This window comes from Catenulispora sp. EB89, assembly GCF_041261445.1.
In the GTDB taxonomy this organism is placed as follows: domain Bacteria; phylum Actinomycetota; class Actinomycetes; order Streptomycetales; family Catenulisporaceae; genus Catenulispora.
In genome coordinates, this window is record NZ_JBGCCU010000019.1 from 173,015 (window position 1) to 230,685 (window position 57,671).

At 69.9% G+C, this 57,671-nt stretch carries 45 protein-coding genes, 1 tRNA gene and 1 pseudogene (2 of these 47 running past the window's edge); 26 read left to right on the top strand and 21 right to left on the bottom strand.

From position 1 onward, the window contains the following. The 5 genes from ABH920_RS33410 to ABH920_RS33430 form a co-directional block, all read left to right on the top strand. Positions 1-172, top strand: partial view of a DsbA family protein gene (locus tag ABH920_RS33410; protein ID WP_370353227.1) — the end only. The gene continues 677 nt to the left of window position 1, outside the view; the window shows 172 of its 849 coding nt (coding positions 678-849); its start codon lies off the left edge, out of view; its stop codon occupies positions 170-172. A gap of 220 nt (positions 173-392) precedes the next feature. Further along, the gene (locus tag ABH920_RS33415) at positions 393-1,388 is read left to right on the top strand and encodes a DsbA family protein (RefSeq protein WP_370353228.1); all 996 of its coding nucleotides are present in this window, start codon (positions 393-395) and stop codon (positions 1,386-1,388) included. Positions 1,389-1,467: 79 nt separating this feature from the next. Then, the gene (gene lgt, locus ABH920_RS33420) at positions 1,468-2,616 is read left to right on the top strand and encodes a prolipoprotein diacylglyceryl transferase (RefSeq protein ID WP_370353229.1); all 1,149 of its coding nucleotides are present in this window, start codon (positions 1,468-1,470) and stop codon (positions 2,614-2,616) included. A 20-nt stretch (positions 2,617-2,636) separates the two neighbouring features. Then, a complete protein-coding gene (locus ABH920_RS33425; protein WP_370353230.1) occupies positions 2,637-3,437 on the top strand; it encodes a VIT1/CCC1 transporter family protein in 801 nt (266 codons plus the stop codon). 208 nt (positions 3,438-3,645) lie between these two features. Beyond that, positions 3,646-5,493: a phosphodiester glycosidase family protein gene (locus tag ABH920_RS33430; RefSeq protein WP_370353231.1), complete on the top strand. Its 1,848-nt coding sequence runs from the start codon at positions 3,646-3,648 to the stop codon at positions 5,491-5,493. On the opposite strand, the gene ABH920_RS33435 is transcribed toward ABH920_RS33430, so the two are convergent. Next, entirely contained in the window at positions 5,471-7,324 is a 1,854-nt protein-coding gene (locus ABH920_RS33435) for an MATE family efflux transporter (RefSeq protein ID WP_370353232.1), read from the bottom strand. The genes ABH920_RS33430 and ABH920_RS33435 overlap by 23 nt on opposite strands. Before the next feature lie 112 nt (positions 7,325-7,436). On the opposite strand from ABH920_RS33435, the gene ABH920_RS33440 reads away from it, so the two are divergent. The 3 genes from ABH920_RS33440 to ABH920_RS33450 all read left to right on the top strand — a co-directional run bounded on the left by ABH920_RS33440 (position 7,437) and on the right by ABH920_RS33450 (position 14,464). Beyond that, positions 7,437-7,979, top strand: coding sequence for a PadR family transcriptional regulator (locus ABH920_RS33440; protein WP_370353233.1), 543 nt, complete (start codon positions 7,437-7,439; stop codon positions 7,977-7,979). Between the two features lie 325 nt (positions 7,980-8,304). After that, positions 8,305-13,011 (top strand): glutamate synthase large subunit, encoded by a 4,707-nt coding sequence (gene gltB / locus ABH920_RS33445; RefSeq protein WP_370353234.1) that lies wholly within the window; start codon positions 8,305-8,307, stop codon positions 13,009-13,011. After that, on the top strand, positions 13,004-14,464 hold the full coding sequence (locus ABH920_RS33450) for a glutamate synthase subunit beta (protein ID WP_370353235.1): 1,461 nt from the start codon (positions 13,004-13,006) through the stop codon (positions 14,462-14,464). Before gltB ends, ABH920_RS33450 begins: the two co-directional genes overlap by 8 nt. A 94-nt stretch (positions 14,465-14,558) precedes the next feature. On the opposite strand, the gene ABH920_RS33455 is transcribed toward ABH920_RS33450, so the two are convergent. Next, entirely contained in the window at positions 14,559-14,984 is a 426-nt protein-coding gene (locus tag ABH920_RS33455; protein WP_370353236.1) for a DUF4190 domain-containing protein, read from the bottom strand. 138 nt (positions 14,985-15,122) lie between these two features. Here ABH920_RS33455 and pyk point away from each other — a divergent pair, with 138 nt between their 5' ends. After that, positions 15,123-16,604: a pyruvate kinase gene (gene pyk / locus ABH920_RS33460; protein WP_370353237.1), complete on the top strand. Its 1,482-nt coding sequence runs from the start codon at positions 15,123-15,125 to the stop codon at positions 16,602-16,604. Between the two features lie 124 nt (positions 16,605-16,728). Here pyk and ABH920_RS33465 read toward each other — a convergent pair whose 3' ends face one another. Beyond that, positions 16,729-17,493, bottom strand: coding sequence for a helix-turn-helix domain-containing protein (locus ABH920_RS33465; RefSeq protein ID WP_370353238.1), 765 nt, complete (start codon positions 17,491-17,493; stop codon positions 16,729-16,731). 93 nt (positions 17,494-17,586) lie between these two features. Next, positions 17,587-17,660, bottom strand: a tRNA-Leu gene (locus ABH920_RS33470). A 156-nt stretch (positions 17,661-17,816) separates the two neighbouring features. Here ABH920_RS33470 and ABH920_RS33475 point away from each other — a divergent pair. The 6 genes from ABH920_RS33475 (at position 17,817) to ABH920_RS33500 (ending at position 24,867) form a co-directional block, all read left to right on the top strand. Next, positions 17,817-18,452 (top strand): ANTAR domain-containing response regulator, encoded by a 636-nt coding sequence (locus ABH920_RS33475; protein ID WP_370353239.1) that lies wholly within the window; start codon positions 17,817-17,819, stop codon positions 18,450-18,452. Positions 18,453-18,899: 447 nt separating this feature from the next. Further along, the gene (locus ABH920_RS33480) at positions 18,900-20,114 is read left to right on the top strand and encodes a branched-chain amino acid ABC transporter substrate-binding protein (RefSeq protein ID WP_370353240.1); all 1,215 of its coding nucleotides are present in this window, start codon (positions 18,900-18,902) and stop codon (positions 20,112-20,114) included. Positions 20,115-20,325: 211 nt separating this feature from the next. Further along, the gene (locus ABH920_RS33485) at positions 20,326-21,276 is read left to right on the top strand and encodes a branched-chain amino acid ABC transporter permease (protein WP_370353241.1); all 951 of its coding nucleotides are present in this window, start codon (positions 20,326-20,328) and stop codon (positions 21,274-21,276) included. Further along, positions 21,273-22,706: a branched-chain amino acid ABC transporter permease gene (locus ABH920_RS33490; protein WP_370353242.1), complete on the top strand. Its 1,434-nt coding sequence runs from the start codon at positions 21,273-21,275 to the stop codon at positions 22,704-22,706. The genes ABH920_RS33485 and ABH920_RS33490 overlap by 4 nt, the downstream gene beginning before the upstream one ends. Next, complete coding sequence (locus ABH920_RS33495) at positions 22,703-24,100, top strand: ATP-binding cassette domain-containing protein (RefSeq protein WP_370353243.1); 1,398 nt, start codon at positions 22,703-22,705, stop codon at positions 24,098-24,100. The genes ABH920_RS33490 and ABH920_RS33495 overlap by 4 nt, the downstream gene beginning before the upstream one ends. After that, positions 24,097-24,867, top strand: coding sequence for an ABC transporter ATP-binding protein (locus ABH920_RS33500; RefSeq protein ID WP_370353244.1), 771 nt, complete (start codon positions 24,097-24,099; stop codon positions 24,865-24,867). The genes ABH920_RS33495 and ABH920_RS33500 overlap by 4 nt, the downstream gene beginning before the upstream one ends. 122 nt (positions 24,868-24,989) lie before the next feature. Here ABH920_RS33500 and ABH920_RS33505 read toward each other — a convergent pair whose 3' ends face one another. The 4 genes from ABH920_RS33505 to ABH920_RS33520 all read right to left on the bottom strand — a co-directional run bounded on the left by ABH920_RS33505 (position 24,990) and on the right by ABH920_RS33520 (position 28,294). Then, the gene (locus ABH920_RS33505; RefSeq protein ID WP_370353245.1) at positions 24,990-25,910 is read right to left on the bottom strand and encodes a phosphotransferase family protein; all 921 of its coding nucleotides are present in this window, start codon (positions 25,908-25,910) and stop codon (positions 24,990-24,992) included. 61 nt (positions 25,911-25,971) lie between these two features. Then, positions 25,972-26,607 (bottom strand): hypothetical protein, encoded by a 636-nt coding sequence (locus ABH920_RS33510; protein ID WP_370353246.1) that lies wholly within the window; start codon positions 26,605-26,607, stop codon positions 25,972-25,974. A gap of 97 nt (positions 26,608-26,704) precedes the next feature. Beyond that, positions 26,705-27,811 (bottom strand): hypothetical protein, encoded by a 1,107-nt coding sequence (locus ABH920_RS33515; protein ID WP_370353247.1) that lies wholly within the window; start codon positions 27,809-27,811, stop codon positions 26,705-26,707. Between the two features lie 51 nt (positions 27,812-27,862). Continuing rightward, the gene (locus ABH920_RS33520; RefSeq protein WP_370353248.1) at positions 27,863-28,294 is read right to left on the bottom strand and encodes a hotdog fold thioesterase; all 432 of its coding nucleotides are present in this window, start codon (positions 28,292-28,294) and stop codon (positions 27,863-27,865) included. A gap of 136 nt (positions 28,295-28,430) precedes the next feature. Between ABH920_RS33520 and polA the strand changes: the two genes are divergently transcribed. Continuing rightward, on the top strand, positions 28,431-31,148 hold the full coding sequence (polA, locus tag ABH920_RS33525; protein ID WP_370353249.1) for a DNA polymerase I: 2,718 nt from the start codon (positions 28,431-28,433) through the stop codon (positions 31,146-31,148). Between the two features lie 67 nt (positions 31,149-31,215). On the opposite strand, the gene ABH920_RS33530 is transcribed toward polA, so the two are convergent. Then, positions 31,216-32,832, bottom strand: coding sequence for a hypothetical protein (locus tag ABH920_RS33530; protein WP_370353250.1), 1,617 nt, complete (start codon positions 32,830-32,832; stop codon positions 31,216-31,218). Between the two features lie 237 nt (positions 32,833-33,069). On the opposite strand from ABH920_RS33530, the gene ABH920_RS33535 reads away from it, so the two are divergent. Continuing rightward, a complete protein-coding gene (locus ABH920_RS33535) occupies positions 33,070-34,248 on the top strand; it encodes a glycosyltransferase family 4 protein (RefSeq protein ID WP_370353251.1) in 1,179 nt (392 codons plus the stop codon). 236 nt (positions 34,249-34,484) lie between these two features. On the opposite strand, the pseudogene ABH920_RS33540 reads toward ABH920_RS33535, so the two are convergent. Both ABH920_RS33540 and ABH920_RS33545 read right to left on the bottom strand, forming a co-directional pair. Further along, positions 34,485-34,970, bottom strand: a pseudogene (locus ABH920_RS33540) (class I SAM-dependent methyltransferase); the annotation flags it as partial. 30 nt (positions 34,971-35,000) lie between these two features. Further along, a complete protein-coding gene (locus ABH920_RS33545; protein ID WP_370353252.1) occupies positions 35,001-35,972 on the bottom strand; it encodes a class I SAM-dependent methyltransferase in 972 nt (323 codons plus the stop codon). Between the two features lie 393 nt (positions 35,973-36,365). On the opposite strand from ABH920_RS33545, the gene rpsA reads away from it, so the two are divergent. From rpsA to ABH920_RS33565, 4 genes are all read left to right on the top strand, one after another. Beyond that, a complete protein-coding gene (rpsA, locus tag ABH920_RS33550; protein ID WP_370353253.1) occupies positions 36,366-37,847 on the top strand; it encodes a 30S ribosomal protein S1 in 1,482 nt (493 codons plus the stop codon). 159 nt (positions 37,848-38,006) lie between these two features. Further along, positions 38,007-39,188 carry an MFS transporter gene (locus ABH920_RS33555; protein WP_370353254.1) on the top strand — a complete coding sequence of 394 codons (1,182 nt, stop codon included), beginning with the start codon at positions 38,007-38,009 and terminating at the stop codon, positions 39,186-39,188. Continuing rightward, on the top strand, positions 39,181-40,254 hold the full coding sequence (locus tag ABH920_RS33560) for a TolB family protein (protein WP_370353255.1): 1,074 nt from the start codon (positions 39,181-39,183) through the stop codon (positions 40,252-40,254). Before ABH920_RS33555 ends, ABH920_RS33560 begins: the two co-directional genes overlap by 8 nt. 60 nt (positions 40,255-40,314) lie before the next feature. After that, positions 40,315-41,229: a hypothetical protein gene (locus tag ABH920_RS33565; protein WP_370353256.1), complete on the top strand. Its 915-nt coding sequence runs from the start codon at positions 40,315-40,317 to the stop codon at positions 41,227-41,229. Here the strand turns inward: ABH920_RS33565 and ABH920_RS33570 are convergent. Next, positions 41,207-42,595: an ISL3 family transposase gene (locus ABH920_RS33570; protein WP_370353281.1), complete on the bottom strand. Its 1,389-nt coding sequence runs from the start codon at positions 42,593-42,595 to the stop codon at positions 41,207-41,209. The genes ABH920_RS33565 and ABH920_RS33570 overlap by 23 nt on opposite strands. Positions 42,596-42,766: 171 nt before the next feature. On the opposite strand from ABH920_RS33570, the gene ABH920_RS33575 reads away from it, so the two are divergent. Then, a complete protein-coding gene (locus ABH920_RS33575) occupies positions 42,767-43,324 on the top strand; it encodes a hypothetical protein (protein WP_370353257.1) in 558 nt (185 codons plus the stop codon). A 275-nt stretch (positions 43,325-43,599) separates the two neighbouring features. Here the strand turns inward: ABH920_RS33575 and ABH920_RS33580 are convergent, their stop codons facing one another. Next, on the bottom strand, positions 43,600-45,111 hold the full coding sequence (locus ABH920_RS33580) for a N,N-dimethylformamidase beta subunit family domain-containing protein (RefSeq protein ID WP_370353258.1): 1,512 nt from the start codon (positions 45,109-45,111) through the stop codon (positions 43,600-43,602). A 577-nt stretch (positions 45,112-45,688) separates the two neighbouring features. Then, on the bottom strand, positions 45,689-47,443 hold the full coding sequence (locus ABH920_RS33585) for a N,N-dimethylformamidase beta subunit family domain-containing protein (RefSeq protein WP_370353259.1): 1,755 nt from the start codon (positions 47,441-47,443) through the stop codon (positions 45,689-45,691). Between the two features lie 94 nt (positions 47,444-47,537). On the opposite strand from ABH920_RS33585, the gene coaE reads away from it, so the two are divergent. The 4 genes from coaE to ABH920_RS33605 all read left to right on the top strand — a co-directional run bounded on the left by coaE (position 47,538) and on the right by ABH920_RS33605 (position 51,486). Next, positions 47,538-48,167: a dephospho-CoA kinase gene (gene coaE / locus ABH920_RS33590; protein WP_370353260.1), complete on the top strand. Its 630-nt coding sequence runs from the start codon at positions 47,538-47,540 to the stop codon at positions 48,165-48,167. A 9-nt stretch (positions 48,168-48,176) separates the two neighbouring features. After that, positions 48,177-49,187, top strand: a complete 1,011-nt coding sequence (locus ABH920_RS33595) for a decaprenyl-phosphate phosphoribosyltransferase (RefSeq protein WP_370353261.1) — start codon at positions 48,177-48,179, stop codon at positions 49,185-49,187. A gap of 61 nt (positions 49,188-49,248) precedes the next feature. After that, positions 49,249-50,634: an FAD-binding protein gene (locus ABH920_RS33600; RefSeq protein WP_370353262.1), complete on the top strand. Its 1,386-nt coding sequence runs from the start codon at positions 49,249-49,251 to the stop codon at positions 50,632-50,634. A 96-nt stretch (positions 50,635-50,730) separates the two neighbouring features. Continuing rightward, positions 50,731-51,486 carry a decaprenylphospho-beta-D-erythro-pentofuranosid-2-ulose 2-reductase gene (locus tag ABH920_RS33605; protein WP_194921076.1) on the top strand — a complete coding sequence of 252 codons (756 nt, stop codon included), beginning with the start codon at positions 50,731-50,733 and terminating at the stop codon, positions 51,484-51,486. Positions 51,487-51,544: 58 nt separating this feature from the next. On the opposite strand, the gene ABH920_RS33610 is transcribed toward ABH920_RS33605, so the two are convergent. The 7 genes from ABH920_RS33610 to ABH920_RS33640 form a co-directional block, all read right to left on the bottom strand. Beyond that, positions 51,545-52,858: an HAD family hydrolase gene (locus tag ABH920_RS33610; protein WP_370353263.1), complete on the bottom strand. Its 1,314-nt coding sequence runs from the start codon at positions 52,856-52,858 to the stop codon at positions 51,545-51,547. Continuing rightward, complete coding sequence (gene wecB, locus ABH920_RS33615; RefSeq protein ID WP_370353264.1) at positions 52,849-54,024, bottom strand: non-hydrolyzing UDP-N-acetylglucosamine 2-epimerase; 1,176 nt, start codon at positions 54,022-54,024, stop codon at positions 52,849-52,851. The genes ABH920_RS33610 and wecB overlap by 10 nt, the downstream gene beginning before the upstream one ends. Continuing rightward, a complete protein-coding gene (locus tag ABH920_RS33620) occupies positions 54,021-54,956 on the bottom strand; it encodes an ATP-grasp domain-containing protein (RefSeq protein ID WP_370353265.1) in 936 nt (311 codons plus the stop codon). The genes wecB and ABH920_RS33620 overlap by 4 nt, the downstream gene beginning before the upstream one ends. Position 54,957: 1 nt before the next feature. Continuing rightward, positions 54,958-55,371 carry a hypothetical protein gene (locus tag ABH920_RS33625; protein WP_370353266.1) on the bottom strand — a complete coding sequence of 138 codons (414 nt, stop codon included), beginning with the start codon at positions 55,369-55,371 and terminating at the stop codon, positions 54,958-54,960. Further along, positions 55,361-55,915 carry an exosortase/archaeosortase family protein gene (locus tag ABH920_RS33630; protein ID WP_370353267.1) on the bottom strand — a complete coding sequence of 185 codons (555 nt, stop codon included), beginning with the start codon at positions 55,913-55,915 and terminating at the stop codon, positions 55,361-55,363. Before ABH920_RS33630 ends, ABH920_RS33625 begins: the two co-directional genes overlap by 11 nt. Next, the gene (locus ABH920_RS33635; protein ID WP_370353268.1) at positions 55,912-57,303 is read right to left on the bottom strand and encodes a glycosyltransferase family 2 protein; all 1,392 of its coding nucleotides are present in this window, start codon (positions 57,301-57,303) and stop codon (positions 55,912-55,914) included. Before ABH920_RS33635 ends, ABH920_RS33630 begins: the two co-directional genes overlap by 4 nt. 85 nt (positions 57,304-57,388) lie before the next feature. After that, a protein-coding gene (locus tag ABH920_RS33640; RefSeq protein WP_370353269.1) for a PIG-L deacetylase family protein crosses the window boundary here: on the bottom strand, positions 57,389-57,671 show its final stretch. It continues 404 nt past the right edge of the window; 283 of the gene's 687 nt are visible here — the last part of the coding sequence; its start codon lies off the right edge, out of view; its stop codon occupies positions 57,389-57,391.

Genomic DNA, 57,671 nt, shown 5'->3' on the forward strand with positions numbered 1-57,671 from the left:
CAAAGACAACTACAACTGGCTGAGCAAGAAGCTCGGCGGCAGCGTCGGCACGCCGGACATCTACATCGACGGAACTTCCTTCACGCTCAAGGACCCGAACGCCGTGCCCGGCACCCAGCAGACCGCCGACTACAAGGCCGCGCTGGACGCCGCCGTCGCGAAGCAGGGCTGATCCGCCTGCGTGTTTGCCTGATTACTCCGGCCGCCGCCCGGCGGTGCCGCGTCGGCACCGGCGGACGGCGGCCTAAAAGTTCCTGAAGGATTTGCCGCAACCCGGGCCCCCTCCAGTGCGTTTCCAGGTCGTCACCGCATAGGATGCGGTGCGCGCGCCCCGGGGATGGAACGGTGGCGTGCCCATACCAGACGGCATCGGACAGGGACTGTTAACGACGATGAGCCAGGCGAACCGGGTAGGGAAGCAGAACGCTCGCGAGCGGGTGTTGGCGGAGAAGATCGCCCGCCAGCGGGCTGAGCGGCGCCGCAAGCAGATGACCATCGGCGGTGTCGTCGTCCTCGTCGTCGGCGTCGCGGCGGCGGTCGGCATCGGGGTCTCCGCGGCCAAGCACAACAGCGCGCCCTATGCCGCCCCGGTCGCGGCCGTGGTCGACCCGATCGCCAAGTCGGACAAGGCCACCGGCATCCACATCGGCTCGGCCGACGCCCCGGTGAAGATGAACGTGTTCGAGGACTTCCGCTGCCCGGTGTGCCAGGCGGTCGAGCAGGCGGTCGAGCCGACCTACCGGCAGTACGTCGAGGCCGGGAAGCTGCAGATCACCTACCACCCGGCGCGCATCATCGACAGCCACGACAACGGCACCGGGTCGCTCAACGGCGCCAACGCCGCGGCCTGCGCGCAGGACGAGGGCCAGTTCCTGCCCCTGCACGACCTGCTCTACGCGAACCAGCCGAACGAGCAGACCGACCCCTGGTCCTCCAAGACCCCGATCCTGGCGATCGCCGACCAGATCCCGGCGCTGAAGGCCAGCACCACCTTCCAGACCTGCGTGACCAGCGGCACGCACAACGGCTGGGTGCAGTCCAACGCCGACAACTTCAACAAGCTGGGCCTGCCGGGCACGCCGACGGTCTTCGTCGACGGCCAGCAGCTCTCCTTCACCCAGCAGACCCCGGCCGCGATCCTGCAGTACTTCCAGCAGCAGCTGGACGCCGCGTTCCAGAAGGACGGCGGCAAGGCCGGCACCAAGACCACGCTGCCGACCGCGCCCAGCTCGGCGCCGTCGTCCGGGGCCTCGTCCTCCGCGCCGTCGACGCCGTCGTCCTCGGGCACGACCTCGGGCGCGCCGTCGACGTCCGGCTCGTCGTCCGGCTCGTCGTCCTCCACCTCCGGCTCGACGTCCGGCTCCACCCCGAGCTCGTCGAAGTCCTGACCCGACAGGCCGGCAGCGGTCCGCCCCGACCGCTGCCCGACCTGCGCCCGCCCCCACCACCCGAGGACGCCCGCCCCCGATGAGCCTCACCGCCGCGCACCAGGCCGCCACGTACCTGGCGGACCTCCCGAGTCCGACCAAGGCCCAGTACCACCTGGGCCCGATCCCGATCCGGATGTACGCCATGTGCATCCTGGCCGGGATCCTCGTCGCCGTCTGGCTCGGCGACAAGCGCTGGCGGGCCCGCGGGGGCAAGCCGCAGGAGGTCGTCGACATCGCCATCTGGGCGGTGCCGTTCGGCCTGGTCGGCGGGCGTCTGTACCACGTCATCACGACCTCGGCGCCGTACTTCGGCAAGGACGGGGACCCGGTCAAGGCGTTGTACGTCTGGCAGGGGGGCCTGGGGATCTGGGGCGCCATCGCGCTCGGCGCGGTCGGTGCCTACATCGGCTGCCGGCGGCGCGGCGCGAGCCTGCGCACGTTCGCGGACGCCGCGGCGCCGGGCATCGTGCTGGCGCAGGCGCTGGGGCGGTGGGGCAACTGGTTCAACAACGAGCTCTACGGCAGCCACACCAGCCTGCCGTGGGGTCTGAACGTGCACGTCATGGACACCACGACGCAGACCGCGGTGATCGGTCCGGACGGCAAGGCCGAACTGGTCGCCGGCGGGCCGTTCCACCCGACGTTCCTGTACGAGTCGATCTGGTGCGTCGGCGTCGCGGTGCTGTGCCTGTGGGCCGACCGGCGGTTCAAGCTCGGCTACGGCCGGGTGTTCGCGGTCTACGTCGCGGCGTACACCGTGGGCCGGTTCTGGATCGAGTCGCTGCGCATCGACGACGCGCACCACTTCCTGGGCATGCGGCTGAACGACTGGACCGCGATCATCGTCTTCATCGGCGCGGTCGTGTACTTCGTGTGGTCGCGGAAGAAGTACCCGGGGCGGGAGACCACTCCTTACCGCGCGGCCGCGGCGGAGGCCTCCGAAACGCCTGAAGACGCTGGTGAGGACGCCCTTACTGAGGCTGCCCTTGTTGGCGAACAGGCTGGCGAACCTGGGAAACTGGAGGCGGACTCCGAGCCCGCCGCCGCGGACGAGGCTTCCGACGCAGGTGAGGATGCCTCCGAAGCTGCCGAGGAATCCGAGGTCGTAGTGGTCCCGGCCCAGGACGGCGGACCTGACGTGGTGTCGACCCCGACCGGCAAGGCGAGCGAGTCCTCGAACCCGTAACGCCTGCCAGGATCGAGTCGATGAATCACCCTGACACGTCCGTCCTTGTCCCCGATCCGACCACTGACGACGACTCCGGCTCCGGTTCCGGCCCGGACGACCTTTCGCACCCGGCCCACCAGGGCCCTTCCATCCCGAAGGACCACCACCGGGACGTCACCGGCGGCTGGCTGCGGCCGGCCGTCTTCGGCGTCACCGACGGCCTGGTGTCCAACTTCTCGCTGATCGCCGGCATGGCCGGCGGCGACGCGGCGCACCAGACCATCGTGCTCACCGGCCTGGCCGGGCTGGTCGCCGGCGCCTGTTCGATGGCCGCCGGGGAGTTCATCTCGGTGGCCAGCCAGACCGAGGTCACCCAGGCCGAGATCGAGATGGAGCGGCTGGAGCTGGCCCGGCGCCCGGCCGCGGAGATGAAGGAGCTCGCCGAGTTCCTCACCGAGCGCGGGCTGGACCCCGACCTCGCGCTGGAGGCGGCGCGGCAGATCCACCGGGACCCGGACCAGGCGCTGATCGTGCACGTGCAGGAGGAGCTCGGGGTCGACCCGACCGATCTGCCGAGCCCGGTGGTGGCCGCGGTGTCCAGCTTCGGCTCGTTCGCGATCGGCGCGGTGCTGCCGCTGCTGCCGTACCTGCTGGGCCTGAACCAGCTGTGGGTGGCGATGCTGCTGGCCTTCGGCGGCCTGTTCGCCTGCGGGGCGATAGTCTCGCGCGTGTCCTCCCGCACCTGGTGGTTCTCCGGGCTGCGGCAACTGCTGTTCGGCGCTGTGGCCGCGGTGGTGACGTTCGGACTCGGGGCGCTGATCGGCGGACACCTAAGCTGAGTCCCAATGGTGTATAAATCGCATCATCTGGGCTAAGGGGTGTTCGGCCGGCGTCGGCCGGTGGGAGATGACTCGCGAGATCAGGTATTGAGGTTCGAGGCAACCAGTCGTGCCCCGCTCGCGTCGAAGACGTAGAGCATACGGGCAGACGCGGGGCCGCTGACGGGGATCGGGCGGCGCCGGATCAGGGCGAGGAGAGGTGCGGCTGGTGTCCGCGAAGAGCGAGGAGCTGGAAGGCCTGCGGGACGGCGAGCCGACCGACGGCGACGTCGGGGCGGTTCACGGGGACCGGGTGGTCGATACCGATGCCGACACCGCGGATGCTGGTGCGGGCGCGCGTGACGGTGCGGGCGCGGGCAGTGCCGAGCGCGCCGCGCTGGACGAGACGGTGTCGCTGCCGGCGATGACGCCGCAGCAGGGAGACGCGCTGGCCGAGACGGTCGCGCTGACCTCGGCCGGCGACCACGACCACATGCGGGTACGCCCGCAGGCCGCGACCGCCCCGCTCGACGCGACGCACATCACCCAGGAGCCCACCGGGCCGACGGTGACCGACGTCGTGCCGGTGCCGGTGCCGGTACCGCAGGACGTCGCGGACGAGACGGCGCGTGCCGTCGCCGAGGCTTCCGGCGACGGCGCCGGCGCCGGTTCTGCCGGTGGCGCGGGCGGTGGCGGCGGCGGTTTCCGGGGCGGCGACTCCGGCGGCGGTGATTCCGCCGACGGCCGCGACCACGGCCCGGACTCCGGTCCCGACCACGAGGCCGCCGCGCACGCCGAGGCGGCCGAGGCCCCGTTCCCGGCCCGCCGCAAGCGCCACACTCCTTTGTACGGACGCGGTGTCCGGGTCCTGCCGTGGAAGCACAAGGCGCGCCTGAACCCGAAGCAGCGCCGCCGCCGCAAAATCGTGGTGCGTTCGCTGTGGGGCTGCGTGCTGGTCTTCTTCGGCACCGTCGCCTGGTCCATCACCGGCGCCCTGACGTCGCCGGGTACTGACACCGTGCAGGCGCGGCTGGCCGAGTGGGGCCACGACCACGGCCTGGCCGGCGTGGTGACGACGCTGGAGCAGTGGCAGTACGACCTGAACCCGCCGTCCAAGGGCGGTTCGGTCGACGCCAAGCAGTTCACCGACCTCGGCCCGACGGCCGCGGCGCCGTCGACCAAGCCGTCGAAGGCCGGCGGCGTCCCGAGCAAGCCCGGCGGGCCGAGCAGCCAGGCCGACGTGATCGCCATGCAGCCGCGCATGCCGGCCCCGCCCGGACTGACGCTGGAGTCCGGCGAGGGCGAGTTCCAGGTGGCGGTGCAGACGCCCAACGGCCAGCCGGTGGTCCAGGTCGCCCGCATCCGCCCCGACGCGACGTACACCGGCGTCACCGCCGACGTCGCGGTGATCGACCAGAAGCACTCCAGCTACGTGCTGCACCCCGGGCACGAGGGCGGGCTGAACTCGATCATCACCAACGTCCCGAACCAGATCGACGCCAACGCCCGCCCCAACCTGATCGCGCTGTTCAACGGCGGCTTCAAGATCAGCGAATCCCACGGCGGCTACTACGACCACGGCGTCACCGCCGCCACCCTGGTCGACGGCGCGGCCAGCGAGGTCATCTTCAAGGACGGCCACATGGCGGTCGGCATGTGGGGCCGCGACTACAGCTTCCAGAAGAACCCCGACATCCTCAGCGTCCGCCAGAACCTGAAGCTGATGGTCGACGGCGGCCAGATCGTCCCCTACATCGACGACAGCTCCACCTGGGGCCGCGCCGACCACGGCTCGGCGGCGGTCTGGCGCTCCGGCGTCGGCGTGAAGGCGAACGGCGACATCGTCTGGGTCGGCGGCAACGAACTGACGGCGCCCTCCCTGGCCCGCCTGCTCAAGGACGCCGGCGCCGTCCGCGCGATGCAGCTGGACATCAACCTGCGCTGGGCGGACTTCCAGTACTTCCCGAACCACGACGGCAACCCGGACACCTCGAAGCTGTACGAGGACTTCCTCCAGGGCCCGAACAAGTTCTTCGTGAACTCCACGAAGGACTTCATGGCCGTTTACCTGCGCTGACCGCGCCCCGGAGCAGGACCAGCAGCGCGGCACACTGAAGTGCCGCGCTGCTCGCCATCGCGGCCCAGACACCGGCCAGGCTGAACGGCCCGCTGAGCACGTGCGCCAGCACCACGGCCAGCACCGTCCCGAAGACGGTCACCGGCAGCAGCCGCCGCCCACCGCGCCCGGCCGCCAGCACCCCCGACAGCCCGATCACCACGGAAGTCGGCACCAGGTACAGCGCCAGCCACCGCAGGAACACGACGCCGACGGCGGCCACATCGGGGCGCGCGGTGAACGCGGCCATGATCCACGGAGCGGCGGCGGCGTACACCACGGCGGCACCCAGACCCAGCACCGCACCGACACCGAGCACCGCGGAGCCGATCCGCCGGTCGGGTGCGCTGCGCGCGGAGTGGATGGTCGCGGCCTGCCGGACGGCGTAGAACGCCATGGAGGCGAAGTACATGGCCTTGGTGCCGATGCCATAGGCGGCCACGGCGGCGACGCCGAAGGTGGCGACGACACCGGCCAAGGCGGTCGCGCCGGCCATGCGGACGATGAAGTCGGTACCGAGCGGGGCGCCGGCTCGGGCGACTTCGAGGGCTGAGTAGGCGAGGTCGCGGAGAGTGGCGGGGCGGGGGAGTGCGCTGGCAGAGAGCTGGCTCAGTGCGATGGCCGGGCTGCCGAGGGGCGATGCCGATTCGCGATCTACTGCTTCGAGCAGCACGACCGGCCGGAGCTTGCCTGCTGAGCCGGCGACGTCGGTGGCTAGGGGTGTCTTCGTTGAGGTGGGCGCGGCGGTTTCGAGAAGCGCGACTTGCGGGAGCTTGTCTGCTGAGCTGGCGACGTCGGTGGCTTGTGGTGCCTTCGCTGAGGTGGGCGCGGTGGTTTCGAGAAGCGCGACTTGCGGGAGCTCGGCTGCTGAGCTGGCGACGTCGGTGGCTTGTGGTGCCTTCGCTGAGGTGGCGGCGGCGACTTCGAGCAGCGCGACTTGCGGGAGCTTGTCTGCTGAGCTGGCGAGGCCGCTGGCTAGCGGCGCCTTCGCTGAGGTGGCGAGTACCGGGTCGGCGGCTTCCCGGAGCGTGACCTGCGCGCGCTTGGTTACCGGGGCGGCGGTTGGCGCGGCCCCATTTGCTGAGCTGGCGATGTCGCTGTTGGGCAGTGTTCTGGCTGGCATGGTGGTCGGATTTTGCGCGGGCTGGCTCTCCACAACCCGCCGCCGAACCACCACCGCCGCGACCGCCAGCATCGCCGCGCGCCCCGTCACCGTCGCGATCGCGGCGCCGCGCACGCCGAGTCCGAGCCCGTAGATCAGCGTCGGGTCGAGCACCAGGATCAGCGCGTTGGCGCCCATCGCCAGCCGCATCGGGGTGCGCGTGTCGCCGAGTCCCTTGAACACCGCGTCGACCATGATCTGGCCGAAGTACACCGCCAGCCCCGGGATCGAGATCGCCAGGTAGCCCAAGGCGGCCCGGCGCGCGTCGCCCTCCCCGGTGCCGAAGAACAGGCCCACCACCTGCCCTCGGAACGCCAGCCCGGCGCCGACCACCGCCGTCGTGATCACCGCTGACAGTGCCGCGCCGCCGCGGATCGCCGCCCGGCGCCCCTCCGCCGTCGCACGTGCCGCCACCAGCATCGTCGTGCCCGCGCCGGCGATGTACACCAGGCCCAGGACCAGGTTCTCCAGGTTCGTGGCCAGTGCCACCGCCGCTGTGGGCGCCGGGCCCAGGTGCGCGACCCAGGCCACGTCGATGATGCCGGCGACCACTCCTGCCAGCAGTTCCACGTACACCGGCCATGCCAGCGCCACGATCGCGCGCCGATGTCCCGCTGTGCCGATGCTCATGCGACCCACCCCCGTGTACCTCGTTTCGCTGTACCTCGAATCGAGGTAACACGAAAAGAGGTAGCATGAGCCGCGCCGCCCTGGCAACCGCCCGACCACGCAGGAGTCCCCGATGCTCCCCCTGGCGATCCTCGGCTTCCTCGCCGAAGGCCCCCTCCACGGCTACCAGCTCAAGGAGCGCATCACCGCCCTCACCGGCCACGTCAAGCCGGTCAGCGACGGCGCCCTCTACCCGGCCATCACCCGTCTGGAGTCCCAGGGCCGCCTGGAGCGCTGGCCCGAGCCCGGCGCCGGCGCCGCCACCCGCCAGGTCCTCGGCCTCACCGACGCCGGCCGCGCGGAGCTGGCCCGGCGCCTGAGCGAGCCCACCGACGTGGAGATCACCGACCGGAACCGCTACTTCACGATCCTGGCGTTCCTGCACCGCCTCGAAGACCCCGCCGCGCAGGCCGCCGTCCTGCGCCGCCGCCTGGCCTTCCTCGACGCGCCCGGGGCCGGCTTCTTCTTCGGCGAGGACGGCAAGCCGGTCAGGGCCGAGGACGCCCCGACCCTCTTCCAGCGCGGCATGGGCCAGATCGCGCGCGCGACCGCGCGGGCCGAACGTGAGTGGTTGCACAAGGCCATCGCCGAGTTGGACGGCGCATCCGGGGAATAGGGACAAGGACAAGCATCGCGCGCGTGCCGCCGAAGTCCCGCGCCGGAGTTCGTCACCGCTCGTCACCGCCCCTGTAGCGGCACCGCCCGCGATGGGAGGCATCCCGTCAGACCCCTGCGGCGCACTCCGCCCAGCTCAAGATCGACATCAAATTAGCCAGTCTCATCATCTGGAACACATCTCGGGATCGTGCGTCCCGCACTGTGAGATAGTCCACTCCCCACCCGCCCCACCATGTTGTAACCTCTGCTTACACCTGATCGGATTGCGCAAGGGCCAAAGACGTCCCGCCGTGCCAGACTGACACGACGGAAGGACAGCCCTCATGGCATTCCCAGCCATACCGACCGGTCGCCCCGGATCCTCCCGCCCCGAAAGCCACGCCGTGGCCGAGCCGAGCCTGCCCGCCATGCCCGCCACCTCGGCCGCGCCCGCCGCGTCCGTCGCGGCCACCACCAGCGCCGCCCCGCTGTTCTCGGCGCTGCCCTCGGCGCAGGGCCTTTACGACCCGCGCGCGGAGAAGGACTCCTGCGGCGTCGCCTTCGTCGCGACGCTGACCGGCCTGCCCAGCCACTCCATCGTCGAGCAGGCCCTGCAGGCGCTGGTCAACATGGAGCACCGCGGAGCCTCCGGCGCCGAGCCCTCGACCGGCGACGGCGCCGGCATCCTGGTGCAGGTTCCGGACGCGTTCCTGCGCGCCGCGCTGGCCGAGCACGCAAACCCGAACGCACGTTTCGACCTCCCGCCGTCCGGGCACTACGCCGTCGGAGTGGCCTTCCTCCCCACCGACGACGACGCCGCGCGGGAGGCCGAGGCCCGCATCGAGGCCATCGCCGCCGAGGAGCACCTGGCCGTGCTCGGCTGGCGCGACCTGCCCACCAACCCCGAAGGGCTGGGCAACGGCGCGCTGTCCGTCATGCCCCGGTTCCGCCAGCTGTTCGTCACCGGCACCGCCGGGCAGTCCGGCATCGAGCTGGACCGCCTCGCCTTCGCCCTGCGCAAGCGCGCCGAGCGCGACGCCGAGGTGTACTTCCCCTCGCTCAGCTCGCGCACCCTGGTCTACAAGGGCATGCTCACCACCGCGCAGCTGGAGACCTTCTTCCCGGACCTGCTCGACGAGCGCTTCGCCAGCGCCATCGGCCTGGTGCACTCCCGCTTCAGCACCAACACCTTCCCGGCCTGGCCGCTGGCCCACCCCTACCGGTTCGTCGCGCACAACGGCGAGATCAACACGGTCATCGGCAACCGCAACTGGATGCGGGCCCGCGAGTCCGACCTGGCCACCGACCTGATCGGCGGCGACCTGAACCGGCTGTTCCCGATCTGCACGCCCGGCGCCTCCGACTCCGCCTCCTTCGACGAGGCCCTGGAGCTGCTGCACCTGTCCGGCCGCAGCCTGCCGCACGCCGTGCTGATGATGATCCCCGAGGCGTGGGAGAACCACGGCGAGATGGACGCCGCCCGGCGCGCCTTCTACCAGTTCCACTCCTCCTTCATGGAGCCCTGGGACGGCCCGGCCGACATGGTCTTCTCCGACGGCACCCTGATCGGCGCGGTCCTGGACCGCAACGGCCTGCGCCCCTCCCGCTACTGGGTCACCGACGACGGCCTGGTGGTCCTGGCCAGCGAGTTCGGCGTCCTGGACATCGACCCGGCGACCGTGGTCCGCAAGGGCCGCCTGCAGCCCGGCAAGATGTTCCTGGTCGACACCGCGGCCGGCCGCATCGTCGAGGACGAGGAGATCAAGTCCGCGCTGGCCGCCGCCGAGCCGTACGCCGAGTGGCTGCACGCCGGCCGGATCAAGCTCGACAAGCTCCCCGAGCGCGAGCACATCGTGCACACCCGGGCCTCGGTCACCCGCCGCCAGCAGACCTTCGGCTACACCGAGGAGGAACTGCGGGTCCTGCTGGCCCCGATGGCCCGCACCGGCGGCGAGCCGCTGGGCTCCATGGGCTCGGACTCCCCGGTCGCGGTGCTCTCCGAGAAGCCGCGCCTGGTCTTCGACTACTTCTCCCAGCTGTTCGCGCAGGTCACCAACCCGCCGCTGGACGCCATCCGGGAGGAGCTGGTCACGAGCCTGGCCACCACCATCGGCCCGGAGACCAACCTGCTGCAGCCCACCGCGGCGTCCTGCCGCCAGGTCGAGGTGGCCTTCCCGGTCATCGACAACGACGAGCTGGCCAAGCTCATCCACATCAACGCCGACGGCGACCTGCCGGGCCTGCGCGCGGTCACCATCTCCGGGCTCTACCGGGTCGCCGGCGGCGGCCTGGCGCTGCGCGCCCGGCTGGAGGAGATCCGCGAGGAGGTCTCCAAGGCGATCGCCGGCGGCGCGCGCATCATCGTGCTCTCCGACCGCCACTCCGACGCCGAAAACGCCCCGATCCCCTCGCTGCTGCTCACCTCCGCGGTGCACCACCACCTGATCCGCGAGAAGACCCGCACCCACGTCGGCCTGGTCGTCGAGGCCGGCGACGTGCGCGAGGTGCACCACGTCGCGCTGCTGATCGGCTACGGCGCCGCGGTGGTCAACCCCTACCTGGCGATGGAGTCGGTCGAGGAGATGGCGGGCTCGGGCCACCTCGGTCTGATCGAGCCCGAACAGGCGATCAGGAACCTGATCAAGGCGCTCGGCAAGGGCGTGCTGAAGGTGATGTCCAAGATGGGCATCTCCACCGTCGCCTCCTACCGCGGCGCGCAGATCTTCGAGGCCGTCGGCCTGGCGCAGGACGTCGTCGACGAGTACTTCATCGGCACCACCAGCAAGCTCGGCGGCGTCGGCCTGGAGACCCTGGCCGAGGAGACCGCGCGCCGGCACGCCCGCGCCTACCCCAAGCAGTCCGGCACCTCGCGCCTGGCGCACCGCCGGCTGGAGATCGGCGGGGAGTACCAGTGGCGCCGCGAGGGCGAGCCGCACCTGTTCGACCCGGACACCGTCTTCCGGCTCCAGCACTCCACGCGCGAGAAGCGCTACGACATCTTCAAGCAGTACACCTCGCGCGTCGACGAGCAGTCCGAGCGGCTGATGACGCTGCGCGGCCTGTTCAAGATCAAGGACGGGGAGCGCCCGCCGATCCCGATCGAAGAGGTCGAACCCGTCTCGGAGATCGTCAAGCGCTTCTCCACCGGCGCCATGTCCTACGGCTCCATCTCCTACGAGGCGCACCAGACGCTCGCGATCGCCATGAACCAGCTGGGCGCCAAGTCCAACACCGGCGAGGGCGGCGAGGACGTCGAGCGGCTGCGCGACCCGGAGCGCCGCAGCAAGATCAAGCAGGTCGCCTCCGGCCGGTTCGGCGTCACCGCCGAGTACCTGGCCGAGGCCGAGGACATCCAGATCAAGATGGCCCAGGGCGCCAAGCCCGGCGAGGGCGGCCAGCTGCCCGGCCACAAGGTCTACCCGTGGGTGGCCAAGACCCGGCACTCCACGCCGGGCGTCGGCCTGATCTCCCCGCCGCCGCACCACGACATCTACTCGATCGAGGACCTGGCGCAGCTGATCCACGACCTGAAGAACGCCAACCGCGACGCGCGCGTGCACGTCAAGCTGGTCGCCGAGGTCGGCGTCGGCACGGTGGCGGCCGGCGTGTCCAAGGCGCACGCCGACGTGGTGCTGATCTCCGGCCACGACGGCGGCACCGGCGCCTCGCCGCTGACCTCGCTCAAGCACGCCGGCGCGCCGTGGGAGCTGGGCCTGGCCGAGACTCAGCAGACGCTGCTGCTCAACGGCCTGCGCGACCGCATCGTGGTGCAGACCGACGGCCAGCTCAAGACCGGCCGGGACGTGGTGATCGCGGCGCTGCTCGGCGCCGAGGAGTACGGCTTCGCCACCGCGCCGCTGGTCGTCTCCGGCTGCGTGATGATGCGCGTCTGCCACCTGGACACCTGTCCGGTGGGCGTCGCGACGCAGAACCCTGAGCTGCGCGCCCGGTTCAGCGGCCGGCCGGAGTTCGTCGTGACCTTCTTCGAGTACCTGGCCGAGGAGGTGCGCGAGCACCTGGCCGCGCTCGGCTTCCGCTCGCTGGAAGAAGCGGTCGGCCACGCCGAACTGCTCGACACCGCCGCGGCCGTGGCGCACTGGAAGGCCTCCGGCCTGGACCTGGCGCCGCTGTTCCACGTCCCCGAGCTGCCCGAGGGCGCCTCGCTGCACCAGAGCCGCCAGCAGGACCACGGCCTGGACAAGGCCCTGGACCACCGGCTGATCGAGGTCGCGCAGCCGGCGATCCGGGACGGCGAGCCGGTGCGCGCGCAGTTCGAGATCCGCAACGTCAACCGCACCGTCGGCACGATGCTCTCGCACGAGGTGGTGAAGGTGCACCGCGGCGAGGGCCTGGCCGAGGGCACCATCGACCTGACGTTCGTGGGCTCGGCGGGCAACTCCTTCGGCGCTTTCCTGGCCCCCGGCATCACCCTGCGGTTGGAGGGCGACGCCAACGACTACGTGGGCAAGGGCCTGTCCGGCGGGCGCATCGTGGTGCGTCCGCACCGCGACGCCGCGACGATCAACGACGCCGCCGAGCGCAACGTGATCGCCGGCAACGTCATCGCCTACGGCGCCACCAGCGGCCGCATCCACCTGCGCGGCACCGTCGGCGAGCGCTTCTGCGTCCGCAACTCCGGCGCGACCGCGGTCGTGGAGGGCGTGGGCGACCACGCCTGCGAGTACATGACCGGCGGCACCGTGGTCATCCTCGGCGAGCACGGCCGCAACCTGGCCGCCGGCATGAGCGGCGGCACCGCCTACGTGCTGGACCTGAAGGTCTCCCGGGTGAACTCCGAGATGGTCAACGTCGAGGCCCTGGACGCCGAGGACCGCGCCCTGCTCCACTCCCTGGTCCAGGAGCACCAGGAGGAGACCGGCTCGGCCGTCGCGGCGGCGCTGCTCGCCGACTGGGGCGGATGCGTCGGGCGCTTCGCCAAGATCATGCCGGTCGACTACAAGCGGGTGCTCACCGCCCGTGCCGCGGCCCAGGCCGCCGGGCTGAACGAAGAGCAGACCCTCGACAAGATCATGGAGGCCACCCGTGGCTGACCCTCGTGGTTTCCTCACCACCCCGCAGCAGCACCCCGAGCGCCGCCCGGTCACCGAGCGCGTCCAGGACTGGAAAGAGGTCTACAAGCCCGGGGGCCTGCTGCCGATCGTCAGCAAGCAGGCGGGCCGCTGCATGGACTGCGGCATCCCCTTCTGCCACAACGGCTGTCCGCTCGGGAACATCATCCCGGAGTGGAACGACCTGGTGTGGAAGGGCGACTGGGAGGGTGCCTCCGACCGGCTGCACGCGACCAACAACTTCCCGGAGTTCACCGGGCGGCTGTGCCCGGCGCCGTGCGAGACCGCGTGCGTGCTGGGGATCAACCAGCCGCCGGTGACCATCAAGAACGTCGAGGTCTCGATCATCGACCGGGCCTGGGAGGACGGGACCGTCAAGCCCCTGCCGCCGGAGCGGCTGTCCGGCCGGACGGTCGCGGTGATCGGCTCCGGTCCCTCGGGCCTGGCCGCCGCGCAGCAGCTCACGCGCGCCGGGCACACCGTCGCGGTCTACGAGCGCGCCGACCGCATCGGCGGCTTGCTGCGCTACGGCATCCCCGAGTTCAAGATGGAGAAGCGCCACCTGAACCGGCGCATCGAGCAGATGCGCGCGGAAGGCACCAAGTTCCGTCCCGGCATGCACATCGGTGTCGACCTCACGGGCGATGCGCTACTGGCCCGGTACGACGCGATCGTGCTCGCCGTCGGCTCGACCAAGGCGCGCGAGCTGGACGTGCCCGGCCGCGACCTGGCCGGGATCCACCAGGCGATGGACTACCTGCCGTACGCGAACAAGACCTGCGAGGGCGACTACCTGACCGCGCCGATCGACGCGTTCGGCAAGCACGTGGTGGTCATCGGCGGCGGCGACACCGGCGCGGACTGCCTGGGCACGGCCACCCGCCAGGGCGCCGAGTCCGTCACGCAGCTGGAGATCATGCCGCAGCCCGGCGAGGACCGGCCGGCGAACCAGCCGTGGCCGACCTATCCGATGATCTTCCGGGTCTCCTCGGCGCACGAGGAGAACGGCGAGCGCGTCTACGCGGTGAACACCACCGAGTTCGTGGGCGACGACAACGGCCGGGTCAAGGCCCTGCGCCTGGTCGAGGTGCGGTTCGAGGGCGGGCGCCCGGTCCCGGTCGAGGGCACCGAGCGCGAGATCCCGGCCGACCTGGTGCTGCTGGCCATGGGCTTCGTCGGCCCCGAGCGCGGCAACGGCCTGATCGACCAGCTCGGCCTGGCCCTGGACGAGCGCGGCAACATCGCGCGCGACGGCGAGTACGCCACCAACGTGCCGGGCGTGTTCGTGGCCGGGGACGCCGGCCGCGGGCAGTCGCTGATCGTGTGGGCGATCGCCGAGGGGCGCTCGGCGGCCAGCTCGGTGGACGCCTACCTGTCCGGCTCGACCACGCTGCCCAAGCCGATCCCGCCGACCGCGAGGCCGGTGACGGTGTGAGAGACGGCGCGGCCGCCCGCAGCGCAAGTGCTTTGCGGGTGGCCGCGCCGTCTTGGTGCCGTCTCGTCGCCGGCCCGGCAACCGGCGAGATGACTCAGTGCTGATTCGCCAGCAGGATGATGCCCAGGATCCACAGCAGCAGCGTGACGATGCCGAGCACGAACCCGGCCTGCGCCACGCCGCGGTTGGTGGCCTCGCCGCGGGCCGCGCGGTTCAGCCCGATCCGCCCGAAGACGATCGCCAGGATGCTGCACGGGCCGATCAGGAAGCCGACGATGCCCAGCACCAGCGCGGCCACGCCCATGCCGTTGCGGCGCCGGACCGGGGGAGCGCCGTAGCCGCCGTACTCGTAGCCGGTGCCGCCGCTGTAGGTCGGATAGGCCTCCGGGGGGAGCGGCGGCGGGGGCGGGTACTGCGGGAACTGCTGGTCCGGACCGGGATCCTGCGGCTCCGGTCGCGGTTCCGGCTCCGGCTCCGGTCCTGGCCTCGGTTCAGGCTCCGGGGGAGGAGGTGTCGTCATGGAGGCCAATTGTCGCCGTTACACCCGGTTCATTCCATACAGACACACGGTGAACGGGGATCGAAAGTTCTGTTCGGAACCGTGGGAACTTGTCAGACCCGAAAAAGCTACTAACGAGTAGGACATAAGGTAGTAGGCATGCGCCGCGCGAAAATCGTTTGTACCCTGGGCCCGTCCGCCGGAACCCTGGAGCAGCTCACCGCTCTGGTGGCGGCCGGCATGAATGTGGCCCGTCTGAATCTCTCCCACGGTTCCTATGAGGACCACGAAGAGCGATATCGCAACGTCCGGCAGGTCGCGACCACCAGCGGTCAGGCCATCGGCATCCTTGTCGACCTGCAGGGCCCCAAGATCCGGCTCGGCACCTTCGCCAACGGCAAGGAGGTCCTGGCCAACGGCGCGCAGTTCACCATCACCACGCGCGACGTCCCCGGGGACGCCTCCATTTGCGGCACCACCTACAAGGGGCTGCCCGGCGACTGCAAGCCCGGGGACCGGATCCTCGTCGACGACGGCAAGCTCTGCCTGGAAGTGGAGAGCGTCAGCGACACCGACGTGGTGACCCGGGTCATCGAGGGCGGCCCGATCTCCAACAGCAAGGGCATCAACCTGCCGGGCGTGTCCGTGTCGGTCCCGGCGCTGTCCGAGAAGGACGAGCTGGACCTGCGCTGGGCGCTGGGCAAGCCGGCCCCCGGGCACGGCAACCCGGGCGTGCGCGCCGACATGATCGCACTGTCCTTCGTCCGGGACGCCGTCGACATCGAGCGCGTCCACGAGATCATGGACGAGATCGGCCACCGGGTGCCGGTGATCGCCAAGATCGAGAAGCCGCAGGCGGTGGCCAACCTGGACGCCATCGTCGACGCCTTCGACGCGATCATGGTGGCCCGCGGCGACCTGGGCGTGGAGCTCCCGCTGGAGCAGGTCCCGATGGTGCAGAAGCGCTGCATCACACTGTCCCGCCGCAACGCCAAGCCGGTCATCGTCGCCACCCAGATGCTGGACTCGATGATCACCAACTCCCGCCCGACCCGCGCCGAGGTCTCCGACGTGGCCAACGCGGTCCTGGACGGCACCGACGCCGTGATGCTCTCCGCCGAGACCTCGGTCGGCGCCTACGCGGTGCAGACCGTGGAGACCATGGCCAAGATCATCACCGCGGCCGAGGAGGAAACCCTCGCCGCCGGCCTGAAGCCGGCCCTGAGCAAGCCGCGCACCAAGGGCGGCGCGGTCGCCCGCGCGGCAGCCGAGCTCGGCGAGAACCTCTACGCCAAGTACCTGATCGCCTTCACCGAAAGCGGTGACACGGCCCGCCGCCTGTCCCGCTACCGCCCGCCGACACCCCTGATCGCCTTCACCCCGCACAACGAGATCCGCAACCAGCTCGCCCTGAGCTGGGGCATCCGCACCTTCTGCAGCCCCGAGGTCGAGCACACCGACGAGATGGTGCGCCAGGTCGACACCGAGCTCCTGCAGCTGGAACTGTGCAAAGCCGGTGACACGGTGGTCATCATCGCCGGCTCGCCCCCCGGCATCCCCGGCTCCACGAACGCGGTGCGCGTCCACCGCGTCGGCGACGCCATCGGCGGCGCCGCGCCGGCCTACCGCGAACTGCGGTAACGCCAAGGCGGTTCACCGCCGCGACCATCTCACGAGGACTGGTCGGGCACTGATTCTCGCGCGCTGCGGCGTCGATCCGGATCCGGGTCGACGCCGTTTTCGCCGGTCGGGCCCGCGACAATGGTCAGAACTTGGGACCGACGTGAAGATCCATGAGGGCTATGGAGTTCTTCTTGGCCACGGAGATGTTGCGCCAGTTCGCGTAACGCCACTCGACGCCGACCAGGTCGAGCGCCCAGCAGTAGAGACCGCGGATATCGGATGAGACGTTGCTGAAGAAGTAGCGGGTGTACTCGTAGCGCTTGCGCTCTCCGGCGATGACCTTCTCGGTCCAGTTGGTGATGCGACACCCGTCGGAGTGGATCAAGCCGCGGATGAACTCCCAGGGATGGGACTCGACGATCTCACTCTGCCAATCAGCGAGCTCGATCTCGCGGGTGTGCTTCATGCCCGGACCATGCTGCGGGAACAAGCAGGTCCAGTGTGCCGAATACGACTTGACGTCCGTGCAGCCCGTACGCCGGACTCGGGTGGTGTTCGCACCGGGCAGGACCCGGACCATGGCGCGTTGAGTGTCATCCATGATGACGGGATAGTCGTCGCAGCAGGTGATCGAGAGCGTGTGCTGTCGTGGCTTGGCGATGATGTGGCCGTCGCCGAGGTACTGGCCGAGGAGGTAGGAGTAGGGACGGTCGGTCGGGCCGGTGCCAAGGCAGATCGGACACTTGGCGCCCGCAGGCGGATAGAGGTCGGGGTGTCGGGCCCGATCCTGGAACTTCCAGTAACCGACTGTGCCTTTCGGGACGCCGAGTCTTCTGGCGACCTCGGCATTGGAGACTCCAGTGCGGCACATCGTGATAGTGCGCAGCTTGATGTCGGGGTTGTTCATGCCTCAAAGCTTGTAAAGCTTGCCGGGCATTCGGTATGAAACAAAGCCCGTTCACCAAATTTGGTGAACGGGCTTTAAGAAATTCTATCGGAGTGCTCCGGGTGGGACTCGAACCCACACTGTATGGTGTTTGAGACCACGTTCTCTACCGATTGGAATACCGGAGCATATGTGGCGATTACAGTTGGACTGCCCAGGTGTCAGCCAGCTGTTATCACTCGCGTAACAGCATACCGGACTGCACACCGGCCCCCGCAACCGCCTTCCCCGCAGGTAGGCTCGTATCGAAACAGAACACCGGCACGCCGCCCAGTGAGGATCCCATGGCCACCGAGTCCACCCCCGCCCGCCGAGTGATCATCGCCGAGGACGAGGCGCTGATCCGCCTGGACCTGAAGGAGATGCTTCAGGAGGAGGGTTACGAGGTCGTCGCCGAGGCGTCCGACGGGGCGGCCGCGGTGCGGCTGGCCGAGGAGTTCCGGCCGGATCTGTGCATCTTCGATGTGAAGATGCCGGTGCTGGACGGGATCACCGCCGCCGAGCGGGTGATCGAGGCGCGGATCGCTCCGGTGCTGATCCTCACCGCCTTCTCCCAGCGCGATCTGGTGGAGCGGGCGGCTGAGGCCGGGGTGATGAACTACCTGGTCAAGCCGTTCACCAAGGACAAGCTGGTGCCCGCGATCGAGATCGCGGTGTCCCGGCACACGCAGTTGAAGGCGCTGGAGGGCGAGGTCGCGGATCTGGCCAGCCGGCTGGAGACGCGCAAGCTGGTGGACCGGGCCAAGGGGATCCTGCAGACCGCGCACGGGATGACCGAGCCGGAGGCCTTCCGCTGGATCCAGAAGACCTCGATGGACCGGCGGATGACCATGAAGGAGGTCGCCGAGGTGGTCATCAGCGGGTCGGCGGCGGTCGGCGCGCCCACCGCCGGGCACAACACCGCCGCCAAGGCGGAGTGAGCGCGGCTCGGCGGTATAACGATCTTACGATCCGGCCGGTGGTTGTGACGGTGGTCACGCCGCCGGCCGGTGTCGTCCCCTGCGCCGCAGGGGTGCCGGGGGCCCCGCGGGCACCACGGCATCCGTAACATCCCAGCGCCAGGGGCACTGATTACCAGCCCTGCGATGACCCCGTCACGGCAGGGCGGGAAGATCAACGGACCTCAAAACGCCGCGGCGCCGGGAACCGGGCCACTTGCGGGGTTTTGGCTCTGGTCGGAGCCTCCTCCCGGTTGGTAACGAGAGCATCACGCGATCTCGGACCCCCTCCCCACGGCTGACGTTCGGCACTAGCCTTCCCATCACCCATGTGGTGACCGCGTGAATTCGGACGAGTACCAAAGCCCAATAGGCACCGGTGCCCGTCCGACGATCAGGGAGGATCTGGAAGTGCGGACCATCAACCGAATGCGGGCTGGCGCTGTCATCGTGGCGGGCGTGCTCGCGCTTTCGGCTTGTGCGGGAAGCTCGACGAAGTCCGGAGGCAGCTCCTCGTCGAGCACGACCGGGAGCGGAAGCTCCACGTCGGCCGCGAATAATGGCAAGCCCACGCTGGAGATCGGCGTGCAGGGCCCGCTGTCGGGCCAGAACCAGGCCCTGGGCCTGAACATCGACTGGGGCGTCAAGCTCGCCGTGCAGCAGGAGAACGCCAAGGGCGACCTGCCGTTCAACCTGACCGTCAAGGACTCCGACGACCAGGGCGACCAGTCCAAGGGCGCGACCGCCGCGCAGCTGCTGATCCAGGACCCGAAGGTGGTCGGCGTCGTCGGCCCGGCCTTCTCCGGTCCCACCGCGGCCGCCGGCGCGCTGTACTCCAGCGCCAACCTCGTGGCCGTCAGCCCCTCGGCGACCCGTCCGTCCCTGACCACCTCCGGCTACAAGACCTTCTACCGCGTCGTGGCCAACGACAGCGTGCAGGGCCCGGCAGCCGCCGACTACATGGTCAAGGTGCTCAAGGCCTCCAACGTCTACGTGGTCGACGACAAGACCCAGTACGGCCAGGGCCTGTCCACCGCCATCGTCGCCGAGCTGCACAAGGACGGCGCGACGGTCGAGACCGACAGCGCGCCGCAGGGCACGCAGGACTACTCGCAGCTGGCTTCCAAGGTCGCCTCCTCGGGCTCCAAGGCCATGTACTACGCGGGCTACTACGCTGACGGCGGCGTGTTCGCCAAGGCGCTGAAGGCCGCCGGCTACACCGGCACCATGCTCTCCGGCGACGGGTCGAAGGACCCGAACTTCATCACCACCGCCGGGCAGGACGCGGCCGAGGGCTGGCAGTTCACCTGCCCCTGCCTGGACGCCGGCAGCAACCCGAAGTACGCCGCGTTCGTGACCGCGTACAAGGCGCTGTCCAACGCCGCCCCCGGTACGTACTCGATCGAGGGCTACGACGCGGCGAACGTCATCATCAGTGTTCTGAAGAGCCTGAACACCGCCAGCCCGACCCGGGCCGCGGTGGCCGCGGGCGTGGCCACGGTGGACTACCAGGGTCTGTCCAAGGAGATCAAGTTCACCCCCACCGGTGACATCTCCGGAACCTCGATCTACGCCTACAAGATCGAGAACGGCGTGATCACGCTGATCGGCGACATCTCCAAGATGCCGGGTATCGGCAGCTGACCTGAGGCAGGGCCGGTGCCCGGCGTTCTCGGATGACGGGCACCGGCACGGTTCCTGTTTCCAGGCGCCCGGGTCAGCCAGGCCCGACAGCGTCGCAAAGACGAGACCCTCCCGCGAGCCGTGGCCCGCTTGGTTCCACAGCGGGCCACGGCTTTCGTGTGGCATCGGGCCACCCCCGCAACCCTGACGCCTCCTGCACAGGAAGCCCTTTATGTACATCACCCAACACTTTTGGGAGCTACTGTTCCAAGGGATCAGGCTCGGCTCCCTCTACGCCCTGATCGCCATCGGCTACACCATGGTCTACGGCGTGCTCCAGCTGATCAACTTCGCTCACAGCGAGGTGTTCATGTCCGGCGCCCTGGGCGGCGTGTTCATGCTCACCGCGCTGGTCGGCACCGGCGGCAAGATCCCCAGCGGGTTCGAGGCCTTCGAGTACACCGCCCTGGCCCTGGTGGCCGGCGCCGCGGTGGGCGCGGCCATCGCGTTCTCGCTGGAGCGTGTGGCCTATAGGCCACTGAGAAAACGCCACTCGCCCAAGCTGGTGTACCTGATCACCGCGATCGGCGCCTCGATCTTCCTGTACAACCTGGCCGGCAAGCTGTTCGGCCGCAACAACCTGCAGGTCCCGGAGTCCTTCCACTCCGGAAAGGTTTTCGTCCTGCCCGGCGCCGGGGCCGTGGGCCCGCGCACGGTCAAGACCCTGGACGTGCTGATCATCGCCACCGCGCTGGTCATGATGATCCTGCTGGACCTGCTGATCTCCCGGACCAAGCTGGGCGCCGGCATCCGCGCCGTGGCTCAGGACGCCGAGACCGCGCAGCTCATGGGTGTGGACGTGTCCAAGGTGATCTCCCGGACCTTCATCATCGGCGGTCTGCTGGCCGGCGTCGGCGGCGTGCTGTACGCGATGTTCCACGCGGTGACCTACACGATGGGCTTCGTCCCGGGCATCAAGGCGTTCACCGCCGCGGTCCTCGGCGGCATCGGCAACGTCCGCGGCGCCATGCTCGGCGGCCTGCTGCTGGGCATCGTGGAGAGCTTCAGCCAGGGCATCTTCTCTCTGGAGTGGGTCGACGTGGTCTCCTTCGTGGTCCTGGTCGGGGTCCTGCTGATCCGCCCGACCGGCATCCTGGGCGAGCGGACGGGGAGGGCGGCGTGACGGCCTCGATCTCTGAGCTGTCGGCGCAAGTCCGACAGCTGCGCAGCCACGAGACGTGGTGGCGCAACCCGCTGTTCGCGCGACTGTTCGGCATCATCGCGCTGTTCATGGTGCTCAGCATCCTGACGAACCAGACGCAGGGCTCTTCCAGCAACTACACCCTGGTCGTCAAGGACAGCTGGTTCTCCACACGCGGCGCCGAGTACCTCGTCGGCGCGATCGTGGTCTGGCTGATCGCCGAACTGTGGCGGATCCGCGGACTGGGCCGCATCGCCGCGCAGGCGGTGGCGCCGGTGCGCCAGGTGAAGAACGCCCCGGCGCTGAAGAACCAGTGGACCAAGCGCGGCGGGATCCTGGCGCTCGTCGTCGTGGCGATCCTGCTGCCGAACGTGGGCCTGTTCACCCTGCCGTACTTCCAGTCGGTGCTGTCCGACCAGGTCGGCGTGTACGTGCTGGCCGCGGTCGGGCTGAACGTGGTGGTCGGCTGGGCCGGCCTGCTGGACCTGGGCTACATCGCGTTCTTCGCGATCGGCGCGTACACCACCGCCATCTTGTCCGGCAAGCTCCCGATCGGCGCCGACGGCAACCCCGAGGCGCACCCGCCGATCCACCTGAACCTGTTCTTCGCGTTCCCGATCGCGGTCCTGCTGACCATGGCCGCCGGCCTCATCCTGGGTGCCCCCACGCTGCGGCTGCGGGGCGACTACCTGGCGATCGTGACGCTGGGCTTCCACGAGATCGTGCTGAACATCGCCCGGAACAACCCGAAGAACATCACCGGCGGCGCCCTGGGCGCGACCGGGATCTCGACGTTCCGGTTCAACCTGTTCGGCATCCACTACGACTGGAACACCAACGATTCCAAACCGTACTGGTATCTGGCGATCGGGCTGATCATCGTCGTGGTCTTCGCCTTCCGCAGGCTGGAGCACTCCAAGGTCGGCCGGACCTGGACGGCGATCCGCGAGGACGAGGTGGCCGCGGCCGCCTCGGGCGTGCCGACCGTGAAGTACAAGCTGATGGCCTTCGCGATCGGCGCCTCCACCTCCGGATTCGCCGGCGTGTTGTCGACAGCGAAGATCACCGCGATCACACCGGACAACTTCCCACTACCGTTGTCCATCTTCGTGCTGGCGTACGTCATCTTCGGCGGAATGGGCTCGTTGACCGGTGTCATCGTCGGAGCCTCGCTGATGACCTTCCTGCCGTACTTCCTGCAGGGTCCGCCCTCGTGGTTCAACGGCGGTCATCCGGTGGTCGACCCCAAGGACATCCCGATGTGGGTGGGCGCGGTCCTGCTGACCATGATGATCTTCCGGCCCCAGGGCCTGATCCCGTCCAAACGCCGGGCCCAGGAGCTGGCGCAGGCCGAGCACGGCGTCGGCGACGCGGACGCGATGACCGAGCCGGCGGAAGGAGTGGCCCCGTGAGCACGAGCACTGAGACCGCCGCGCAGGGCACGGCGGTCGGCGAGCCGGTCCTGCGCGCCGAGGGCGTGACCCTCCGGTTCGGCGGTCTGACCAGCCTGGACGGCGTCGGCCTGACGCTGCACCGCGGGGAGATCCTGGCGGTGATCGGGCCCAACGGCGCCGGGAAGACCTCGCTGTTCAACAGCCTGACCGGGGTCTACCTGCCGCAGCAGGGCGTGATCGAGTTCGTGCCGGCCGGCGTCGGCTCGGAGGTGCCGCTGGTGCGCACCAACTCCCTGACCCGCCGCCGCACGAACCGCAAGCCGCACCTGGTGAACCGCGTGGGCATCTCGCGCACGTTCCAGAACATCCGGCTGTTCAACGCGCTGACGGTGCTGGAGAACGTGCAGATCGCGGCCGAGACGCGCAGCTCCTCCGGCCCCATCGGCGTGATGCTGGGCCTGCCCCGCAACCGCCGCAACGAGCGGGCCGCGCGCCAGCACTCGCGAGAGATGCTGGAGTTCGTGGGCCTGCGCGGCAAGGAGAGCGAGATCGCCGGCTCGCTGTCCTACGGCGACCAGCGGCGCCTGGAGATCGCCCGGGCGCTGGCCAGCGACCCGAAGGTGCTGCTGCTGGACGAGCCGGCGGCCGGCACCAACCCCTCGGAGAAGCTGGGGCTGGCGCAGCTGATCACCCGCATCAACGTCGAACTCGGCATCAGCATCCTGCTGATCGAGCACGACATGCGGCTGGTGATGTCGGTGGCGCACCGGATCACGGTGCTGAACTTCGGCAAGGTGATCGCCTCCGGGCTGCCTTCCGAGGTGCAGCAGAACCCTGCGGTGATCGAGGCTTACCTGGGGAGCGACGCGGCGGAGGAGGCGGTGGCTGAGGCTGCTGCTGAGGCTGCTGCCGACGCGCCGCCCGGTGCTGCCGGGCCTGCCGTTGACGCGCTTCCCGGTGCTGCCGGGCCTGCCGTTGACGCGCTTCCCGGTGCTGCCGGGCCCGCCGCTGAGGCGCTGCCTGGAAGCGCAGGGGTTGCGGCTGCCGCCGAGTCCGAGTCCGAGGCTCACACCGAGTCCGAGTCCGAGGCTGAGCCTGAGGCCTCGACCGAGTCTGCGGCTGACGCCGAGCCTGAGACGTCGACCGAGCCTGAGGCCTCGACCGAGCCTGAGACCGACGCCGAGTCCGAGGCCGACACCGAGACCGAACTCCAGGCTGAAGCGGAGTCCGAGAGCGCGGCCGCAGCCGAGTCCCCGGCGTCCGCCGAAGCCGGTCAGGCCGTGGCGTCCGAGGCGTCCGAGGCCGAGTCCCAGGCCGAGGCCCAGGAATCCCAGGCCGAGGAATCTTCCGCTGAAGAGTCCCCGGCCGCCGGATCCCCGGCCCGCGACACCAACGAGGAGGGGTCCGCGTGAGCGACCAGGCGACGACCATCCCCGCCCCGCGCACCGAGAACCACCGCACCGACGCGGCGCTCCTGGAGCTCCGCTCGGTCGAGGTGGCGTACGGCGGCATCGTGGCCCTGAAGGGCATCGACCTGGAGGTCCACCAGGGCGAGATCGTGGCCCTGCTCGGCGCCAACGGAGCCGGCAAGACCACGACCCTGCGCACCGTCTCAGGGCTCCTCCAGCCGCGCTCCGGCCAGGTCCTGTACGCCGGCGAGCCCCTGTCGGGCATCCCGGCGCACAAGATCGTCCAACTGGGCATCGGCCACTCCCCGGAAGGCCGCCGCATCTTCCCGCGGATGACCGTCCTGGAGAACCTCCAGATGGGTGCCTACCGCTTCAAGGCGGTGTCCCAGAAGGACCTGGACCAGGTCTTCGAGCTCTTCCCGCGGCTGCACGAACGCCGCACCCAGCTCGGCGGCAACCTGTCCGGCGGCGAGCAGCAGATGCTCGCCATCGGCCGGGCCATGATGGGCCAGCCCACCCTGCTGCTCCTCGACGAACCCTCGATGGGCCTGGCGCCACTGATCGTGGCCCAGATCTTCGAGATCATCGAGCGCATCAACGCCCTGGGCACCACCATCCTCCTGGTCGAACAGAACGCGGCCCAGGCCCTCAAGCTCGCCAACCGAGGCTACGTCCTGGAAACCGGCGAGGTCCGCATGAGCGCCCCCGCCGCGGAACTGCTGGACGACCCGCGCGTCCGCGAGGCCTACCTCGGCGAGACCGCGGAGTAGTCCGAGCTGAGAGAAGTTCGAGCACTGAGATCAGCGGCCGTGATCCCCAACGCTTTCACCGGCAAGGGGATCACGGCCTCTGTTTACCTCCGGCCGTGCCCCCGGCTGTACCTCCAGCCGCGCTAGCCCAAACGCTCCAAAGCCGCCCGCAGAAACGCGTCACGCCGCCGCTGAAGCGTCGACCGGTCGAGATCGGGCCGCCCCTGATCCTGGATGGTGGATACGAACTCTGTCATCCGTGGCGGCGTGCTCAACGAGGCGACGACGTCCCAGTACGCCAGGTCCTTCGCCCGCTCGCGTCCGCCGGCTGCCAGGTACCCGGCCAGTACCGCCTTCTCGTGCCCGTCGCCGAACATCAGTGCCGCGTCCAGCCGGATCGAGGCGACGTCCAGGCCCGGCTCGCCGATCCCGGCGCAGTCCCAGTCCACGAACCCGGTCAGCTTCGCGCCCACCCACAGAGTGTTGCCCAGCCACAGATCCCCGTGGACCAGCCCCGGCTCCCCATCGGGAACAGGACGCGCCGCGATCGCCTCCTCGGCAGCCGTCAGCAGACTGTTCGTGCCCTGACGTCGGCGCGCACCCGCGAAGTCCACCCCCTGGATGGGACGCACCTTGCGCGCCATCCCGTCGAGCGCCGCGACAGGCACGCGACGCAACGCGGCGGTGGCCCTTCCGTACTCGTGCAGCTGTTCCGACACCGGCTCCACCGGGATCCGGCTGCTGCCCTCGATGACCGTGCTCAGCAGCGCCAGCGCCCCGGCCTGCGCGCCGGTCGCGTCGTGCGCGATGAGCCGCGGGCTGGGCACGCCATGTGCCCCGGCGATCCGCAGTGACCGCGCCTCGACCGCGAACCTCTCGCGCTGCTCCTCGTCATCCGGGTCGCCCACCCGGAGTACCGCGGAGCGGCCGTCGTCCAGACGCAGCAGCCACGGGTTCGAGCCCTCACGCAGCCCGGTGGCGCCGGCCGGCGTCGGGCGCGGCCGGCCCGGTGCCGTCAGCTGATCCAGTGCCCAATCCAGTACCGCCTCGGAGATGTCACTCATGGCGCAGACCTTACGGACCGCCTCTCACGAGAACAGGCACGTTTCGCGGCGCGTCGCACCCTCACGAAAACGGCCAACTCCGCACCGGCAGCGGCGCCCGCACCGTCGCCCCGCCTTCCCCGTCGTTGAACGTGAACCCGTTCACCGTCGCGTCGCGCGGCACGTCGTAGTAGATGTCGAACTCGTACCGGTCGCTGCGGCCGACCTCCGCGATCTGCAGCGGCTGCCGCTCCACCTCCTGCGCCTCGTACGAGACCGGGATCGACGCGCCGGCGGTCGTGGTCAGCGCGGTCTTGCGGACGTCGAAGGTGTGCGTGAAGGTGTCGTCGTCGGTCAGCGCGACCCGGATCAGGCAGTACTGGCCGTTCGCCTGCTCCTCGCCGTGCGTGCCGATGATCGTCGACAGGCCGCAGGTCATCCGCAGCGGGACCAGCACGATCTTGCCGCTGGTGTACGCCTCCTCCGACGGCAGCACGACCTCCTTCGGCCGCAGCGTCTCGTTCACCGGATCCGGCGCGAGCGTCGGTCCCGTGGCGGAGGCGGCCGCGGCCTTCGAGGATCCCTGGGCGGTCTGGGCCGAGCCGGCGTCGGCCGCGGCGGGCCAGGCCGCGACGGCGATCGCGGTGGCAACGGCGGCGCCGGCCAACACACCGGCGAGGGCGACAGCGCTGTCGCGGCGGGCGGGGCGAAACGTCACGCTACTTGGATACGCCGAGGCTCGGTCGTTGTATAGCCCTGCTGCGTAGCCTTGCATAGCACTGCGAACCCCACCTTCCGCAGGCCGGAACCCGACCTCAACCCCCGCAAGCCACCTGGAGCATCTCCGTCACCAACCCCGGCCGCAGCTGCGCGAAGAACACCTGCTGCGTCGACGTCCCGTGCCCCGGAGCCGGATTCTGCAAATGCGCCGTGAACTCCACCCCGGTCATGCTCTCGTTCCCCTGCGGCATCCGCGCGCAGTCGTCCAGATGCCAGTGCGTACTCACCCGCGCGCTCTGCCCGGCCGCCACCACCACCGGCAGCGCGTCCCCGGTGACGACCACATCGGACCCTATGGAAGCCACCTTGTCGACGATCCACTCCGTCGTCCCCGTCGCCTCGATCGTGAACGACAAGTCGAACCCCTGCGGATCACTCGGCGCGCCGATCGGCTGCGTCGTGTCGATCGCCGTGGCCGTGATCTGCCGGTCCGGCCTGGCACACTGCGTGGCCCGCTGCCGCGTGTACGTGTCCCACAACGCGCCGGTCAGCGGATAGGCGTAGTCGTGCCCCGCGTCCGGATTCTGCGGCGTGCTCACGCTGTACCGGATCGTCAACGGCAGCACCGGAAGATACGTGAAGTCGTCACACGCGTACGGAAGCGTTACCGGCACCGACACCGTGCTCCCCGCGCTCATGCCCTCCGCCGGCCACACCGACGCCGACCCGATCCGCGTCCCCACCGCGTCCCAGATCTCGGCGCTGACCACCTCCAGCGGCGCCGTGGCGTTGTTGGTCAGCTCCAAGCCCAGCACCGCGTGGTCGGCGCCGTCCGCGGTCTGGAGCGTGGTGGAGCCGAGCCGGACCTTGTACAGGTCGACGTTCACCTGCGACGGCGTCGGGATCGGCTGCGGCGTCGCCTCCCGTCCGCCCGGCGTTGGCCACGCGGCGAAGGTCAGCGCGGCGACCGCGGCGAGCACGCCGGCGATCCGGACCGCGCGGGGGAGCCGGCCGAAGTGCAAGCCCGGGTAGGTGCTGCCGTCGATGGTCTCGCGCTCGCTGCGGGCCGAGTTCGGCCCCTCGCCCGGCAGCGGATCGTCGTCGACGAGCTCGACGACGATCTCGAGCTCGCCGGGGTCCGGATCCCCGGCCTGGTCGGCCTCGGAGCCGTCGCCGCCGAAGTCCCCCCATCCTGCTCCCATGGGGGCATTGTCGATCCGTGGCGGACGGTGCGCCAGGGGATCAAGGACGCGTCATTCCTTGACCAGGCACGTGATCCTGCTGGTGCAGACCCGGCGCCCGGCCTCGTCGGTGACGACGATCTCGCTGACCACCAGGGTGCGCCCGGCGTGCAGCACCCGGCAGGTCCCGGTGACCCGGCCCTCCTTGGCCGAGCGGTGGTGCGTGGCGTTGATGTCCACGCCGACCACCTGCTTGTCCGCGCCGGCGTGCAGCGCGGCCATCAGCGAGCCCAGGGTCTCGGCCAGCACCACCGAGGCGCCGCCGTGCAGCAGGCCGTAGACCTGGGTGTTGCCGGCGACCGGCATCGTCGCGACGATCTCCTCCTTGGTCGCGGAGGTGATGACGATGTCCATGCGCTCGGTCAGGTGGCCGGCGCCGATCTCGTTGAACATCGCGGCGATCTGTTCGGCCTCGGACACCTGGTTGTTCTGGTCTATCGACATTGCGGAGCCTCTTTCGGTGGGCGGGGCGCGGAATGGCCGCGGAAAACTACACCACATTAACTGCAACGTGTTGCAGTCAGCCTAACCACCGCCGAGTTGCCCCGGCCTGTCGGTACCGCGCAATAGGATCCATACCGTGAGCCCCGCCAAGAAGACCCCCGAGTCCACCGCAAGCCGCCCCGTCCTGCTCCTGCTGGACGGCCATTCCCTGGCGTACCGGGCGTACTACGCGCTGAAGGAGGCCGACCTGCGCACCACCACGGGCCAGCCCACCGGCGCGGTGCAGGGGTTCACGTCGATGCTGATCAACACGCTGCGCGACGAGCAGCCGACGCACGTCGCGGTGGCCTTCGACGTCTCGCGCCAGACCTTCCGCACCGAGAAGTTCCCCGAGTACAAGGCCAACCGCTCGGCCTCGCCGGACGACTTCAAGAGCCAGATCGGCCTGATCGACGAGCTGCTCGCGGGCCTGGGCATCACGGTGATCCGCAAGGAGGGCTTCGAGGCGGACGACGTCATCGCCACCCTCACCACCCAGGCCGCCTCCGACGGCTACGAGGTCCGCATCCTCACCGGCGACCGCGACTCGCTCCAGCTGGTGAACGACGACGTCACCGTCCTGTACCCCAAGCGCGGCGTCTCGGACCTGTCCCGCTTCACCCCGGCGGCGGTGGAGGAGAAGTACGAGCTGACCCCGCAGCAGTACCCCGACTTCGCCGCGCTGCGCGGCGACCCCTCGGACAACCTGCCGAACATCCCCGGCGTCGGCGAGAAGACCGCCGCGAAGTGGATCCGCGAGTTCGGCTCGCTGACCGAGCTGGTGGCGCGCGCCGACGAGGTGAAGGGCAAGGCCGGCGAGACGCTGCGGGCGCACCTGGAGCAGGTGCGGCTCAACCGCGAGCTGACCGAGCTGATCAAGGACGTGCCGCTCCAGGCCGGCCCCGCGGACCTGGCGTGGACCTCCGAGGGCGACCCGGAGTCGGTGTACCAGCTGTTCGACACACTGGAGTTCTCCCGGTCGATGCGCGACCGCGTGGCACCGCTGCTGGCCTCCGGCGCCGACGAGACCGCCGTCGGCGAGGCCGTGGCGCTCCAGGGGCAGGTGCTGGAGGTCGGGCAGCTGTCCGACTGGCTGGCCGCGAACGCCACCGGCGAGGCCGCGACCGGCGTGGCGGTGAACGGCACCTGGGGCCGCGGGACCGGGGACGTCAGCGGCCTGGCTTTCGCCAGCGCCGACGGCACCGCCGCCTACATCGACGTCACCCAGCTGGACCCGGCCGACGAGACCGCGCTGGCGGCCTGGCTGGCCGACCCGGCGCGCCCGAAGGTGCTGCACGACGCCAAGGGCCCGATCCTGGCCCTGGCCGCGCGCGGCCTCACCCTGGACGGCGTGGTCGCCGACACCGCGCTGGAGGCCTACCTGGCCCAGTCCGGCCGCCGCTCCTTCGAGCTGGAGCCGCTGGCCGAGGAGGTGCTGGGCCGCCGCCTGTCGCCGGCCGACGCCGACACCAACCAGGGCACGCTGTTCGCCGACGAGGACGCCGAGGCCGAGCGCCAGATGGCCGCCGCGCACGCGGTCCTGGACCTGGCCGACGCGCTGCGCGAGAAGCTCGCCGACACCGGCGCCGAGCAGCTGCTGACCGACATCGAGCTGCCGCTGGTCGGCGTGCTGGCGGCGATGGAGCAGGTCGGCATCGCCATCGACGACCGGCTGTTCCAGGAGCTGGAGAAGGGCTTCTCCAGCGAGGCGTCCAAGGAGGTCGACGCGGCCCGCGCCGAGGCGGGCGTCGAGACCCTGAACCTGGGCTCGCCCAAGCAGCTGCAGGAAGTCATCTTCGAGACCCTGGGCATGCCCAAGACCAAGAAGATCAAGACCGGCTACACCACCGACGCCGACGCCCTGGCCTGGCTCCAGGCCCAGACCCAGCACCCGTTCCTGGACCACCTGCTGCGCTGGCGCGAGGTGAACCGGCTGAAGACCGTGGTCGAGGGGCTGTCGAAGTCGGTGTCGGCGGACACCCGCATCCACACCACCTACAACCAGATGATCGCCGCCACCGGCCGGCTGTCCTCGGTGGACCCGAACCTGCAGAACATCCCCATCCGCACCCTGGAGGGGCAGCAGATCCGCAAGGCCTTCATCGCCGGGCCCGGCTACGAGTCCCTGATGACCGCGGACTACAGCCAGATCGAGATGCGCATCATGGCGCACCTGTCCGAGGACCAGGGCCTGATCGACGCCTTCACCTCCGGCGAGGACCTGCACAACACGGTCGCCTCGAAGGTGTTCGAGGTGGACGCCACCGCCGTCGACCCCGAGCACCGCCGCCGCATCAAGGCCATGAGCTACGGCCTGGCCTACGGCCTGTCGGCGTTCGGCCTCTCGCAGCAGCTGGGCATCGAGACCGGCGAAGCGGCGAAGATGATGGAGGACTACTTCCAGCGCTTCGGCGGCGTCCGCGACTACCTGCACGAAATCGTGGTCCAGGCCCGCGCCACCGGCTACACCGAGACCATGTTCGGCCGCCGCCGCTACCTCCCGGACCTGGCCAGCGACAACCGCCAACGCCGCGAGATGGCCGAGCGGATGGCCCTGAACGCCCCGATCCAGGGCTCGGCCGCGGACATCATCAAGGTCGCGATGATCCGCGTGCGCGACGCGCTGGTGAAGGAGGAGCTCCAGTCCCGGATGCTGCTCCAGGTGCACGACGAACTGGTGCTGGAGATCGCCGCCGGCGAGCGGGAGCAGGTCGAGGCGCTGGTGCGGCGCGAGATGGCGGCCGCGGCGGAGCTGCGGGTGCCGCTGGACGTGTCGGTCGGGGTCGCCGCGAACTGGGCGGATGCGGCGCACTAGGCGCTGATGGTTGAGGGTCGACGGCTGAGGGCTGAGGGCTGAGGGCTGAGGGCTGAGGGCTCAGGCTCTACGTACTCTGCGCCACAGCCCCGACCGCCTGCGCGTCCTCGTCCTCGACCTCCGCCGCCGCTGTCGCCGCCACGGCCTCGACCGCCGCGCGCGCCGTCAGACAGACCGCCACCGACACCGTGGCGGTCACGAGCGAGCAGGCCGCGGCGGCCGTCACGATCGCCGCCGCCGAGCCGTGCGCGAAGCCGACGATCACCGTCGTCTCCAGCACGATCCCGCCGAGCACCACCGCCGACACCGCGTGCGAACGGCGCGCCACACCGTCAAGCAGCGCCAGGTTAACCAGCGCCAGCAACGCCCCGACGCTGGCGAAAACCCAGCCGTCGGCCCCGAGGTCGAAGCCGCCGGGCGTGGCGTACTTCGCCCCGAACGCCACCCGGATCAGCGGGTCGCCGCCCGCACCCGCGATCGCCACCCCCAGCACCCCGATCCCGCCGGTCAGCGCCAGCGCCGTCAGCAGCGCCCGCCGCCGTTCCGTGGGGCGCGCCAACCGCGGGTACGCCAGCAACGCCACGAAGCTCGGCGCGAAGAACGCCGCACGCGCCAACAACGCGCCGGTGTTGTAGCGACCGAGGTCCCCGTCGACCAGGTAGCGGCTGGCCAGCAGGGTGTCGAGGACCGTCAGCAGCAGGATGCCGCCCAGGCCGCCGGTCGCGCGCAGTACTTCGCTGACGTAGCCGTGGTGGGTGGCGGTGCGCGGGTCTGCGTCCTGCCATGCCGACGCCGATGCGGGTACCGCAACCGATGCCGATGCCGATGCCGATGTCGGTACCGCAGCCGCAGCCGCAGCCGCAGCCGATGCCGATTCCGGTACCGCAGCCGACGTCGACCGCGCGCCTCCGGCCGCTGCCGCCATGCTCGCTTCGGCGCGAGCGCCTGTTCCCGTCCCAGCCTCGGCGCCAGCGCCTGCCCCAGTTCCCGTCCCAGCCCCAGCCCCGGCTCCCGCGCCCGCCTCCACAACGTCCCGCAGCAACCACCGCCCCGCCACCGCCGCGAACGCCCAACCCGCCGTCTGCGCCGCCATCACCGTCGTCGGCGACACCTGCGCCGAAGCCGCCACCACCCCGATCGTCAACCGCGCCCCCTGCGCGGCCAAATACAGCACCGTCATCGTCATGAACCGCGACGTCCCCTGCGCGATCCCCAAGTACGACGCGAACACCGTGTTCGCCGCCAGCGACACCCCCGTCCACGCCACGCCCCCCACCGTCACCGACGGCAGCAACGCCGCGATCGCCGGCGCCAGCGCCACGAACACCGCCGCCACCGCGCCCCCGACCGCCAACCCCCGCCGTCGCAGCCCGCGCACCAACGCGGCCCGCGCCGCCGGCGAAGCCTCCGCGACCACCGCCAGCCGCCGCGCGTTGATCGCCTGCACCGCCAGCCCCGGCACCGTCCCGATCAGGAACACCGACAGCAGCGTCCCCAACTCCGCGTACCCGCCGGGCCCGAGCCCTCGCGAGAGCACCAGGTTGAACCCGTACGCCAGCACGTTCCCGAGCCCGGTCCCGACCGCCACCACCAGCCCGGCCGACGCGGTCCGTCCGCTCCCGCGCCGCGCACCGTCCCCGGCCCGCTCGTTCCTGGCCCGCTCGTTCTTGGCCCTGCGGAGCATCGAGAGTCCCTCCGGTGCGGTGCCGCGCGTGTCTCTTGAGCGGTCACGCTAGACGTCGGGGTACCTGAAGGACAGCCGGGTAACCCCCGTCTGAGTGAACTTCGGTCCCGAAAGCCTGCCGACGGCGCGCCACTCGCGGGGAACACCGGAACCGCTCCCGTCGCCCCGTACGATCGAAGATCCGCCCGAAAAGCCCCGCCTCGCGTGTCGCGCCGCGCTGTCCCTCGTTGTATCGCAGTGCACTTAGCCATCCTCAACTGGCGCGACCCCTGGCAGCAGACCGCCGGCGGAGCAGAGGCCTTCGCCCACGAGATCGCCCGCGGATTCGTGGCACGCGGCCACACCGTCGACTTCCTCACCTCGCGCGAACCGGGCCAACCACGCCGCGAGACCCGCGACGGCATCAGCTGGCTGCGATGCGGCGGCCCGTGGTCCGTGTATCCCGGCGTTCTCGCACACCTGATCAGGGCTCGACTGTCCGGACACGCGCCCGACTTCGTGATCGACTGCCAGAACGGCATCCCGTTCTTCTCCCCGCTGGTGCTGTCACGCCGGCGCACCGGTGTCGCGATCGTCGTCCACCACGTCCATGACGAGCAGTTCGCCACGCACTTCAGCCGTCCGATGGCCGCCCTCGGGCGGTGGCTGGAGGGCCCGGCGGCACGGCGGGTCTACCGGCGCTGTCCGGCGGTGGCGGTATCAGAGTCCACCATCGCCGCGATGCGGACCCGGTTGCGCTGGACCGGGCCGATTGAACTGGTTCACAACGGAGTCGCCGTTACCGGGGATGCGGTTCTCGAACCGGTACTACGACTAGTCGTAGCTCCAGAGGCTGAAAGCGGTGCGGCGCCTCAGTTGGTGGCCGTCGGCCGCCTGGTACGGCACAAGCGCCTGGAGCGGGTGGCCCAGCTCGCCGACGACCTCGCCGAGACATGGCCCGGCATCAAGGTCCACATCGTCGGTCGTGGCCCGGACGAGCAGCAGATTCGAGACACAGTGTCACGCATACGACACACTGACCACGTCCACATCCACGGCCACCTCCCCGACGAGGCCAAGAACCGCCTCCTGCGCAGCGCCCGGCTGCACCTGTCCGCGTCCCAGGGCGAGGGCTGGGGCCTGTCGGTGCTGGAGGCGGCGGCGCTGGGCGTGCCGACCGTCGCCTACGACGTCGACGGCCTGCGCGACGCCATCCGCGACGGCACCACCGGCTGGCTCGTCGCGCCCGGGGCGACCCTGGCCGACACGGTCTCCGGGGTTCTGAAGGAGCTCGACGCCGACCCGGCGCGCGCTTCCGAGGTGAGCACGGCGTGCATGGCGTGGGCCGCCGAGTTCGACTGGGAGCGCACGCGCAGCGCGATGGCGCAGTTGGCGGTCAGGAACTCGCGGACGCCCGGTACTGCCACGATCGGGTGAGCCCAGGCGGGGTGGTAGCGCGGGAAGACGGCGAGGCGGTCGGCGACGCCGTCCCGCTCCGCGTCCCGCACCCACCGCAGGACCCTGCCGACCGAGAGCGGGAAGAGCGAGACGCCGTAGCGGTTGGTCGGGGGAGTGCCGCGCCGTCGTTCGTAGCGTCGCGCCGCCCACTCGCCGCCGAGGTAGTGCCAGGGGGAGGTCTCGTGGCCGCCGAGCGGTCCGAGCCAGTTGGTGAAGCACAGGAAGACGAGGCCGCCGGGGCGCGTCACGCGCAGCATCTCCGACAGCATGCGGCGCGGGTCCGCGACGTGTTCGAGGACATTGGAGGAGAAGCACACGTCTACTGATTCGTCCCGCATCGGCAGCGCCTGTGCGTCGCCGCAGACATCGCCGATCGGCCGCAGATCCACCGACAGGTACCGCGCCCCCGCAGCCCCGAACGCCGCCGCGAAGAAGCCCGGGCCGCCGCCGACGTCCAGCACGCGGAGCCCGCGCACCGGCACGTGCCGGCCGACCAGCGCCACGGAGTCGGCCGCCAAGGGCTCGTAGAAGGACGCCGGATCCACCTGTTCAGCCCGACAGGCGCGCACCAGCCCGACAGTGCGCCGCACCCCGAAGAGCCGCCGCCCGGACCGATCGCCACCCACGCCAACCACGGGAGCACTGTCGCCACCGGGGGAGGCGCCACGACGGCGCCACGCCGGAGGAGGGCATTGCGCCACCCCTGGCTACCCCCTTCGCGTGCGTCCCGCCTACTCCTTCACCGTCACGAACACCGCAGTCCCCGGAATGATCCGCCCCCGCAGCGGCGACCACCCGCCCCACACCTCGGTCAGCCCGGCCGGCCACTCCGGCTCCACCACGTCCACCAGCCGCAGCCCCGCCGCCGCGATCTCCCGCACCCGGTCGCCCATCGTCCGGTGGTGCTCCGCGTACGTCGCCAGTCCGCGATCGTCGAACTCCACATACGGTCGCCGGTCGAAGTACGAGTCGCGCGCCGTCAGCCCGGCTTCGGTCGGGTCGTCCGGGAACGACCACCGGATCGGGTGCGACACCGAGAACACCCACCGTCCGCCCGGCTTCAACACCCGCGCCGCCTCGCGCATCACCGCCGCCGAGTCCGCCACGAACGGGACCGCGCCGTAGGCCGCGCACACGATGTCGAACGCCTCGTCCGCGAACGGCAGGCGCGTCGCGTCCGCCTGGACCAGCGGCACGCCCACCACGGCGTCCGCCCCGGCCCCGGCAGCCCCGGCGGCCGCCTCAGCTCCGGCCCCGGCGTCGGCCTCAGTTCCGGCCCCGAGGTCCGCCTCGCCGCCGGCCGCCCCCGCCACGCCCGCCGCTTCTGCCCTCGCCGAGTCGGCCCCCGCCGAGGCCGCCCCCGCAACCCCGATCCCCGCCGCCGCCAAAGCCGTCCCCGCATCGATCCGCAACGCATGCGCCAGCTGCCCGAACGAAAGATCGGAAGCCACCGCGTAAGCCCCCTGCGCCGCCAGCCACCGCGAGCACTGCGCCGCCCCGGCCCCGACCTCCAGGACGCGCTTTCCCGCCAGATCGGCCCCCAGCAGCCGCGCGTCCGCCTCGTCCAGGCCCTCCGGGCACCAGATGAAGCGGTCGTCGCCCAGGAACGCACCGTGTTCGGCCTGGTAATCGTCGGCGTTGGCGTCCCACCAGCCCCGGTTCGCCCGGATCGTGGCGGAATCTGACAGGTGACGGCGGGCCACGCGGACCGTATCGTTATCTTCGATTCCGGGGTCACCGGGGAATTCCGGCGACTCTTCCGTCACATCGGTCACAGTGCGGGCTTCCTTTCACCAGCGGGTCGCAAGACGATCACGCAGGTGGAGATGTTAGCCGGGCGCCCGCCCGCTGTGCCCGGTCGCGCCGTGGGCCGTGTCCGCGTCCCCGGTGGAGACGGGTATCGGATTGACCACGCGTGCGTACGACCCGTATTCTGGGCGATGCGCTGCGGGCAGGTTCTGAATCTTCTTCGTTGGACACCCGATCCTCGTCGACCGTTCGGCTCTTGACTGGTGATGGACCTATCCCAGCGTCGGCATCCCCGACCGGTGGAGGCCGTCGCCCACAATGTGTCCGTATCCGGAGCCCCCTTCCCCATGACGAGCAGCACCGAGACCGCCCGAACGCCTCAGGTCGCCATCAACGACATCGGTTCGGCGGAGGAATTCCTCGCCGCGATCGACCAGACCATCAAGTACTTCAACGACGGCGACATCGTCGAGGGTGTCATCGTCAAGGTCGACCGGGACGAAGTCCTGCTCGACATCGGTTACAAGACCGAGGGCGTGATCCCGTCGCGGGAGCTCTCGATCAAGCACGACGTCGACCCCAACGAGGTCGTCGCCGTGGGCGACCACATCGAGGCCCTGGTCCTCCAGAAGGAGGACAAGGAAGGCCGTCTCATCCTGTCCAAGAAGCGGGCTCAGTACGAGCGCGCCTGGGGCACGATCGAGGAGATCAAGGAGAAGGACGGCATCGTCACCGGTACCGTCATCGAGGTCGTCAAGGGCGGCCTGATCCTGGACATCGGTCTGCGCGGCTTCCTGCCGGCCTCCCTGGTCGAGATGCGCCGCGTGCGCGACCTGCAGCCGTACGTCGGCAAGGAGCTCGAGGCCAAGATCATCGAGCTGGACAAGAACCGCAACAACGTGGTCCTGTCCCGCCGCGCCTGGCTCGAGCAGACCCAGTCCGAGGTCCGCCAGAACTTCCTCACCACCCTGCAGAAGGGCCAGGTCCGCTCCGGCGTCGTGTCGTCGATCGTGAACTTCGGCGCCTTCGTCGACCTGGGCGGCGTGGACGGCCTGGTGCACGTCTCGGAGCTGTCCTGGAAGCACATCGACCACCCCTCCGAGGTCGTCGAGGTCGGCCAGGAGGTCACGGTCGAGGTCCTGGACGTCGACATGGACCGCGAGCGCGTCTCGCTGTCCCTGAAGGCGACCATGGAGGACCCGTGGCAGACCTTCGCCCGCACCCACGCCATCGGCCAGGTCGTGCCGGGCAAGGTCACCAAGCTGGTGCCGTTCGGCGCGTTCGTCCGGGTGGACGAGGGCATCGAGGGCCTGGTCCACATCTCCGAGCTGGCCGAGCGCCACGTGGAGGTCCCGGAGCAGGTCGTCAACGTCGGCGACGAGATCTTCGTCAAGGTCATCGACATCGACCTGGATCGCCGTCGCATCTCGCTGTCCCTGAAGCAGGCCAACGAGGGCCTGACCGGCGACATCGAGACCGACCAGTTCGACCCGGCGCTGTACGGCATGGCCGCCACCTACGACGACCAGGGCAACTACATCTACCCCGAGGGCTTCGACCCGGAGACGGGCGAGTGGCTCGAGGGCTACGACGCCCAGCGCGAGGTGTGGGAGGGCCAGTACGCCGAGGCCCACGCCCGCTACGAGTCGCACCAGAAGCAGATCGCCGAGGCCCGCAAGGCCGACGCCGAGGCCGGTGTCCAGGAGAACGCCGAGGGTGCCCCCTCGTCGTACTCCTCGGGTGCGGCCGAGGAGAGCGCCGGCGGCGCTCTGGCCTCCGACGAGGCCCTGGCGGCGCTGCGCGAGAAGCTGTCGGGCGGCCAGAGCTGAGGCTCGCACCGCGTAACAGTTCGTAGCTGAAAGGCCCCGTCCGCTCAAAGCGGACGGGGCTTTCGCTATTGTTTCGACGTGTATTTGACGGGATCGAGAACCGCCAAGCGCATCCAGGAAACCAGGAGCACGCGGGAGCGGGTCCCTTTCAACGTCAAGATGCTCGGCACGGTGAGCCTCCTGACGGACGTCTCCTCGGAGATGCTGGTCGCGGTGGTCGGCTACTACTTGCTCAACGTGCTCCACGAGACGCCGACGGCGATCGGGTTCCTGGACGGGCTCTACAACGGCATCCCCGCGCTGCTGGCGATTCCGGCCGCGTATCTGTCGGACCGATGGCAGCGCCGCAAGCTTCTGGCCGGCATCGGGTACGGCGCCTCCGCGGTGACCAAACTGGGGTTCCCCATCGTCGGGCCCTCTTTCGGCGGCCTGAGCGGACTCCTTAGCGCGGACCGCTTCGGTAAGGGGATGCGCTCCGCCCCGCGCGATGCGCTGATCTCGCTGTCGTCTCCGCCGCAGATCCTGGGGCGCTCGTTCGGTGTGCACCGCATGCTCGACAACATCGGCGCGGCTACCGGACCGCTCATCGCGTCGTTCGTTCTGCTGTGGACGGCGAAGTTCGGGACGGAACGCAAAGCGTTCGACGCGCTGTTCATCATCGCCTTCTGCGTTGCGGCCATCGGCCTGGTGGTGTTCTGCCTTTACGTGACGGACCACAAGAAGGAACTGCAGGAGCGTTCTGAGGCGTCTCTGCGTGCGGCCTTCGGGCTGTTGCGACAGAAGTGGTTCATCCTTACGGGTATCGCGGTGGGGCTTCTGGCGCTCGCCTGGGTGAGCGACACCTTCGTGTACCTGACGCTCGCGCACAGAATGCAGCTCACCGCTTCCGAGTACGCGTTGCTCGCCACCGGCACCATGGGGATGTTCGTCGTGACGGCCATCCCGGTGGGTCGTCTGGCCGACCGGGTGGGGCGCTGGAAGGTGTTCGTCATCGGGCACCTGCTTCTTGTCATCGCCTATGCGCTCCTCGCCACGAACGCTCCTGACGCCGTCCTGCTGGTTGCCGCACTCCTTCTCCCAGGCCTCGCCTACGCGGCCAGTGACGGCGTTCTCATGGCCTATTGCGGCCCGCGCATCCCGGCCGCGCTGCGTACCTCCGGGCTCGCGGTGATGCAGTCGATCGGTGCCGTCGCCGGGTTCGCGTCGTCCGTCGCGTTCGGGGCGGCGTGGTCGCACACCGATCCCAAGACGGTCATGCTCTGGTTCTCCGGGGCCATGGCTGTGGCGATCACCGTGTCGACGCTGCTGGTGTCGCCGTGGAAGGAACATGCCGATGGCTGACTTAGAGGATGTGGAACAGGAGACGGAACAGGAGACCACTTCCGGCCAACTCGGCGGTTCTGAGGCACCTCGCGACAACCGGGCCAAGATCCTGATCTCGTCGATCGCCGTATTGGTCGTGATCGCTGTCGCGGCCGGACTGACGGCCTTCCTGGGGCGTTCCACTAAGCGTGCCGGCGTGAGAGGAGGCTTCACGGTCGCCGCGGGGGAGTTGACGTACCGGTCGATGGTGCAGGGCCCGGACTTCGGCAAGCTGGTGGAGTCTCCCGTCGGTGCTGCGTCGAACGCGGTCCCTACGGTTTCCACCATTCCGTGCGAACGGTCCTACACGGCCTCTGGCGTACTCCTCTGCCTGCAATCCGAGGGAAGCCTCATGAGCCAGGCCTATGCGGAGGTCTACGACAGTTCCTTTAAGCAGCTCAAGAAGGTGGCCATCGCCGGTACGCCGAACCGTGCGCGACTGTCCGCGGACGGCCGGATGGCGGCGTGGACGACCTTCGTGTACGGCGACTCTTATACGACGCCCGGCGCATCGACCCGTGCCTCGATCCTGGACCTTAGGACCGGGCAGTACGTCGACTCTCTGGAGAACTTCAACGCCTACGTGGACGGCAGCGTCTATAAGGCCGTCGACATCAACTTCTGGGGCGTCACCTTTACCGCGGACGACAATACGTTCTACGCGACTATGGGCAGCAACGGTAAGACGTGGCTGATGAAGGGCGACTTCGCAGCGCACAAGCTGACCGCGTTGCGCGAGAACGTGGAGTGCCCCTCGCTGTCCCCGGACGGGACGCGCCTGGTGTTCAAGAAGCGCGTGTCCGACGACATCCGGCACCCGTGGCGCTTCACGGTGCTGAACCTGGCCACCATGCAGGAGACGCCGCTGGCCGAGACCCGCAGCGTCGACGACCAGGCCGCGTGGCTGACCAACAGCACGGTCATGTACGCCGTCCCGCACGACGACGACCCCGGCAGCGACCTGTACGCTGTGCCCGCTGATGGCAGCGGCGCACCGCGCCTGCTCGCCGCCAACGGGATGTCCCCGTCGGTCACCTCGGGGTGAGGGTCGCGGAGTGATCCGAAACCTTCTCGCCCGCCACACCGATTCGATAGGTTGCCAAGCATGCGGACCCTTACGACCCCGGCCCCGGCTGCGGCCCGCCGGCCCCTGACACGCATATCCGGCACAGGCGCCGCCGCCCTCGGCATCGCCTGCGCGGCGGCCCTGGCGCTGACCGCGTGCGGCGGCAGCGGTTCGGTGCACAAGGGCTCCTCGAGCACCACCGCCACCGGCTCCTTCCCCGGCGCGCAGACATCCAGCACACCGACCCCGCAGCCCACCTTCGACCCGGCGGCGGGCCCCACACTGGCCGCGACCCAACTACCGAAGAACTGCAGCGGCCTGGTCACCGACGCCGACATGCAGCTGGCCCTGGGCAACCCCCTCAACGGCGGCGACTTCTTCACAGCCTTCCAGCCCACCGCAGCCAAGCAACTCGGCCGCGTCCGCTGCCAATACGGCGTCGTCCAGGACGCCACCGGCAAAGTCACCGGCGACCAGGTGGAGATCCAACTGGCGATCTACGCCGACGCCGCAACCGCCCAAAGCCACGGCGCCAGCACCGTCGGCACCTTCGCCGGACAAGGCGACCAGTACGCCCCGATCTCCGTAGCCGGCCACCCGGCAACCTACGTCACCGAAACCGGCAAGGACGCCGTCCTGGTGATGTACGACGGCAACCGCACATACCTGATCACCACCCAAGAGGCGCTGGTCAAGGGCGACGACGCGAAGGCCTTCACCCTGAAGATCGCCGAGGCCCTGTACAAGCACACCACCCCGAACGCCCCGACCTCGCCGCCGAGCGGCAGCACCGGCGGCACCGGCACGCCGAGCGGACCATCGTCCAGCGGCGCACCCTCGTCAGGAGCACCGGGCTCGCCGAGCGGCTCCGCCCCGGCAGGCGGCAGCTCGGCGCCGGGCGCGCCGTCGTCGGGGGCGAAGTCGGGGGCGCCTAGCCCGGCGCCTTCGGACTGAGGTTCGCGGGCCTTGGGCTGCTGAACGCTGCCTGCCTGGCTGGCTGGCTGCCCGCCCGGCCGTCACGAACGCGACACCGGCGAGCTGGCGTGGTTCGCCGGCTCTTCGAAGTTAGGCGGGGTTGAGGTGTCCGCGGGCGCGTCGGGTGGTGCCACAGCGAGTGCGTAGTCGCTGGTTCTCCGGGTTCCGAAAGCCGTAGGCGTCTCGGGCGATGGTCTTGATCACGGTTGGTGCCCTCGGACCCGGCGTTGGTGATGCCGGTGATGATGAAGGCGAGAATCTCGTGCCACCAGGTGCTGATCGTGGTGGCCAGGCGTTCGAACTCGGGAAGCCCGGACGCCGCGCAGGACTCGTAGAACCTGGTCAGCAGGCGGTAGACCTGGCCTCGGCTCGGATGGGTGCCGGCCAGGGCAAGGAGGTCCAGAAGGTCTTCTTTGGCGTTCCAGGCGTCCAGGATCGGCTTGCCGATCCTGGGTGGCAAGGCGTTGAGGTCCTCGACCATCGGGTCCAGGTGGTCGGCGTGCATCCGGGCCGCCGAGCGGGTCAGCCGGTTCCTCAGCTCCCATTCCCGGTTGCCCTTGCGGCCCCGGTGCCCGCGGTGCTGGACAATGACCCGGCGGCGGACCTCGGTGAGCGCGGCGTTGGCCAGCTGCACCACGTGGAAGTGGTCCACGACGATCGTCGCGTGCGGTAGTGCGGTGCGGATCGCGGACTTGAACACGGTGCACATGTCGATCGCGACGAACGCCACGCCGGTCTTCCAGGCATCCCCGCGCTCGTTCAGCCAGTCGGTGACCACGGCCGCGTTGCGGCCCTCGACCTGGCCGAGCAGTCCTGCTCCGCCAGAGAGGTCCACCATCCCCACATGCCAGCGATCAGCCATCGTGACGAACGACTGTGTCTGCTCGTCGAACCGCCACTTGGCCTTGCCGCGGCGGATCTCGTCGATGCCCAGGATCGACACCGCAGGCGTGGACGCCGGGATGACCCGCGCGGCGTGGACCCGGACGGCCGCCATCACGATCGGCCAGGCCATGCTGTGGTCCCGCGCCGACTGCACGACAGTTCGTCCCCGATCCCCGACCGCTGCGCCTGCGGACTCGCGCAGCCGAACCGTCAGTCGCGCTCGCGCGGGGATGGCCGGTAACGACTCGGTGAACGACTGGCGCGCACAGTCCACCTGGTCGCGGCGCCAGCGTCGCTTACGCCATCGCAGGTCACAGCGCCGTCCGCCCACCGGCAGGTCACGGGGTCGCGTCGTGGTCCACTCCTTGACTCTCTTGGCCTGCATCCCGCATTCCGGACAGCAGCGGGCACACTCATCGGCGGTGGTCAGAAGGACCAGTGGGCAGCCGTCGGCCTGCATGGTCACCGACTCCACCTCCACCCCGTCCAATCCGAGCAGCAAGGTCGTATCGTTGGGCACGCCCGTGGCTCTCTGGTGTGATCTTCATGTCTCGACAACACGAAGGATCACAGAGGGCCACGGGTGTCCCTACGGCGTCAAGGTGCTGAGTTAGACGAAGGCGGTGAGAGCGTGAGAGCTTTGGAGGACTTCGCACACGTCCTCGGTGGACCGCTGCGCCCCGTGGATACGGCGATCCTGCAGTCCCTGGGCATGCTGTGGGGAGTGAACCTCCCGGAGGACTTCCTGGAGATCATGTGTGCCTACGGCGACTCGAAGATCTCCGACTTCATCTGGATCTACGGCCCGCGGACGCTCGGCTTCGCCGGCGAACACTCCGGCCCAGGACTCAGTGACTGGTCAGGCGACCGGAGAGGCGTCCCGCTCCTACCCGTCCCCAACGGGCTACTGCTGTGGGGCTCGACACTCGAGGGCGACATGCTTTGCCTCAAGCAGCAGCCGACCGGCCACTGGATCGTCTCGGTCTCCCTGCGCAACTGGTTCGAGTGGCGCGACTACGACCTGGACTTCTCCGACTGGTTCCACAGCGCCCTGACCGGACAGATCGGTGACGACTGGCTCCCTGAATGGGCGCCACTGCCACATCCAATCAAGGAATGGGGCAAGAATCCCTTCGGGGTCTTGTCGATGGGAACCGGACCAGCTGGAGCATCGCTAGACCCCGCCTAACTTCGAAGAGCCGGTTCGCCACGACCTCGGCCGCATAGCGACGGAAGTGACTAGGTCGCTCACCGCTCGGTTCGGGGCCAAGCCGTCATCTGGCTGGTAGGCAAAGCTCATGGTCCGCCTTGCGGCCGGGCGGGCGCTGCTCCGACCGAGTGGTTTTCGCTGCCGAGGCCTTCTCCCGGCGGTTGACGCTATTCGATAATTGATTCACGGTGGTTTGTCCCCCAGGACGGGGCGGGGCCCCTCCGCGCAGCCGCAAAAGTCAGCGCATCCGCACCTCAATAAGCCCGCACCGCCACGTCCCCCACCTCCCGAGCCGACCCCACCAGCCCCTCCGCCGACGGAGGCCAGTTCGGCGTCGAAGCGTGCTCCAGCCCCGCCGGCCCGCCCGCGAACGCGAGCAGCACGTTGTCCGTCGCGCGCGTCACCACCGCGCGCACCGCGGGCGGGGTGGGGCCCAGGTGCAGGCAGTCGCCGCTCATCACGCAGGGCCAGTACGTCGTGCCCGCGTCGAAGACGCCGGCGTGCGAGGGTGCCACGTAGTACGTCGTCGTCGCCATGCCGGCCTGGCCGCTCAGGAACCTGATCGGCATCGCCGCCAGGACGTCCACGTCCGGCGGGGTCGTCGGCTGGTTCACGTCCACCTGGTCGTACTCGCCGCCGACCGTGTTGCGCAGCACCTGCCCCTCGGTCACGCCGGTGCCGGCGAAGATCCACGAGGCGGGGTGCAGTACCCGCAGTGAGCCGCTGGCGCCGAGGTAGCCGTAGCCCTCGCCGATCAGCGTGGCTTCCGGGCGGTTCAGCGGTGGGGCCGACCAGTTCACGGTGGCCAGCGAGGGGTCGCGCGCGGCCAGCGGGTCGCCGGCCAGCGAGCGGCGGATCACCACGCGGCGGTCCGGGCCCAGCGGGGAGCCGGTCAGGCGGGCGGCTGTGTAGACAGCGTTGGCGCCGAAGAATGCGATGTTCACACCGGCCTGGCGCGCGGCGACCGCGCCGTCGTACATCCGCTTCGTCCAGTACTCCGAGTGCCCGCCGGTGATCACCCCCTTGTGCAGCCGCAGCTGCGCCGGGTCGGAGTCGGCGTCGATGTCCGTGAAGTAGTCCGTGTCGATCCCGAGCTTCTCGATCTCCCGCACCAGCGGCAGCTCGTACTGGTACGGCGAGTAGTACCCGCCGTCCTCGTACGGCCGGTCGAAGCTCACCTCGGTACTGGCCACGGCCTTCCGCGGCGAGTTCGCGTACGCCGAGTGCCCGCCGAACGTGTTGTACGCCTGGTACGTCAGCACACTGGCCTGGAACCCCAGCGGCGCACGGTCCCCGTCGGCCCGCACCACCAACGGAATCGACGACGCGCTCTGCCCCGGCGCCCGCACCACCAGCAGGTAGTACCCCGGCGTCCACCGCCCGGTGATCCGGAACGTCAACGTCGGCCGCCACGGAGCGACGGTCAGCAGGCTCGCCCCGGTCACCGCGGCCCTCGGCTGCGGCTCCAGGGTGACGTCCCTGACCTGCCAGATGAGCCGCCCCTCCGCGCCGCCGTAGAACCCCATCCGGTACGCCGACAGCGAAGCTCCCGAAGCCGGCGCCAGAGAACTCAGGTAGGCGGTCACCGTGTCCCCGCACTGCGCGCTGTCCCGGTCCAGATAGCCGTTTACGCTCCCGGCACGTGTGCGCTTCGCGTCCTGCCATGCAGTCGTGCCCGGCCGCGCGTTCTCTGTACGCAGCCAGCCCCGAGCCAGTCCCGTCGGGCACTCCGCCGAAGTAGCAGTAGCGGTTCCGGCCGAGGACACACCGATTTCCTCGCCAGAGGTGGAGCCGAAGTCAGAGTCAGAGCCGAAGTCGGAATCGAACCTGGCACTGACCCCGAACCGGCCCGCCGCCCCCTGCCGCATGGGCAGGTCCGCCGCACACGCCACAGCGACCGCCGCAGCCAGCCCCACCCGCAGCAACCGCGCGGGAAGCGGAACGCCCCGCCACAGGTTCAGCCGTTCAGCAGGATCCGCGGAAGCTGCCGCCGCCCCGCTCTCCACAGGCTCGACATAGACCGGCAACAGCACAGACGCCGAACGCGCGAACGCACCGGGATCCTCAGCCGACCCCGCTAAAGCACCCTCGGCGGTCACGCGACCGGAACCCGACCGACCCCAGCCCCCGTCACCACACCAGCGCGCACGCCCCTACCGTCCCTACTCCCGGTCCTCGCGCCCGCCGAGCGCCGGGCTGGTGCCATCTTGGACCAGCCACCGGCTGTCAGCCCGGCAGGCACGCGAAGCGGCTTCCCGCGCCGCCGGGGCCGCCCGCCCGCGCCGGCCGCGCCGCCCGCTTGCGCCCGCGCCGCCCGCGCCGGCGCCAACCCCCGCCCCTCCGTCACCCCTCCGTCGTCTTGGGCGGCCCGATCCCGACGTCGCTCTGCGAAACCGCCGTGGAGATCAACGCCTGCGGACTCGGAGCCGGCCGGTGCACCGACGGGTACTTCTTCCCGGCCGGCCCCTGCACGAACGTCCGCAACACGTTGTCCGTCATCGCCGCCAGCAGCTTCGACGTCCCCTCATCGACCGGCCGGTCCCCGCACATCCGCGCCATCTGGCAGTCCCAGTACGTCATCCCCCCGGCGAAGATCCCGGCCCCCGACGGATCGGTGTAGTACGACATCGTCGCCATCGTGGACTGCCCGCTGAACACGATCGGCGCAGCGGCGATCACATCGATGTCCGGAGGGGTCGCGTAGTTGTTCTTCACCGTGTCGTACTCGCCGCCCAGAGAGTTCTTCAGGACCTGGTCCTTAGTAGCCCCGGTCCCGGCAAAGATCCACGAGTCCGGCTGGAGTACCCGGAACGCCCCGCCGTCCGCACCGAGCTCCCCATAAGCCGGCCCCACGATCTGAGCCTCGGGCATCTGCAACTGCGGAGAATCCCAGAACACCGTCGCCTGCGACGGGTCGGACTTCGCCAATGGGTCCTCGTTCGCATAGCGGTAGACGACCATGCGCCGGTCCTGCCCGGAGGGAGAGGGCTCCAGGCGCGCATGCCAATAGATCTCGTTCGCGCCGAAGAAACCGATGTTGGTTCCCTTGCTGCGCGCGTAAAGGGCCGCGTCGTACATCCGCCGCGTCCAGTACTCCGAGTGGCCGCCAATAAGGAGCGCCTTATGCGCGGCGACCTGGCTGGGACGCTGGTCCACGTCGATATCCGTGGTGTAGTCGACGTCCAGCCCCAGCTTCTCCGCTTCCTCCGCCAATGGGATGTCGTATAGGAAGGGCGCCTGATACCCGCTCCCGTTATAGGGGCGGTCGAAGGACGCCACCCTAGAGCGGTCCGAACGCTTAGAGGACAGGTCCTTAGGGCCGTAATAGAGGCTGTACCGTCCGTAGTTGTTATACGCCTGGTACGTCAATACGGACGCCTGGAGCAACAGCGGCGAGCTCCCACTTCCCGGCGTTCCGTTGCCGGCACTGTCGTCCCGGATGATCAGAGGAATCGCATCGCCGGTGTCATGCGGCTTAGCGCGCACGATCAGCAGGTAGTAGCCCGGCGTCCAGGCCTGCGTGATCGGGATGCGCGTGGCGACCGGCCACGAGGCCTCGACCGTGTACGTCGGCGGCCCGGAGTTCTTCACCGCGCTCGCGCTCACCGGCACGTGCGACGTGCTCCACACCACGCGGCCGCCCGCGCCGCCGTACCAGCCCATCCGGTACGCGGTCACGGACGCGGAGGACACGTACCCGGACAGGTGCAGGTCCAGAGTGTCCCCACAGGCCGCACTCACCTGGTTCACGTACCCGGCGACCGCGGACGTGTCCGAGTCGAAGCTGGCCCGCCACGAGGAGTCACCGGGCTTGGCGTTCTCGATCCTGGACCAGCCGGCCGGCCGGACCTCGGTCGCGCACGGCGCGGACGACGGCTTGGTGCGGTCCGCGGGCAGCTTCCCGACGGGGCTCGACGGTTCCGGGGTCTGCGAGGTCACCTTCACCGGGGGACCGGCGCTGACCGCGGCCGGGGCCGCGTTGCCGGTGCAGCCGTAGCCGAGGGCGAACACCGCGGCGGCGAAGGCGGCGGAACCGGTGACGGCCTTCCAGCGCGCCGTCCCTATAGCGTTTCCCGCCGCGGAATCCCGCTTGTCCATTCGCTCCCGTCCCACACAGTGACCTAAAGAGTGCAGCGCCACGTTAGCCTTCTGCAGACGGCGATCGCGAACGTCCCCAGCCGAACGGAGCCCCATGGAGAAGGACAAGCCGGCCACGCTAAGCGTCGGCCTCACCGGTGGCATCGGCTCGGGCAAGAGCGAGGTGCTCAACAGGCTCAAGGCCCGAGGCGCCACCGTGGTCGACGCCGACCTGGCCGCGCGCCGGGTCGTGGAACCCGGCACCGACGGCTACGACGCGGTTGTCAAGGAGTTCGGTTCCGAGGTGGTCGGGCCCGACGGGGCTCTGGACCGGCCCAAGCTGGGCGCCATCGTGTTCGCCGACCCCGAGCGGCTGGCCGCGCTCAACGCGATCGTGCACCCGCGGGTCGCCGCGCTGATGGCCGAATGGGCCGATGCCGCCCCGGAAGGCGGCATTGTCGTCTACGATATTCCGCTATTGGTCGAGGGTGGGGCGGACCGCGGGTATGCGGCCGTGATCGTGGTCGACGCCGATGAGGAAGTCCGGTATGCGCGACTGCTCGCCAACCGCGGTATGTCCCGTGCGGACGCCGCCGCGCGGATGGCGGCGCAGGCGTCGCGGGAGGACCGACTGGCGGCGGCGGATTACGTCATCGCAAACAACGGGTCGCTCGAAGACCTCGATCAGGAAACGGATCGAGTCTGGTCCGAGCTGCTTACACTCCGCGATTCAACCATCCGATAGGTTTGCCCGGTGACATCCCTTCCCACGCAGTCTGCTGAGCCGCAGGTGTCCGAGCCCCAGCCCGCGACGGGTTCCACCAACGCCGTCGATGCCCCGGCTGACCTGCGCAAGCGTCCCCCCATGCCGGTCGCTCTGCTGCTCGCCGCCCGGCCGCGGCAGTGGGTCAAGAACGTTCTGGTCCTGGCCGCTCCGCTGTCGGCGGCCAAGCTCGGCCACGCCGATGTGCTGCGTACCTCCGCGATCGCCTTCGTCGCGTTCTGCTTCGCCGCGTCCTGCATCTACTTCATCAACGACGTCATGGACGTCGAGTCCGACCGGCGCCACCCCAAGAAGCGCTTCCGCCCGATCGCCGCCGGCTGGGTCCCGATCCCGCTGGCCCTGGTCTCCGGCACGGTCTGCGGCCTCGCGGGCCTGGGGATCGCGGCCATAGCGAACTGGACCACGGTCCTGGTGGTCGCCGTCTACATGGCGCTGCACATCGTGTACTCGATGTGGTTCAAGCACGTGCCGGTCCTGGACCTGGCGATGGTGGCCTCCGGCTTCCTGCTGCGCGCCATCGTCGGCGGCGTGGCGGCGAACCTGGAGCTCTCGCAGTGGTTCCTGCTGACCACCGGCTTCGGCTCGCTGTTCATGGTCGCCGGCAAGCGCTACTCGGAGATGGTGCTGATGGGGGAGGACGCCGCCGCTTCCCGCAAGTCGCTCTCGGAGTACTCCCAGACCTACTTGCGGTTCGTGTGGCAGGCCGCCGCCACGGTCACCATGATCACGTACTCGCTGTGGGCCTTCCAACTGGCCACCACCGCCAACGGCATCGTGGCCCACAAGTCCGCCAAGCCGTGGCTGGAGATCTCGGTCATCCCCTGGGTCTTCATCTTCCTGCGCTACTCGATGTTCATCGACTCCGGCCGCGCTGGAGAGCCCGAGGACGTCGTCCTGAAGGACCGCGTAATCATGGGTATCGGGGCCGTGTGGCTCGCGGTGTTCGCCACCGGCGTGATCCTGGTCGGCGCGCGCGGCTGAGCCGCCCCGCCGCCCGGGGCGGCAGTACTGAAGTCGAAATGAATATAGGGACGTGAGAGACGTGGCTGTGCCACAGCAGAGTTCAACCGGCGGCGAGGTGCACTCCGAGCGCCTCTACGGCTGGGGCATGACCAGCCCCTCGGTCGCCGACGTCGCCGACCCCACGGCGATCGACCAGCTCGCCGAGCTGGTCGCCGGCGCCGGCCCGCGCGGCGTCATCGCCCGCGGCCTGGGACGCTCCTACGGCGACCCGGCGCAGAACGGCGGCGGCCGGGTCGTGCGCACCACTTCGCTCAACAAGATCCTCAACATCGACATCGAGAACGGGATCGTCACCGCGCAGTCCGGCGTCAGCCTGCACCAGCTGATGAACACGATGCTGCCGCTGGGCTGGTTCGTGCCGGTCACCCCGGGCACCCGCTACGTCACCGTCGGCGGCGCGATCGGTGCGGACATCCACGGCAAGAACCACCACAGCGCTGGCACCTTCGCCCAGCACGTGCTCTCGATGGACCTGCTCGGCGCGGACGGGCAGATCCGCACGCTGACCCCGCAGACCGAGCCGGAGCTGTTCTGGGCCACGGCCGGCGGCATGGGCCTGACCGGGATCGTCACCCAGGCCACCATCGCGTTCAAGAAGGTCGAGACGGCCCGCATCAAGGCCGACATCTGGCGCGCCCCGGACCTGGACGGCGTCCTGGCCGAGCTCGCCGCCACCGACGAGAAGTACCCCTACACGGTGGCCTGGATCGACTGCCTGTCCACCGGCCGCAACCTCGGGCGCTCCGTGCTCACCTGCGGCGACTTCGCGAAGCTGGACGAGCTCCCGGCGAAGGTCCGCAAGGACCCGCGCAAGTTCGCTCCGTTGTCCCTGGGCAAGGTTCCTCCGGTTCCGGTCAGCGGTCTGCTGAACAAGATGACCGGCCGCGCGTTCAATGAGATGTGGTTCCGTAAGGCGCCGGTCCGTAAAGAGGGCGTGATCCAGGGTGTGGGTGCGTTCTTCCACCCTCTGGACGGGATCATGGAGTGGAACCGCGTCTATGGTCCTGCGGGATTCCTGCAGTGGCAGTTCGTGATTCCGTTCGGCGCTGAGGACACGCTGCGTCAGATCGTCGAGCAGATCTCCGCGCACGGTGCCCCGGCCGCTCTGACCGTCCTCAAGCGTTTCGGCGAAGGCAGCCCCGGCTACCTGTCGTTCCCCTCTAAGGGCTGGACTCTGGCGCTGGACTTCCCGACCAACACCGCGGGACTGGCGCAGCTGCTGGACGACATGGACGAGAAGGTGCTGGAGGCCGGCGGCCGCCTGTACTTGGCGAAGGACTCGCGGATGCGGCCCGAGCTGATGGCGGACATGTACCCGCGCCTTGAGGCGTTCCGCAAGCTTCGCGCGGAGACCGACCCGCACCAGGTGTTCATGTCGGACCAGGCGCGCCGCCTGCACCTGTAGAGGCCCGCTATACGGAGCTCTGCAGAGAGGCTTCTCTAGAGTTCGCAGTAGCTCCCCTCAGGGCCCCCGCAGCAACAACGGATTGGAACAACGGATATGAAGGACTCCCTGGGCGCGGCCCAGTCTCTGCTGGTGCTGGGCGGCTCCTCGGACATCGCCATGGCGACGGCCCGCAAGATGGCCGCCGCGCGCACCAAGAAGATCTACCTGGCCGGCCGCCCCTCCCAGCGCCTGGAGGACAACGCCGCCGAACTGCGCCGCCTCGGCGCCGCGGTCGACGTCGTCGCCTTCGACGCCGCCGCCACCGACGACCACGACAAAGTGCTCTCGCAGGTCTTCGCCACCGGCGACGTCGACGTGGTCCTGATGGCCTTCGGCGTCCTCGGCGACCAGGCGGAGGACGAAAAGGACCCGGCACGCGCCGCAGCCGTCGCGCACGTGAACTACACCGGCGCGGTCTCCAGCGGCATCGTGGTCGCCCAGGCGCTGAAGAAGCAGGGACACGGGGCACTGGTGGTTCTGTCCTCCGTCGCGGGGGAGCGCGCGCGCAGGTCGAACTTCATCTACGGCTCGTCCAAGGCCGGCCTCGACACCTTCGCCCAAGGCCTCGGCGACAGCCTGGTCGGCACCGGCGTGCACGTGATGGTGGTGCGCCCCGGCTTCGTGGACACGAAGATGACCCACGGCCTGGAGAAGGCGCCGCTGTCCACCACCCCGGACGCGGTCGCCGACGCGATCATCGCAGGCCTGCGCCGCGGCTCGCACACGGTCTGGGCGCCGGGCGCGTTCCGCTACGTGATGTCGGGCCTGCGGCACGTCCCGCGCCCCCTGTTCCGCAAGCTGCCGCTGTAGGCGCTTGTCTGTTTGTACGAGCGGCGCGCGCTGGGATCTCCCCCGGCGCGCGCCGCTTTCACGTCTGAAGCAGCCAGTCGACAGCGGCGGGAAAATCAGCAGCCGTATGCCAGGTCCCAGCGACATCGGCAGCCCGCTGATACTCGCCGGTTTTCACCCGAATAGCCCTGATATCAACCCCCACCGCCCCCGTAACATCTTTCTCAGGACGATCGCCGACAACAACGCACCGCCCGGGCCGAACACCGAGCCCCTCAAGAGCGGCAAGAAACGGCGCGGCATGGGGCTTGCGCACAGCACGTCCCCCCAGCGCATCAGAGACGACGACACACTCGAAGAACGCGGACAACCCCAACGCCCGCACCTTCCAAGCCTGCACATCAACATCCCCATCAGTAACCACCGCGAGCCGCACCCCCGCCATCCGGAGCCGGGCCAGCGCCTCGCGCACCCCCGGATACGGCTCCAGCCGCACCGGGCGATGAGCGCGGAAGACCGCCACCAGGCGGGCGATGAGATCGGCGGGGGTGGGGGTGATTGTGGCGGCGGTGCCGGTGCCGGCGGCCGGGGCGCTGGCGCTGGCGCTGACGGGGACGAGGGCTCGGGTGCTGGTGCTGGTGCTGGTGCTGGTGCTGGCGACGGCGACGGCTGCGGCGAGGGTTGGGGCGCTGGCCGAGGTGTCGGCTGGAGTAGTGGCAGGTTGGGAGGGGGTGGGGTTAAGGAGAGGACTGACCACATCCGCGCACGCTGCGGTCGATGTGGCGCACCCCGATGCGCTTGGCGCCGGATCGAGCGCGTCGGTGGCTGCACCCGATGCCGCCGCCGCGCTGTTGTGGCCGGCTGTCGCCTCGGTGCCTGTGGCTGCACCGAATGCTGACGCCAACGCCGCACTGTCATGGGTGCCCAATGCCGCGATCCGGACCGCCGCGCCGGCACCCGCCGCTGTGCCGTTGTGCCCGGCTGCCGCCTCGGTGCCTGCGGCTGCACGCGATGCTGACGCCAACGCCGCACTGTCGTGTCCGGCAGCCGCGCCGATCTCCGCCGCCACGCTCGATCCCGGCTCCGTCACCGCGCCCGCGTGCCCGGCCGCCGTCCCGAACCCCACGGCGGCCAGGGCGCGGTCGATGATGCCGCCGCGGGCGGAGCCGAGGGCTGAGTCGGCTTGCAGGGCTGCAAGGAATGCGGGCTCGTCGATTCCGTGGCGGGCGGCCTCCGCTGCCACTGCGCGCCAGGCACCGTCGAGCCAGGTGGCTTGGGGGTAGAGGGTGTCGTCGAGGTCGCAGAGGACTGCCTCGATGTCGCGGGTGGTGGTGGTTAGATAACTGGCCCCTCCGACAAGATTTCGCCGCGAGCCGCCGCTGCTCAACTCCACGAGGCCTCCGCCCCATGCCCGACGCTCCCCGGCGCCGCGCGGCCCACGAAGTCCGGCTCCCGCAGCCGCAGCAGCCCCGCCGCCTCGGCCTCCGCGACCGCGTCGGCCACCCGCGCCGACGCGAAGCCGTCCCCATACGGGCACTCCAACGCGTCCACGCGCTTAAGCTCCGCCAGCTGACCGAAGCGGGCGACGGCCGCCAGCGCCGCGTCGCCGTCCAGCCCGACGAGCTCCGAGGCGCCGGCGGCCACGCCTTCCCAGCGCGGCGTCGAGCGGCGCAGCACCACCGCCGGGATGCCGAACCACGAGGCCTCCTCCTGCAGGCCGCCCGAGTCCGTCACCACCACGCGCGACGCGGCCAGCGCTGTCAGCATCTCGCGGTATGGCAGCGGCGCGACCACCCGGATCCCTGCTTCCGTCAGCGCGTCGAGCAGCCCCGCCGTGGCGAGGCGGTCGCGGGTGCGGGGGTGCGCGGGGAACAGCACCGGGCCGAAGGCGGGGTCCGAGGCGGCCAGGCCCGCGATGCGTACCAACAAGTCCACAAGTGCCTGCAACCGTGCGGGGGAGTCGACCGTCGACGCGCGGTGCGCCGTCACCAGCACGCCGGCGCGCGACTCGAACGGCACGCGCGGTACGCCTGATTCGCGCACCACGTCCACCACAGTGTTGCCGACGACGCGGATCCGCGCGGCGTCGACGCCCTCGTCGGTCAGGAAGCGCGCGGCCAGGGCCGTGGGTGCCAGGTGCAGTGATGCCGTGGTGGCCGCGATGCGCCGGTTGACCTCCTCCATCGACGTCTCGTTGAACGAGCGCAGCCCCGCCTCCAGGTGCACCACCGGCACGCAGGCACGCCGCGCGGCCAGGCAGAACATCGGGACCGTCATCGTGTCGCCCATCAGCAGCACGGCGTCGGCGGCGAACGCCGTCACCTCCTCGACCGCGCGCTCCAGCAGCGCGCCGAGGGCCGCTGTGGGGTCCGGCGGCAGGGTCCAGCGGGAATCAGGCTCCATATTCAGTGAGCCCAGGAACTCCTCGCCGAGCGCCGGATCGTAGTGCTGCCCGGTGAAGACCAGGCGGGTGGGCCACTCGCGTCGCCGCAGCTCGCGGACGACCGGCGCCAGCTTCACGATCTCCGGCCGGGTCCCGAACGGGATGGTGAGTCTCAACCTTCGAACACCTCACAGAACAGTCGCGACATCCGCACACCGGGCCGATACCCCAGACGCGAGCTCCGGATCGGCAGTCCCCTGATTCCCCGCACGTATTCGCCCACCAGATCCGCGCCGGCCGCCAGGGACAGCGGCAGTCCGCCGGAGAAACGCGGGTTGCACTCGACGAACACCACCTCGTCCGCGTCCGTCACGAAGCCCTGGACGCACGCCACCCCGCACAGCCCGACGGCCTCCAACACCGCCGCTGCTCCTATCAGTACCCTGTCATCGGCGAACGTCTCCCCCTTCGTCGAGATCCCGCCGCGCGTCTCCAGCCGCCAGCGCGGCACGCCGCCGGCGAACCGTCCGTCGCGGTCGACGAGCGCGTCGACGGTGAACTCCAGCCCCGACAACCGCGTCTGCACAATGGGATCGACGACGCGCCGCAGCGCCCACGCCACCTCGTCGGCCGAGTCGCACGGATACACGTCACGCGAACCTCGGCCGAACCGCGGCTTCACGATCCAGGGCCCTGATACGTCCGATGCGGCGAAACCGGTAGCTGGCGTCGCGATCCCGGCTTCGTCCAGGACGGTCGCGAAGACGGCCTTGTCAGTGCACTGCTCCACTGTCTTCTGCGAGGGAACCCACACTGCGATCCCTTTGCCGGCAAGGTCTTCAGCGCGTGCTCCTAACGCGACGAGCTCCTCGGCGACCGTCGAGACGACGGCATCAGCACCCTGGGATACTGCGAGATCGCACAAAGTCTCGACGAACTTGGGATCCCCGGCCATCGGAACGACCCCGGACACGTCACCCAACGAAAGCCCGGCAGCGGAAGCGTCACAGTCCACTGCGACAGTACGCACGCCAGCACGCTGCAGCGCGTTGACCACCGAGACCCCCGCAGGCCCACCAACCCCTGTGACCAGCACTGTTTCCGTCATGTCACTCCTCCCACCAGCCGGTCGAAACCAACGCCTGCGCACCGTCGACGCCCACCACCGACGCAGCGGGCACCTCCAGCCGCCCCCACAACAACTCCTGCTTGGCCCACACCCGCAGCCGTACCAAGGCGACCGTGCACGCCGGCTCCCACCGATGCCGCATCACCGTCTGCGCCAACGCCTGCCGGACCCAGATGTCCTCCTCGGCCTCGGCGATGTCCAACAGCAGCCGGGCGTTGCGTCCTACGCCGTTCTCGCCGGCCGTCTGCACCGCCGCGACGCGCGCGGCAGGGTCCGGGGCGACGAGGGCGACGCGGAGTTGTCGGCGTACTCCGATCCTGGTCACAGCGCTGCGGACGGCCGCGACGGCGACCAGTGAGCCGCCGATCGCCAACGCCACTGGCTCAGGACTCATGGCGCACCCCATCAGCGGCGGCGAGGCACAGGTCGTCCAAAGCCACCCCGTCCCGGGGCAGCAGGAACCACATCATCAACACGAACCCTCCGAGCGTGTAAGCGAAAGCGAAAAGAGATCCGACCCAGTCGTGGAACAGCACGAGCGCCGAAGGCCCGGTCAGCAGCCCGACGCCGATCGAGGCGGCGATCCGCGCGATGTTCCCCACGAACACCACGGCCATCGCCGCACCGACTGCGAGTGCCAGCCGGCCCCGGGCTCCCGTCGGCCGCAGTACCGCGAGTCCGCCCAGCGCCAGCAGCGAGGCCAGCGACGAGCACGCCGGTGTCAGGATCGCGGCGAACGATCCGCGTGACCGGGCGTCGACGATGATCGAAGCCTGATAACCGCGGGACACGCCGCCGACGCCGAGCGCGTGGAACACGTCCACGGTCGCCGCGGTCTCCACGCCCCGCATCCACCGCTGCAACAGCACGAAACCGGCGATCGTGAGGGCCAGCAGCATCCCGATGCGCACGAACACGCGCCACGGTTCCGGCCTCACGACGGCACCTGCCGCGCCGACGATCCGGACGGCCCCGGTCCCGACCGCCCTGAAGGTCCCGACCGCCCTGAGGGCCCCGACAGCCCCGGCCCCGAACCTGCCCCCGAACCCGCCCCCGACCGATCCGTCCGCACCCACGTATAGGAGGACCCTGACAGCCCGTCGAACCAAGCCTTCCCGCACAACACCGCCGACACCAGGAACATCGGCAGAAACCACACCAGCGCCAGCACATCGGAGCGACGCGTCCGCGCCAACAACATCCCGCCGCCGATCTCCAGCAGCGGCCCCAGAAACAGCAACGTCCACAGCACGAACCCGCCGGGTATCGACGCCGCCGGCACCAGCCCGGCGGCCGACAGCACCAGCAATCCCAACGCCAGCAACGAAGCCACCGGAACGTGGTAGATCAGCAGGAACATCACCGTCTCGACACGTTCGAGCACTGACAAATGCGAAGCCCGCCACACGTGCCTCAAATAGTCCCGGCACACCTGCTGATGCCCCCGAGCCCACCGATACCGCTGCTTCCAGAACCGCTGCACCGTCGTGACTCCCTCCTCGTCGTCCACGGCACCCGGCTCGTACCGCACACGCAGCCCCGACAGCAGCAGCCGCAGCGTCACATCCGTGTCCTCGGTGACGCTGTGCACGTTCCACCCGCCCAGATCCCTCAGCGCTGCCAGCCGGATCGCGCAGTTCGCCCCGCCGTAGGCCGGCAACCCGAACACCGACTGCCGCCCGAACTCGTTGACCAGGTAGCCGGCCAGGTAGTCCACGGTGATCAGCCTGGTCAGCGGCGCGTCGGCGGCATTGCGGATCCGGCACCGGCCCTGCACCGCGCCCACGCTCGGATCCTCGAAGTGCCGTACCAGCAGCGCCAGGCTGTCGCGGTGCGGCCGGTGGTCGGCGTCGAAGACCACGACGATCTCCCCGGTCAGCCGGGGCAGCGCGTAGTTCAAAGCAGCGGACTTGCCCGCAGGGCCGGATCCCGCAGGACGATGCAGCGCCAGCAGCCGCGGTTCGGCAGCGGCGCGACGGTCGAGGATCTCGCCGGTCCCGTCGTCGGAGCCGTCGTCGACGATGACGATCTGCAGCAGCTCGGCCGGGTGGTCCAGGGCCAGCAGCTCCGAGACCAGCCGATCGACGACCAGCCGCTCGTTCTTGCACGACACCAGCACCGACACGGCCGGCCGGTAGCCCGCCAGCTCGCCGAAGACCAGTGAATCGGCCCGTGCGGCGGCGAGCGAATCAGGGTCCGCATGCCGCAGGGCGGAGACCGCGAAAGCGGTGTGCCGGATGAAGAAGCACAGGAAGACGGCGTCGAGCAGATAGACGACGCCCGCCGTCAGGACCGCGGTACCCAGCACCGACCACGGCACGAGCACCGCACCGACTATGAACGCGTGTCTGGGCCATCCGGAGGGAAGCCGGACGGCTGAGACGCGGCGATGGCTGGCACGGCTCACGCGGTCACCGGCCCCGACCGGCTGCCGGTGCGTATTCGATGCCTGAGACGTGCTGGTCGACGCGAGGACCGGAAAGGCCCGCGCCGCTGAGATCCCAAGCGAACCGCTCGGTTTCGAACGCCTCAGCGTGCCGCAGCCGCGCCTGAAACCCCCGGAAGCGCGCCTGCGCCGCGACCGCGTCCAGGTCCACCATCTGGTTCTTCAACACCTGCGACACGTGCGCGCGCAACGCCTTCAGCTTCCCCGGCAGGTGCTCGGCGGCGTCCACGAACACCGTCGGCGCGAAC

Coding starts and splice junctions, on each gene's coding strand:
- ABH920_RS33560 (WP_370353255.1), top strand. CDS start 39,181: ATGGCTGACTTAGAGGATGTGGAACAGGAGACGGAACAGGAGACCACT.
- ABH920_RS33620 (WP_370353265.1), bottom strand. CDS start 54,956: ATGACGGAAACAGTGCTGGTCACAGGGGTTGGTGGGCCTGCGGGGGTC.
- gltB (WP_370353234.1), top strand. CDS start 8,305: ATGGCATTCCCAGCCATACCGACCGGTCGCCCCGGATCCTCCCGCCCC.
- ABH920_RS33485 (WP_370353241.1), top strand. CDS start 20,326: ATGTACATCACCCAACACTTTTGGGAGCTACTGTTCCAAGGGATCAGG.
- ABH920_RS33515 (WP_370353247.1), bottom strand. CDS start 27,811: ATGGGAGCAGGATGGGGGGACTTCGGCGGCGACGGCTCCGAGGCCGAC.
- ABH920_RS33505 (WP_370353245.1), bottom strand. CDS start 25,910: ATGAGTGACATCTCCGAGGCGGTACTGGATTGGGCACTGGATCAGCTG.
- ABH920_RS33475 (WP_370353239.1), top strand. CDS start 17,817: ATGGCCACCGAGTCCACCCCCGCCCGCCGAGTGATCATCGCCGAGGAC.
- ABH920_RS33465 (WP_370353238.1), bottom strand. CDS start 17,493: ATGAACAACCCCGACATCAAGCTGCGCACTATCACGATGTGCCGCACT.
- ABH920_RS33585 (WP_370353259.1), bottom strand. CDS start 47,443: ATGGACAAGCGGGATTCCGCGGCGGGAAACGCTATAGGGACGGCGCGC.
- ABH920_RS33435 (WP_370353232.1), bottom strand. CDS start 7,324: ATGAGCATCGGCACAGCGGGACATCGGCGCGCGATCGTGGCGCTGGCA.
- rpsA (WP_370353253.1), top strand. CDS start 36,366: ATGACGAGCAGCACCGAGACCGCCCGAACGCCTCAGGTCGCCATCAAC.
- lgt (WP_370353229.1), top strand. CDS start 1,468: ATGAGCCTCACCGCCGCGCACCAGGCCGCCACGTACCTGGCGGACCTC.
- ABH920_RS33480 (WP_370353240.1), top strand. CDS start 18,900: ATGCGGGCTGGCGCTGTCATCGTGGCGGGCGTGCTCGCGCTTTCGGCT.
- coaE (WP_370353260.1), top strand. CDS start 47,538: ATGGAGAAGGACAAGCCGGCCACGCTAAGCGTCGGCCTCACCGGTGGC.
- ABH920_RS33530 (WP_370353250.1), bottom strand. CDS start 32,832: ATGCTCCGCAGGGCCAAGAACGAGCGGGCCAGGAACGAGCGGGCCGGG.
- ABH920_RS33570 (WP_370353281.1), bottom strand. CDS start 42,595: ATGCAGGCCGACGGCTGCCCACTGGTCCTTCTGACCACCGCCGATGAG.
- ABH920_RS33605 (WP_194921076.1), top strand. CDS start 50,731: ATGAAGGACTCCCTGGGCGCGGCCCAGTCTCTGCTGGTGCTGGGCGGC.
- ABH920_RS33520 (WP_370353248.1), bottom strand. CDS start 28,294: ATGTCGATAGACCAGAACAACCAGGTGTCCGAGGCCGAACAGATCGCC.
- ABH920_RS33415 (WP_370353228.1), top strand. CDS start 393: ATGAGCCAGGCGAACCGGGTAGGGAAGCAGAACGCTCGCGAGCGGGTG.
- ABH920_RS33625 (WP_370353266.1), bottom strand. CDS start 55,371: ATGAGTCCTGAGCCAGTGGCGTTGGCGATCGGCGGCTCACTGGTCGCC.
- ABH920_RS33555 (WP_370353254.1), top strand. CDS start 38,007: ATGCTCGGCACGGTGAGCCTCCTGACGGACGTCTCCTCGGAGATGCTG.
- ABH920_RS33455 (WP_370353236.1), bottom strand. CDS start 14,984: ATGACGACACCTCCTCCCCCGGAGCCTGAACCGAGGCCAGGACCGGAG.
- ABH920_RS33565 (WP_370353256.1), top strand. CDS start 40,315: ATGCGGACCCTTACGACCCCGGCCCCGGCTGCGGCCCGCCGGCCCCTG.
- pyk (WP_370353237.1), top strand. CDS start 15,123: ATGCGCCGCGCGAAAATCGTTTGTACCCTGGGCCCGTCCGCCGGAACC.
- ABH920_RS33425 (WP_370353230.1), top strand. CDS start 2,637: ATGAATCACCCTGACACGTCCGTCCTTGTCCCCGATCCGACCACTGAC.
- ABH920_RS33440 (WP_370353233.1), top strand. CDS start 7,437: ATGCTCCCCCTGGCGATCCTCGGCTTCCTCGCCGAAGGCCCCCTCCAC.